Annotated in this window: 51 protein-coding genes and 1 pseudogene (2 of these 52 running past the window's edge); 24 read left to right on the top strand and 28 right to left on the bottom strand. The window is 71.5% G+C overall.

All coding sequences use genetic code 11. The features are described from left to right. On the bottom strand, positions 1–248 hold the 5' end (the start) of the coding sequence (locus AB0G35_RS12965) for an amidohydrolase family protein (RefSeq protein ID WP_360947785.1). The gene continues 559 nt to the left of window position 1, outside the view; only the first 248 of its 807 coding nucleotides appear in the window; the start codon lies at positions 246–248; its stop codon lies beyond the left edge, outside the window. A gap of 99 nt (positions 249–347) precedes the next feature. Between AB0G35_RS12965 and AB0G35_RS12970 the strand changes: the two genes are divergently transcribed. Continuing rightward, entirely contained in the window at positions 348–710 is a 363-nt protein-coding gene (locus AB0G35_RS12970; RefSeq protein WP_360947787.1) for a MerR family transcriptional regulator, read from the top strand. A gap of 75 nt (positions 711–785) precedes the next feature. Here the strand turns inward: AB0G35_RS12970 and AB0G35_RS12975 are convergent, their stop codons facing one another. Both AB0G35_RS12975 and AB0G35_RS12980 read right to left on the bottom strand, forming a co-directional pair. Then, positions 786–998, bottom strand: a complete 213-nt coding sequence (locus AB0G35_RS12975) for a hypothetical protein (RefSeq protein ID WP_360947913.1) — start codon at positions 996–998, stop codon at positions 786–788. A 293-nt stretch (positions 999–1,291) separates the two neighbouring features. Next, positions 1,292–1,849 (bottom strand): TetR family transcriptional regulator C-terminal domain-containing protein, encoded by a 558-nt coding sequence (locus AB0G35_RS12980; RefSeq protein WP_360947789.1) that lies wholly within the window; start codon positions 1,847–1,849, stop codon positions 1,292–1,294. 161 nt (positions 1,850–2,010) lie between these two features. On the opposite strand from AB0G35_RS12980, the gene AB0G35_RS12985 reads away from it, so the two are divergent. The 8 genes and pseudogenes from AB0G35_RS12985 to AB0G35_RS13020 all read left to right on the top strand — a co-directional run bounded on the left by AB0G35_RS12985 (position 2,011) and on the right by AB0G35_RS13020 (position 10,732). After that, on the top strand, positions 2,011–3,168 hold the full coding sequence (locus tag AB0G35_RS12985; protein WP_360947791.1) for an FAD-dependent monooxygenase: 1,158 nt from the start codon (positions 2,011–2,013) through the stop codon (positions 3,166–3,168). Between the two features lie 233 nt (positions 3,169–3,401). Beyond that, positions 3,402–3,620, top strand: a pseudogene (locus AB0G35_RS12990) (hypothetical protein); the annotation flags it as partial. Continuing rightward, the gene (locus AB0G35_RS12995; protein ID WP_360947793.1) at positions 3,617–3,778 is read left to right on the top strand and encodes a hypothetical protein; all 162 of its coding nucleotides are present in this window, start codon (positions 3,617–3,619) and stop codon (positions 3,776–3,778) included. The pseudogene AB0G35_RS12990 and the gene AB0G35_RS12995, both read left to right, overlap by 4 nt. Before the next feature lie 472 nt (positions 3,779–4,250). Continuing rightward, positions 4,251–5,219, top strand: a complete 969-nt coding sequence (sbnA, locus tag AB0G35_RS13000; protein ID WP_360947909.1) for a 2,3-diaminopropionate biosynthesis protein SbnA — start codon at positions 4,251–4,253, stop codon at positions 5,217–5,219. A 17-nt stretch (positions 5,220–5,236) separates the two neighbouring features. Next, on the top strand, positions 5,237–6,238 hold the full coding sequence (gene sbnB / locus AB0G35_RS13005) for a 2,3-diaminopropionate biosynthesis protein SbnB (protein ID WP_360947795.1): 1,002 nt from the start codon (positions 5,237–5,239) through the stop codon (positions 6,236–6,238). After that, positions 6,232–8,175: an FAD/NAD(P)-binding protein gene (locus AB0G35_RS13010; protein ID WP_360947797.1), complete on the top strand. Its 1,944-nt coding sequence runs from the start codon at positions 6,232–6,234 to the stop codon at positions 8,173–8,175. The genes sbnB and AB0G35_RS13010 overlap by 7 nt, the downstream gene beginning before the upstream one ends. Beyond that, positions 8,172–9,374: a PLP-dependent aspartate aminotransferase family protein gene (locus AB0G35_RS13015; protein ID WP_360947799.1), complete on the top strand. Its 1,203-nt coding sequence runs from the start codon at positions 8,172–8,174 to the stop codon at positions 9,372–9,374. Before AB0G35_RS13010 ends, AB0G35_RS13015 begins: the two co-directional genes overlap by 4 nt. Next, the gene (locus AB0G35_RS13020; RefSeq protein ID WP_360947801.1) at positions 9,371–10,732 is read left to right on the top strand and encodes a benzoate/H(+) symporter BenE family transporter; all 1,362 of its coding nucleotides are present in this window, start codon (positions 9,371–9,373) and stop codon (positions 10,730–10,732) included. The genes AB0G35_RS13015 and AB0G35_RS13020 overlap by 4 nt, the downstream gene beginning before the upstream one ends. 187 nt (positions 10,733–10,919) lie before the next feature. Here the strand turns inward: AB0G35_RS13020 and AB0G35_RS13025 are convergent, their stop codons facing one another. After that, positions 10,920–11,912, bottom strand: coding sequence for a hypothetical protein (locus AB0G35_RS13025; RefSeq protein WP_360947803.1), 993 nt, complete (start codon positions 11,910–11,912; stop codon positions 10,920–10,922). 148 nt (positions 11,913–12,060) lie between these two features. On the opposite strand from AB0G35_RS13025, the gene AB0G35_RS13030 reads away from it, so the two are divergent. After that, entirely contained in the window at positions 12,061–13,023 is a 963-nt protein-coding gene (locus tag AB0G35_RS13030) for a zinc-binding dehydrogenase (RefSeq protein ID WP_360947805.1), read from the top strand. 74 nt (positions 13,024–13,097) lie between these two features. On the opposite strand, the gene AB0G35_RS13035 is transcribed toward AB0G35_RS13030, so the two are convergent. After that, positions 13,098–13,688 carry a hypothetical protein gene (locus AB0G35_RS13035; RefSeq protein ID WP_360947807.1) on the bottom strand — a complete coding sequence of 197 codons (591 nt, stop codon included), beginning with the start codon at positions 13,686–13,688 and terminating at the stop codon, positions 13,098–13,100. A 191-nt stretch (positions 13,689–13,879) separates the two neighbouring features. Beyond that, the gene (locus AB0G35_RS13040; protein WP_360947809.1) at positions 13,880–14,557 is read right to left on the bottom strand and encodes a sigma-70 family RNA polymerase sigma factor; all 678 of its coding nucleotides are present in this window, start codon (positions 14,555–14,557) and stop codon (positions 13,880–13,882) included. A gap of 68 nt (positions 14,558–14,625) precedes the next feature. Between AB0G35_RS13040 and AB0G35_RS13045 the strand changes: the two genes are divergently transcribed. Next, the gene (locus tag AB0G35_RS13045) at positions 14,626–15,465 is read left to right on the top strand and encodes an alpha/beta hydrolase (RefSeq protein WP_360947811.1); all 840 of its coding nucleotides are present in this window, start codon (positions 14,626–14,628) and stop codon (positions 15,463–15,465) included. Between the two features lie 190 nt (positions 15,466–15,655). Further along, positions 15,656–16,189 (top strand): chloramphenicol phosphotransferase CPT, encoded by a 534-nt coding sequence (gene cpt, locus AB0G35_RS13050; RefSeq protein ID WP_360947813.1) that lies wholly within the window; start codon positions 15,656–15,658, stop codon positions 16,187–16,189. A gap of 55 nt (positions 16,190–16,244) precedes the next feature. Here cpt and AB0G35_RS13055 read toward each other — a convergent pair whose 3' ends face one another. From AB0G35_RS13055 to AB0G35_RS13070, 4 genes are all read right to left on the bottom strand, one after another. Beyond that, positions 16,245–16,847, bottom strand: coding sequence for a hypothetical protein (locus AB0G35_RS13055; RefSeq protein ID WP_360947815.1), 603 nt, complete (start codon positions 16,845–16,847; stop codon positions 16,245–16,247). Positions 16,848–17,051: 204 nt separating this feature from the next. Then, positions 17,052–17,540 (bottom strand): CGNR zinc finger domain-containing protein, encoded by a 489-nt coding sequence (locus tag AB0G35_RS13060; RefSeq protein WP_360947911.1) that lies wholly within the window; start codon positions 17,538–17,540, stop codon positions 17,052–17,054. Positions 17,541–17,722: 182 nt separating this feature from the next. Then, the gene (locus AB0G35_RS13065; RefSeq protein ID WP_360947817.1) at positions 17,723–18,037 is read right to left on the bottom strand and encodes a hypothetical protein; all 315 of its coding nucleotides are present in this window, start codon (positions 18,035–18,037) and stop codon (positions 17,723–17,725) included. 112 nt (positions 18,038–18,149) lie between these two features. Next, positions 18,150–18,593, bottom strand: a complete 444-nt coding sequence (locus tag AB0G35_RS13070; protein WP_360947819.1) for a MarR family transcriptional regulator — start codon at positions 18,591–18,593, stop codon at positions 18,150–18,152. Positions 18,594–18,841: 248 nt separating this feature from the next. Between AB0G35_RS13070 and AB0G35_RS13075 the strand changes: the two genes are divergently transcribed. Continuing rightward, positions 18,842–19,900, top strand: coding sequence for a superoxide dismutase (locus AB0G35_RS13075; protein WP_360947821.1), 1,059 nt, complete (start codon positions 18,842–18,844; stop codon positions 19,898–19,900). A 98-nt stretch (positions 19,901–19,998) separates the two neighbouring features. Here the strand turns inward: AB0G35_RS13075 and AB0G35_RS13080 are convergent, their stop codons facing one another. The 8 genes from AB0G35_RS13080 to AB0G35_RS13115 all read right to left on the bottom strand — a co-directional run bounded on the left by AB0G35_RS13080 (position 19,999) and on the right by AB0G35_RS13115 (position 35,235). Further along, positions 19,999–20,562 carry a hypothetical protein gene (locus AB0G35_RS13080; RefSeq protein WP_360947823.1) on the bottom strand — a complete coding sequence of 188 codons (564 nt, stop codon included), beginning with the start codon at positions 20,560–20,562 and terminating at the stop codon, positions 19,999–20,001. 297 nt (positions 20,563–20,859) lie between these two features. Then, the gene (locus tag AB0G35_RS13085) at positions 20,860–23,868 is read right to left on the bottom strand and encodes a condensation domain-containing protein (RefSeq protein ID WP_360947825.1); all 3,009 of its coding nucleotides are present in this window, start codon (positions 23,866–23,868) and stop codon (positions 20,860–20,862) included. Beyond that, positions 23,858–25,801, bottom strand: a complete 1,944-nt coding sequence (locus tag AB0G35_RS13090; protein WP_360947827.1) for a non-ribosomal peptide synthetase — start codon at positions 25,799–25,801, stop codon at positions 23,858–23,860. The genes AB0G35_RS13085 and AB0G35_RS13090 overlap by 11 nt, the downstream gene beginning before the upstream one ends. A gap of 52 nt (positions 25,802–25,853) precedes the next feature. After that, entirely contained in the window at positions 25,854–27,878 is a 2,025-nt protein-coding gene (locus AB0G35_RS13095) for a non-ribosomal peptide synthetase (RefSeq protein ID WP_360947829.1), read from the bottom strand. After that, entirely contained in the window at positions 27,878–31,198 is a 3,321-nt protein-coding gene (locus AB0G35_RS13100) for an amino acid adenylation domain-containing protein (RefSeq protein ID WP_360947831.1), read from the bottom strand. The genes AB0G35_RS13095 and AB0G35_RS13100 overlap by 1 nt, the downstream gene beginning before the upstream one ends. 162 nt (positions 31,199–31,360) lie before the next feature. After that, complete coding sequence (locus AB0G35_RS13105) at positions 31,361–32,689, bottom strand: non-ribosomal peptide synthetase (protein WP_360947833.1); 1,329 nt, start codon at positions 32,687–32,689, stop codon at positions 31,361–31,363. A gap of 105 nt (positions 32,690–32,794) precedes the next feature. Next, positions 32,795–34,135, bottom strand: a complete 1,341-nt coding sequence (locus AB0G35_RS13110) for an MFS transporter (RefSeq protein WP_360947835.1) — start codon at positions 34,133–34,135, stop codon at positions 32,795–32,797. A gap of 473 nt (positions 34,136–34,608) precedes the next feature. Then, on the bottom strand, positions 34,609–35,235 hold the full coding sequence (locus AB0G35_RS13115) for a TetR/AcrR family transcriptional regulator C-terminal domain-containing protein (protein ID WP_360947837.1): 627 nt from the start codon (positions 35,233–35,235) through the stop codon (positions 34,609–34,611). An 88-nt stretch (positions 35,236–35,323) separates the two neighbouring features. Here AB0G35_RS13115 and AB0G35_RS13120 point away from each other — a divergent pair, with 88 nt between their 5' ends. Then, positions 35,324–36,001, top strand: a complete 678-nt coding sequence (locus AB0G35_RS13120) for a hypothetical protein (protein ID WP_360947839.1) — start codon at positions 35,324–35,326, stop codon at positions 35,999–36,001. Between the two features lie 374 nt (positions 36,002–36,375). On the opposite strand, the gene AB0G35_RS13125 is transcribed toward AB0G35_RS13120, so the two are convergent. Next, a complete protein-coding gene (locus tag AB0G35_RS13125) occupies positions 36,376–37,410 on the bottom strand; it encodes an alcohol dehydrogenase catalytic domain-containing protein (RefSeq protein WP_360947841.1) in 1,035 nt (344 codons plus the stop codon). Between the two features lie 44 nt (positions 37,411–37,454). Then, on the bottom strand, positions 37,455–38,609 hold the full coding sequence (locus tag AB0G35_RS13130) for a mandelate racemase/muconate lactonizing enzyme family protein (RefSeq protein WP_360947843.1): 1,155 nt from the start codon (positions 38,607–38,609) through the stop codon (positions 37,455–37,457). 205 nt (positions 38,610–38,814) lie between these two features. Between AB0G35_RS13130 and AB0G35_RS13135 the strand changes: the two genes are divergently transcribed. The 4 genes from AB0G35_RS13135 to AB0G35_RS13150 all read left to right on the top strand — a co-directional run bounded on the left by AB0G35_RS13135 (position 38,815) and on the right by AB0G35_RS13150 (position 42,423). Continuing rightward, the gene (locus AB0G35_RS13135) at positions 38,815–39,591 is read left to right on the top strand and encodes an IclR family transcriptional regulator (RefSeq protein WP_360947845.1); all 777 of its coding nucleotides are present in this window, start codon (positions 38,815–38,817) and stop codon (positions 39,589–39,591) included. A 430-nt stretch (positions 39,592–40,021) separates the two neighbouring features. Further along, entirely contained in the window at positions 40,022–40,261 is a 240-nt protein-coding gene (locus tag AB0G35_RS13140; protein ID WP_360947847.1) for a hypothetical protein, read from the top strand. 35 nt (positions 40,262–40,296) lie between these two features. Next, positions 40,297–41,190, top strand: coding sequence for a DUF2268 domain-containing putative Zn-dependent protease (locus AB0G35_RS13145; protein ID WP_360947849.1), 894 nt, complete (start codon positions 40,297–40,299; stop codon positions 41,188–41,190). Positions 41,191–41,250: 60 nt separating this feature from the next. Next, the gene (locus AB0G35_RS13150; RefSeq protein WP_360947851.1) at positions 41,251–42,423 is read left to right on the top strand and encodes a winged helix DNA-binding domain-containing protein; all 1,173 of its coding nucleotides are present in this window, start codon (positions 41,251–41,253) and stop codon (positions 42,421–42,423) included. Between the two features lie 16 nt (positions 42,424–42,439). Here AB0G35_RS13150 and AB0G35_RS13155 read toward each other — a convergent pair whose 3' ends face one another. Continuing rightward, positions 42,440–43,327 carry a LysR substrate-binding domain-containing protein gene (locus AB0G35_RS13155; RefSeq protein ID WP_360947853.1) on the bottom strand — a complete coding sequence of 296 codons (888 nt, stop codon included), beginning with the start codon at positions 43,325–43,327 and terminating at the stop codon, positions 42,440–42,442. 186 nt (positions 43,328–43,513) lie between these two features. Between AB0G35_RS13155 and AB0G35_RS13160 the strand changes: the two genes are divergently transcribed. Continuing rightward, positions 43,514–43,945 carry a tautomerase family protein gene (locus AB0G35_RS13160; RefSeq protein ID WP_360947855.1) on the top strand — a complete coding sequence of 144 codons (432 nt, stop codon included), beginning with the start codon at positions 43,514–43,516 and terminating at the stop codon, positions 43,943–43,945. On the opposite strand, the gene AB0G35_RS13165 is transcribed toward AB0G35_RS13160, so the two are convergent. The 3 genes from AB0G35_RS13165 to AB0G35_RS13175 are packed head-to-tail and all read right to left on the bottom strand — an operon-like array spanning position 43,929 to position 46,234. After that, positions 43,929–44,501: a TetR/AcrR family transcriptional regulator gene (locus AB0G35_RS13165; protein WP_360947857.1), complete on the bottom strand. Its 573-nt coding sequence runs from the start codon at positions 44,499–44,501 to the stop codon at positions 43,929–43,931. The genes AB0G35_RS13160 and AB0G35_RS13165 overlap by 17 nt on opposite strands. A gap of 28 nt (positions 44,502–44,529) precedes the next feature. Beyond that, on the bottom strand, positions 44,530–46,011 hold the full coding sequence (locus tag AB0G35_RS13170) for an amidase (RefSeq protein WP_360947859.1): 1,482 nt from the start codon (positions 46,009–46,011) through the stop codon (positions 44,530–44,532). Continuing rightward, the gene (locus AB0G35_RS13175; protein WP_360947861.1) at positions 45,995–46,234 is read right to left on the bottom strand and encodes a hypothetical protein; all 240 of its coding nucleotides are present in this window, start codon (positions 46,232–46,234) and stop codon (positions 45,995–45,997) included. Before AB0G35_RS13175 ends, AB0G35_RS13170 begins: the two co-directional genes overlap by 17 nt. 203 nt (positions 46,235–46,437) lie before the next feature. On the opposite strand from AB0G35_RS13175, the gene AB0G35_RS13180 reads away from it, so the two are divergent. Further along, positions 46,438–47,364 (top strand): MBL fold metallo-hydrolase, encoded by a 927-nt coding sequence (locus tag AB0G35_RS13180; protein WP_360947863.1) that lies wholly within the window; start codon positions 46,438–46,440, stop codon positions 47,362–47,364. Between the two features lie 367 nt (positions 47,365–47,731). After that, the gene (locus AB0G35_RS13185; protein WP_360947865.1) at positions 47,732–48,934 is read left to right on the top strand and encodes an MFS transporter; all 1,203 of its coding nucleotides are present in this window, start codon (positions 47,732–47,734) and stop codon (positions 48,932–48,934) included. Positions 48,935–49,189: 255 nt separating this feature from the next. On the opposite strand, the gene AB0G35_RS13190 is transcribed toward AB0G35_RS13185, so the two are convergent. The 4 genes from AB0G35_RS13190 to AB0G35_RS13205 all read right to left on the bottom strand — a co-directional run bounded on the left by AB0G35_RS13190 (position 49,190) and on the right by AB0G35_RS13205 (position 54,048). Further along, positions 49,190–50,683: a hypothetical protein gene (locus AB0G35_RS13190; protein WP_360947867.1), complete on the bottom strand. Its 1,494-nt coding sequence runs from the start codon at positions 50,681–50,683 to the stop codon at positions 49,190–49,192. Between the two features lie 229 nt (positions 50,684–50,912). Then, positions 50,913–52,082 carry a permease gene (locus AB0G35_RS13195; RefSeq protein WP_360947869.1) on the bottom strand — a complete coding sequence of 390 codons (1,170 nt, stop codon included), beginning with the start codon at positions 52,080–52,082 and terminating at the stop codon, positions 50,913–50,915. 127 nt (positions 52,083–52,209) lie between these two features. Further along, on the bottom strand, positions 52,210–52,956 hold the full coding sequence (locus AB0G35_RS13200) for an SOS response-associated peptidase (RefSeq protein ID WP_360947871.1): 747 nt from the start codon (positions 52,954–52,956) through the stop codon (positions 52,210–52,212). Between the two features lie 243 nt (positions 52,957–53,199). Continuing rightward, positions 53,200–54,048 (bottom strand): MerR family transcriptional regulator, encoded by an 849-nt coding sequence (locus AB0G35_RS13205; protein WP_360947873.1) that lies wholly within the window; start codon positions 54,046–54,048, stop codon positions 53,200–53,202. 173 nt (positions 54,049–54,221) lie between these two features. On the opposite strand from AB0G35_RS13205, the gene AB0G35_RS13210 reads away from it, so the two are divergent. From AB0G35_RS13210 to AB0G35_RS13220, 3 genes are all read left to right on the top strand, one after another. Further along, complete coding sequence (locus AB0G35_RS13210) at positions 54,222–55,421, top strand: macrolide family glycosyltransferase (protein WP_360947875.1); 1,200 nt, start codon at positions 54,222–54,224, stop codon at positions 55,419–55,421. Positions 55,422–55,708: 287 nt separating this feature from the next. Next, on the top strand, positions 55,709–56,272 hold the full coding sequence (locus AB0G35_RS13215) for a YcxB family protein (protein WP_360947877.1): 564 nt from the start codon (positions 55,709–55,711) through the stop codon (positions 56,270–56,272). Positions 56,273–56,357: 85 nt separating this feature from the next. After that, positions 56,358–56,711, top strand: partial view of a Rid family hydrolase gene (locus AB0G35_RS13220; protein WP_360947879.1) — the 5' portion only. The gene runs 57 nt beyond the window's last position; the window shows 354 of its 411 coding nt (coding positions 1–354); the start codon lies at positions 56,358–56,360; the stop codon falls past the right edge of the window.

The following is a 56,711-nucleotide window of genomic DNA, read 5'->3' on the forward strand; positions in this document are numbered from 1 at the left end:
GCCTCGTCCAGCTCCCGCCACGCCACGGCGTACCCGTCGTCACCGGCGGTGCCCGTACGACCGTCGGACCCGCCGCTCAGCGCGCGCTCCAGTACGCCCATCTCGTGACGGAGGGAGGCCAGGTCCGTCGCCCGTTCCGGGTGCGGGCGGGTCGGGAAGAGGACCGTACGGTCCACGCCCGCGTCGTCCAGCGCGGCCAGGTGGATGTCGAGCGGATCATGGACGTGGCTATGGGCATCGATGATCATGAGTGCCTTCCTGGGGTGCCTGCCACCGGCGGAATGCGGGCGGCGGGACCAGTGTTGATCCCTGACACCGTGGGAAGGTCAAGCCGGAGGGGGAGGGTCGTGCTGATCGGGGAGCTGGCCGAGCGGACCGGCACCAGCGAGCGGCTGCTGCGCTACTACGAGCGGGCCGGGCTGCTGCGGCCCGAGCGGCTGGCCAACGGCTACCGGAGCTACCGGGACTCCGACGCCGCCGCCGTACGGCGCATCCGCGCCCTGCTCGCGGCCGGGCTGCCCACCCGGGTCATCCGCCAGGTGCTGCCCTGCACCACCGGCACGGCAGCGGTACGGCCCTGTCCCGGCGTGCTCGACGCCCTCCGGGCCGAGCTGCGCGCCCTCGACCGGCGGTCCGCCGAGCTCGCGGCGGCGCGCGAGGCGCTACGGGAGACGATCGCGGGTGCGGAGGCCCGGCGCGGGAGCGACTAGCCGACCGGCCGGCGAGGGACCCCGCCCGGCCCCCGCCCGTCAGCCCGCGGACCCCTCACCCGGCGTCACCCGTCCTCACTCGTCATCTTCCGGTCGGCGCTCGCCCTCCGCCTGGGAGGGCTGGGTGCGCATCGTCTCTGGGTGCCGGGGCTGGCCGGGATCCATGTCCTCCTCCAGCCGTTCGCCCTCGGCCTGTGACGGAGTGGTGTATTCGTCGTACTGGCTCATGGCCGCCTCCGCGTACTGGCTCGTGGCCGCCACTGCGGTCGGAACGCCTGCCTGCATCATGAGCGTAACGCTTCCGGTGACCGGCGGCCCGTGCTGGCCGAGGACCCCGCGAGGGGCACCCCACCGCGTAGTCCGGACAAGCGGGGGAGGAGAATCGGGCCATGGCAAATACTGCAGGAGCCAAAGCAGTTGTGATCGCAATCGCTGCGCTCGGCGTGGTCGCCGCGCTTGCCGTGCTGTGGGTGTGCAGCATCTTCGCGGCGGTCGTGTTCGGCTGGGAGCCTCTGGGGCCGTGAGCGGCCGGGGGGCGGCCGCGCAGGAGGCCGCCCCCGCGACCGCTCCCCGACGCGGGGCTATCGCAACGCGGTCGCGATCAGCCCGCTGATCTCCTCTTCCAGCACGCCCCCGCCGCCCAGCAGCCGGTCGAAGACCAGCCCGTCCACGCAGGCCAGCAGGGTGAGCGTGCGGCCTTCGGCATCGGCCACGCCCTGTGCGGCCAGGAAGTCGCGCACGGTGTCCCGTCCGGCGTTCTCCCGCGGTACCAGGATGTCCCGCAACTCAGGATGGCGCGCGCTCTCCAGGGCACACGCATAGCGCGCGAGGGACCGCTGCCGCCCGTCGCCCGTGAGCCGCTGCTCGACGAACGCGGCGATCCGGGCGGCCAGTTCGCCGGCGTCGCGCGGTGCGGGCGTCTCTTCCCCCGCTCGCTGCAGCTCCGCCTGGTCGCGTGCGACGAGCCGCCGGACCAGCGCGGTGAGCAGCGCCTGCCGGGTGCGGAAGTACGCGGACGTGGTGCCCGCCGGCAGGTCCGCCGCGCGGTCCACGGCCCGGTGGGTCAGCCCCCGCATCCCTGCCTCCGCGAGCACGCCGATGGCGGCATCGGCGAGAACCGTACGTCGCTCTGTGGTCACCCCTCCTTTCTACACCTGTAGAGGCGAGCAGTACGCTCTTCTACATCTGTAGAAGAGTGGAAAAGTCCATGGAAGCCGTAGCGGCCCGTGAAGCCAGCAGGGGGCTCCGGGGGCCGCCTCCTGCCGTGCAGGGCCGGGGGACGGCAAGAGAGGGGGCCGTTGTGGGCAGCAGTGCGGTGGTGGTCGGGGGAGGCATCGGCGGACTGGCCGCGGCGATCGCTCTGCGCAGGATCGGCTGGAAGGTGACCGTCGTCGAACGCGCTCCCGTCCTCGACGACGCCGGTGCCGGCATCTCCCTGCACGCCAACGGCATCCGTGCCCTGGACGCCCTCGGCGTGGGCGCGGCGGTACGCGCAGCCGCACGACCGCAGTACGTCGGCGGCACCCGTACGCCGGACGGCGGCCGGCTGGCCCGTATGGACGGTGCGGCGCTGGAGCGTGCACTGGGCAGCCCGATCGTCGGCATCCCGCGCGCCGTGCTCCACCGGTTGCTGCGCGAGGCCCTGCCGCCCGAGTCACTCCGCATCGGCGCCGAGGTGACCTCCGTCGACGGCTCCGACCCGGCCCGGCTGCGGATACCGGTGGGGGAGACCCTTCTCGAAGCGGATCTGGTCGTGGCCGCCGACGGCATCAACAGCCGGCTGCGCAGGCAGCTCTTCCCCGGCCACCCCGGGCCCGCCTACAGCGGTTCGACCGTGCTCCGCGCCGTCACCCACCAACCGGTCGAGCTGCGCACCGACTTCGAACTGACCTGGGGGCCGGGCGCCGAGTTCGGCCACATCGCCTTCACCGACGGCCGCGCCGAATGGCACGCGGTCCTCAACTCGCCCGCCGGTGTGCGCTTTCCCGACCCGCTCGCCGAGATGCGCCGCCGATTCGCCGACTGGCACGACCCGATCCCGGCGCTGCTGGAAGCCACCCGGCCCGAGGCTGTGCTGCACCACGACATCAACGAACTGGCCGTCCCCCTGCCCACCTACGCCGTGGGCCGCATCGCCGTCCTCGGCGACGCGGCCCACGCCATGACCCCGCACCTCGGCCAGGGCGCCTGCCAGGCACTGGAGGACGCGGCCACACTCGCCGCCGCCCTGGCCACCGAGCCGGGCGTCGAGGCGGCGCTGACCCGCTACGACGCGGAACGCCGCCTCCGCAGCCAGTCCGTCGCCCGCGCCGCCCGCCGAGCCGGCCGTATGGGCCAGCAGCTGACCCACCCCGTGGCCATCGCCCTGCGCAACACGGCACTCCGACTCGCCCCGTCCCGCGCCTCCGTCCGCACCGTCCTCCGTCACGCCGACTGGACGCCGCCGCGACTGCAGTGACGGGGAGACGGGGAGACGGGGGAGAGGGGAAGACGGGGGAGACGGGGACGGACGGACCGAGGCGATGCACCGGCGCGGTGCGACGCGGCCCGACGCGTACCTACCGAACGCGTCGAGGCAGGACGCCTGGTGGACTTGAGTCTCCAGTAGGGGGAGACACGAAGGTGAGGGCATGCACGACGACCTCTGCTCCATCGGCGAACTGGCCGTCGATGCGGTTCACGACATTCACCGGCATCGTGCGCACGATGACCCCTGAGCTGCCCGACGACCCCGATGCCGAGCAGGTCCGTGCCTGGGTGGAGCTGGCCGAACTGTCCCTGGACCCCGACTTCCGCGCCGCGGTGCGACGGATGCTCGCGGCGGTCAACGGCTGGCCGGCCCCGGACGGCCTGGCACCGGTGCTCGACTGGTCCGTCCGCGCGCTGCGGCTCCGGTCGTCCCGTCGATGACGGCCCCCGTCTCCCGGCCTCGACGACCGGCTACCGAGCGTCTGACCCTCGGCGTGCAGGACTACGACGCCCTGTACGAGCCCGAGTTCACGGTGGACCCGGAGGAACTCACCCAGGAGCTGATCGACTTCGAGCAGGCGCGACGCGGCCTGGCCTGAGTGCCGCAGTGCTCGGTGTCGAGGCGGCCGTGGTACCGGCCGTTGCCCGCGGCGTCGTGGACGTGGTGCAACGACCACGGAGACTGGAATTCCACTTTCGTTGATTCTGAGGTGCGGTGGAGAACTCCGTACCGGCGGCGCGAGAGGCGCCTCCGAGCTGCACATTGCAACTCCCTTTGCATTGTTGAGTTCTGAAGCATATTTGGAATGTCAAATTCCGGCCGGGTCGGAACCGGGTGAAACGTCCCTACTCGAAAAAATGTCCTGTACGAACCGTGCGGGGGTGTGGCACCATTTGAGAGTCGCGGACTCGGGGGACAAGTAGGCGACAAACGGGGGGAAACCATCTTCTGCATGTCTGCGTATTGACCGGGCGCAGTGAGTACGCCCATGGGTTCTCGCAATTTCGGCCCGGGCCGCACCTCTGCGTGCCCGCACTCAACAGTGTTGGATTTCCGTGATAGCAGAAGAAATTTATGATCTGGTCTTGGACGACCTGTTCATCCGGGCCGATCATCTCGTACCTGGAAGTTCCGTCTTCCTGAAACTTGAGGGCCTCAACCCGGCAGGCTCGGTCAAGCTCAAGACGGCCATCGCCCTGGTGGCCCGGGCCGAGGAATCGGGGCGCGAATTTCCGCGTACCCGCCTCATCGAATCGACGTCGGGGAATCTCGGGGTGGCCCTCGCCATGGTCTGTGCGGCCAAGGGGTACCGCCTGACCTGTGTGACCGACCCCAACGCCAACGCGCAGGCCGTGCGGCTGATGCAGGCGCTCGGCGCCGAGGTCGTCGTCATCGACATCCGCGACGGCAACGGCGGCTATCTGCAGTCCCGCATCAACTACATCCGCGACCGCCTGGCGTGCGAGCCCGACACCTACTGGCTGAACCAGTACGCGAATCCGGCCGGCCCCCAGGTGCACCGCGACCGCACCGGGCGCTCCATCCTGGACGAGATCGGCCATGTCGACTACGCGTTCATCGGGGCCGGGACGACGGGGACCCTGATGGGCTGCGCGGAGTACTTCCGGCAGCACAGCCCGGCCACCCGGATCATCGCCGTCGACGCCGTCGGGTCGGTGTCCTTCGGCGGCCCGCCCGCCCGGCGCCACATCCCGGGCCTCGGCACGAGCCGGCGTCCCGAAATCCTCGATGAGCGCCGTATCGACGAAGTCGTCATGGTGCCCGAAGCGGATGCCGTGGACATGTGCAGAATGCTGGCCGAAGAACGTGGTCTGCTGCTCGGCGGATCCAGTGGAACGGTGCTGTCCGCGGTGCGCGCCAAGGCCAAGGAAATCCCCGAGGGAAGCGTCGTGGTCGCCCTTTCACCGGACTTCGGTGAGCGCTACCTGGAGACGATCTACGACGACTCCTGGGTGGCCGACCGCTGGCCCGAACTCATCTGCTCGGAAATATCGGAAGTTTCTCAGGCCGGCGCCTGAGGAGAGGTGTGTTTTTCATGTTCGACTTCGACGTGGTGGCGGGCGAGACCGTACGCGAGATCCTGAGCGACCGGCGGGCCGAGGTCCTCGGTATCGTCGGCCAGGCATATCGCAGCCATGAGGCCGGGGAAAGCATCAACCCCGACAGCTATTTCCTCCGGTTCCCGGAGAAGCCCGACTCCCGGATCATCGCCCTGCCCGCCTATCTCGGCGCCGACGTCCAGCTCGCGGGCATCAAATGGATTGCCAGCTTCCCCAAGAACACCCAGGCCGGGAAGCCCCGCGCCTCGGCCGTGCTCATCCTCAACGACTACGAGACCGGCTACCCGATCGCCTGTCTGGAAGCGGCGAACATCAGCGCCGCCCGCACCGCCGCGTCCGCCGCCGTGGCCGCAACCGCCCTGCGCCCGGCCGGCTTTGAGGGCACCCGGATCGCGATCGTCGGCGGCGGTGTCATCGCCCGCAACATCTGCGACTACCTCCACGCCGCCGGCTGCAACCCGGACGCCTACCTCGTGCACGACCTCCACGAGGAGTCGGGCCAGGCGCTGGTCGACCATCTGCGCACCACCCAGCAGCGCCCCGCCTCCTTCACCGCCGACCGGGGCACGGCGCTGGAGGCGGAGACCGTGGTCTTCGCCACCACCGCACTGGAGCCGTACGTCACCACCCCGTTCAAGCCCGGCCAGGTCGTGCTGAACGTGTCGCTGCGGGATCTCACCCCCGAGGTGGTGCTCGCGGCGGACAACATCTTCGACGACGTCGACCACTGCCTGAAGGCCAACACCTCGCCGCACCTCGCGGAGCAGCTGACCGGCTCGCGGGACTTCGTGACCGGCACCCTCGCCGGCGTCCTGAACGGCGACGTGACGGTGTCCGAGGAACGACCGGTGATCTTCTCGCCGTTCGGCCTCGGCGTCCTCGACCTGGCCGTCGGCGCGTACGTCCTGCAGCACGCCCGGGAGGCCGGCTCGGCCATCGCGGTCCCCAACTTCTTCGGGGAGACGCGCCGGTGGTGACGACGGAGCACTACACCGCGAACACGGAGCGCGCGGGGGCCCCGTCGGCCGACCCGGCGGCCTCCTGGGACGGCGAGCGGCACCCCACCCTGGCGATCGTGGGCGCCGGCTCCCGCGGGCTGGGCATCGTGGAGCGGCTCGTCAGCCAGTGCCTGGCGGAGCCCTTCCCGGTCACCGTCCACCTCGTGGACCCCCAGCCCCTCGGCCCCGGCTTCCACCTCCGCGACCAGCCCGACCACCTCCTGCTCAACACGGTCTGCGCGCAGATCACCGCCTTCGCGGACGACGCGATGGTGGACGGCCCCACCCGCGTCAGCGGCCCTTCCCTGCACACCTGGTGCCAGGAGAGGGACCTGCGGCTGGCCGCGGACGGATACACCGTGCGCGCGGGGGAGGGCCGGCCGGTCCGGCCGAACGACTTCCTGCCCCGGCGGCTGCTGAGCGAGTACCTCACCTGGGCGGCCGAACGCATCGTCGCCGCCGCGCCGCCCTGCTTCGTCCTGATACGGCACGCCACCACGGCCACCGACATCCGGCCCGGCGAAGACGGCGGCGAGGTCGTGCTCCTCGACGACGGAACGCGGCTGGAGGCCGACGCGGTCTTCGTGACCGTCGGACACCACTCGCTCCACCTCCCCGCCGCCTCCCCGGACGAACCGCCCGCCGGCCCCGGTCTGATCACCCACCCCTACCCGCTGCCCACCGCCCTCGACGGGATCGCGGCCGGCGACGAGGTCGCGGTGCTGGGCATGGGGCTGACCGCCATGGACGTGATCGCCAGCCTGACCCTGGGCCGCGGTGGCCGGCACGAACCGGCGGACGACGGCGGCCGGCTGCGTTACGTCCCCAGCGGCCGCGAGCCGCGGATCGTGCTGGCCAACCGTTCCGGGATGCCCTCGCGCAGCCGTCCGCACCTCAACCCGGGCCGGACCCGCTTCGCTCCGCTCGTCCTGACCACGGACCGGATCGCCGCCCTGCGCCGGCGGCGTGCGGACGGACGGCTCACCTTCCTCGACGACGTACTGCCGCTGGTCGAGGCCGAGATGGAACTGGCCTACTACCGCACCGTCCTGGCCCGTACGACGGGCGATGCCGAGGGCGCGGGCGCCGAGTTCGCCCGTCGCGTGGCCGCATCGGGCGGTGACCGGGCGCTGGCCGCCGCGCGGGAGGAGTTCGGACCCTACCCGCTGCACGGCGTACTGACCGAGGAGCCCGCCGACCGGCAATGGGCCGACGCGGCCGGGTACGCCGAGTGGTTCGCCGCCCGGGTCGCGGACGACCTGGCCGAGGCGCGCGACGGACTGGGCGCCAGCCCCGTCAAGGAAGCCCTGGAAGTGCTGCGCGACCACCGCGACGTCCTCCGGGCCGTGATCGACCCGCCGGGTGTCGACGACCTCTCGTTGGACCACTTCTTCGGGGAGTTCAACTCCGCCGTCAACCGCCTGGTGATCGGCCCGCAGCTGGACCGGTCGGCGGAGCTGCTGTCCTTGCTGGACGCCGGAGTGCTCCGGCTCGGTCCCGGGCCGCGGCCGAAGGTCATCGCCCCGAGCGGCCGAGGCCCGTGGCGCCTGGAGTCCACCTGCCTGGCCCGGCCCGAAAGCGTCGAGGTCCCGCACGTCGTGCACGCCCATGTCGCCGAGCCGAGCGCGGACCGGCTGCCCACCTCGCTGCTGGGCCGGCTCGTCGCGGCCGGCCGCATCACCACCCTGGCCCGGCGCGGCACCCGGGTCGCCGGACTCCACGTCACCCGCGAGGGACAGGGCATCGGCCCCACCGGAGAGGTGCGGCACACGCTGTTCTTCCTCGGCCCGCACACCGAGGGATCCAGCTACTACAACCACTACGTCCCCTCGCCCGGCGCGCCGTCCCGTGCGCTGAAGGACGCCGAACTCGCCCTCCGCACCGCCCTGCCGGCCCTGACCAAGAGGACATCATGAGCAACCGCGAGACCTACACTCCCTGGACCCGGGAGTACCGCATCGAGACCCGAGCCGCCCAGGGCGACGGCTGGCGCTGCCCGACCACCGGTGCGGTGCCGCCGCCGGTGAGCATGGGGGCGACCTTCGCCCGCGACGACCAGTACCGCACCCCGGCCGGCTTCGCCTACCTGCGGGACCAGGGCACGCCGGGCTACGAGCAGGTCGAGAGCGTCGTCGCCGGGCTGGAGGGCGGCTCCGACGCGCTGGTCTTCTCCTCCGGGATGGCCGCCGCCACCGCCGTCTTCCAGGTCCTGCCCGCCGGCGCCCGGGTCGTGGTGCCGCAGACCATGTACTTCGGCCTCACCAAGTGGCTGCTGGAGTTCGGCCCGCAGCGCGGACTGGAGGTCGTACGCGTCCCGATGGACGACCTGGACGCGGTCGCCCACGCGGTCGACGCGGCACCCACCGCCCTGCTGTGGGCGGAATCCCCGGCCAACCCCACCTGGCTGGTCACCGACCTCGAAGCCTGCGCCGAGATCGCCCACCGGGCCGGCGCGCTCTTCGGCGTGGACAACACCGTTCCCACGCCGGTGCACACCCGGCCCTTCGACCTCGGCGCCGACCTGATCATGCACTCCGGCACGAAGTACCTGAACGGCCACAACGACGTGGTGGCCGGCCTCCTCGTGGCCGCCCCGGACCCGACCGAGGAGCGCCAGGCCCTCTGGGAGCGGCTGCGCCTGCACCGCCGCCTGACCGGCCCGATCCTCGGCCCCTGGGAGACGTACCTGCTGCTGCGCGGCATACGGACGCTCTTCCCGCGCATGCGCCAGATCTCGGCCTCCGCCATGACCCTGGCCGAGCACTTCTCCGCCCACCCGCTGGTCAGCCGGGTCGCCTACCCGGGACTGCCCACCGACCCGGGCCACAAGGTCGCCTCCCGGCAGATGACCGGCGGCTACAGCGGCATGCTCTCGCTGCACATCGCCGGGGACTGGACGCGTTCCCTGCGCGCGGCCGAACACTGCGAACTGTTCATTCGCGCCACATCCCTGGGTGGGGTGGAAAGCCTCATCGAACACCGCTACACATTCGAGGGACCGGACAGCACATCACCCAAGGACATGCTCCGGCTGTCCATCGGCGTCGAGGACCCGGCCGACCTCATCGCCGATCTGGAGCAGGCACTGGAACGCGCCGCGAAGGACGCCCCGTGAGCTCAGACACCAGCAACACCAGCACCACCGACAGCACCAGCACAAGTACCAGCACCACTGGTCATACCGGCACCACCGCCGCGGGGAGCACGAGCACGGCGGGCGGTGCCGGCACCCCCACACCGGCGGAATCCGGCCAACCTGCCGCCCGCGGGGGCTTTTGGGGCGACCTCTCGCTGTCCGCGGTCCTCGCCGGATTCGTGGCCGTCGTGGTCTCGTACTCCGGCCCGCTGGTCATCGTGCTCGCCGCCGCCACGGCCGGCCGTCTGAACCAGGCGCAGACCGGCTCCTGGGTCTGGGCCATCTCCATAGGCAGCGGTCTGACCTGCATCGGGCTCAGCCTGCGGACGAAGATGCCGGTCATCACCGCGTGGTCGACGCCCGGCGCGGCCCTGCTGGTCACCAGCCTGGGCGCCTACTCGTACCCGGAGGCCATCGGCGCGTTCCTCGTCACCGGTGTCGTGATCACCCTGGTCGGACTGACCGGGGTGTTCGGGTGGCTCATCCGGCAGGTGCCCACGGCAGTGGTGTCGGCCATGCTCGCGGGCATCCTGTTCTCCTTCGGCACCGGTGTCTTCACCTCCCTGAAGACCGCGCCGTGGATCGCCGGACCCGTCCTGCTGGCCTATCTGCTCGGCAAGCGGTGGCTGCCGCGGTACGCCGTGCTGATCGCGCTGGCCACGGGCGTGGTCTGCAGCGCCGCCACCTCGCGCCTGCACATCAATCTGCACAGCATCGAGCTGGCCCGCCCCTTGCTGACCACTCCCGAGTTCTCGGTTGCCTCGCTCATCGGCATCGCGGTGCCCATGATCCTGGCCACCCTCGCCTCGCAGAACGCCCCCGGTATGGCGGTCCTCACCGCCTCCGGATACCGGCCCAAGGACCGTCTGCTGATCGGCTCGACCGGCCTGGTCTCCACCCTGCTCGCCCCCTTCGGATCGCACGCCGTCAACCTCGCGGCCATCACCGCGGCGATCTGCACCGGGCCCGAGTCCCACCGCGACCCCAAGCGCCGCTATGTCGCCGGTGTCGCATGCGGGGCGTTCTACCTCCTGATCGGCGCCTTCGGCACCACCCTGGTGGTCTTCTTCGCTGGCCTGCCCAAGGAACTGGTCGCCGCCATCGCTGGCGTCGCCCTGCTCGGAGCGCTGGCCGGCGGCCTGACCGGAGCGGTCACCGAGGAGAAGGACCGCGAGGCCGCCCTGATCACCTTCCTCACCACCGCGTCCGGAGTCACCCTCCTCGGCGTCGGCTCGGCCTTCTGGGGACTGGTCTTCGGCGTCGCCGCCCACCTCCTCCTCACCCGCTGGCGCAGCACCCGCGAAGGCGCGAACGGCCCACAGCCCGCCGCCAAGTAAGCGCGTACGACAGGAAATCACCCACCGCCGCACGGGAAGCGGCCGCCCCGACCACCTGATCGGGGCGGCCGCTTCCCGTGTCCGCCGGTACGGGCCGCAGGAACCAGGCAGGCACCGCGGGCACCACGGGCGACGCGCCGAGACCGCCGGCATCATGCGCCCCTTGCTGAACCCTCGGGTCCCGGTCCTAGCTCTCGTTCTGGTGCTGACCCTGGTCTTCTTCCTCGCTTCTGCCCTCACTCCCGTAACTCTCGAACCAGTGGCTGTCGAAATAGCGGGCCGTGGAGAAGGGGTGCTGCCGGTCGGTGAGCATGCGGTAGATGAATTCGGTGGTGGTGCCGTCGAACCGGACCCATGAGTCGGGGATGTCTTCCGTGATGAGGATGGGCCAGCGGTCGGGGTCGGCGCCGTCGGTGAGCCAGAAGAACTGGTCGGCCTGTTCGGTGCTCGCCCACTGCAGCAGCCCGCCGGGCACGGGGTAGAGCTCGTACGGTTCCCATAGGCGGCTTCTCCTGGCCCTCGTCCACCCGCTCAGCCACTCGGTGTGCCGGATGATGTCGGAGCTCTTGAAATAGGCGTCGGGAACGTGCAGTTGGAGGAATTCATCGAAGGCGCCGTCCCCGAAAATGTCGACGAGGCGCTTGTAGTCGCTGGGCAGCGGGGTCCCGATCCGGGCCTCGACATCCGCCCAGTCGACCGTCCGCACGCCGGAGGCGTCCCATCCCGTCACGGCGACGATTCCGTCCACCCAGGAAGAGCCCTCCGGTACGTCCGTGGCGGGATCGTGCCCTTCCGCGATCAGCACCACGGGTCGTGTGCCGTCGTCGAAACGGGCGCTGCCGCAGCCGATCCACCGGCTCCCGTGCGACCATGCGCGCATGTCGACGAGCCGTTCACCGAACGGGGGCAGCAGCGGCAGTCCCGTCCGCGGGGTGACGGTCGGATCGGCGTACCCGTCCATCGCGAGATTGCGCGGTTGTCCGTAGCGTCCGCTGAGTGCCTCCTGGAGCGCGGAGAGGCCGGTCCGGTCCGAGAGGTTCGCAGGCACTGACAGGCAGATGTGTCCCCTCGGGTGTCCTGGCTCTTCACACGCCAGATCTCCGGTGCCGGGCCAGGCCAGGCGGTGGACGGCCGTGAGGAGTACGTCCTGGGCGGTCCGTGCGTCGTCCGGTTCGTTCATGGCAGGCATTGAAGCGGACACCACTGACATCGGGGCCGGCGGTGGCTCCGGCGGGGGCGCCGACCATGCCCCTCCCGTTGCCGGTAGTAGCCGGCGATGAGTGACACTGGGACACGGCGTGATGATCAGTACGGGGAGGGGTGTGTCCATGCGTGCGATGCGTTACGAGCGGTTCGGTGGACCAGACGTCTTGCGGGAGACCGAGGTGCCGGCCCCGGTGGCGGGGCCGGGCGAGACCCTCGTGGAGGTGGAGGCGGCCGGCGTCAACTTCGGTGACATCAAGCAGATCGCCGGTGAGCACACCGAAGGCCCGTACGCGCCCAAGGGGCCGTTGCCGCGCATCCCCGGTATGGAGGTCGTCGGCCGGACCGCGGACGGCCGACGGGTACTCGGCTATGTGGCGCAGGGCGGGTACGCCGCCAAGACGGCCGTCGCCGACCGTGACCTGGTCGCGCTGCCGGACGAAGTGAGTGCCGGCGAGGCGCTGGCGTTGCTCGTACAGGGACTGACCGCATGGCATCTGCTGCGCTCGGTCGCGCGGATACGGCCCGGTGAGAGCGTGGTGGTCCATGCGGCCGCAGGCGGGACCGGCAGTCTCGCCGTCCAACTGGCCCGGGAGTTCGGCGCCGGGCGCATCATCGCCACGGCCTCCTCCGACGAGAAGCGCGCCTTCGCCCTGGAACTCGGTGCGGACGCGGCGATCGACGGTGCCGCGGAGGGCTACCGGGAGCGCGTACTCGACGCCCATCACGGCCGACCGGTCGACATCATCCTGGACGCCGTCGGTGGCCCCGTCCTCGACTCCGCACTGGACGCACTCGGATATCTGGGACGCCTGGTGACGTACGGTGCCTCCTCACGGCAGGCCGCCGCCGCCATCGACCCCGGCCGGCTCGCGGTGGACAGCATCACCGTGGCCGGCTTCTGGCTCATCCCGCTGATCGCCCGAAGAGGCGCTGGGGGAGCGGCACTTGAGGAACTGCTGGACCTCGCCGCACGGCGACGCCTGCGGCCCCTGGTCGGCGCCGCGTACGACCTCGGGCACGCACGCGATGCCCACGAGGACCTGCTGGCCCGCCGCACCAAGGGAAAGCTGATCCTCATGCCGTGAGGCCGAGGACTGCCCGCTGACCCCCAGAGGCAGCGACTGATCAGGCGTACTCAGGAGGGGCGCCGCCTGCACGTTCAGGCCGGTCGCACCCTCGAACGCCGGCGCGGGTCCGCACCGGGGCGGTACAGCGGGGCGAAGGCGAGCAGCAGGAGCGCGGCTCCGAGCGGTATGAGGTCCTTGCTGGCGAAGGGCAGCGTGATGCTGACGAGTACGAGAACGGGCGCCCACGGCTTGAGGACGCGGCGGACGGCGAGCTGGACGACGAGGATCAGCTGGCCGACGAAGAACAGCAGCGGCCCGTAGTCGTAGACCAGCGGAAGCACTCCGGGTATGGCCTGGACATGGGCGAACAGCTCCTGCATGGCGCCGTGGTCGGCGGAGAGGAACCCGACCGTGAGGTCGATGAGGAACTGCACAGCCAGGGCCACGGCTCCCGCTGTCCCGGTCCACCATCCCACCGCGGCCGGCCGGTTGTGACCCGCACACGCGCGCATCGTGCCGAAGCCCTGCACGAAGAAGACGAGCGCCCCGAGGAAGCACAGGTGACCGACGGTCCATGCGGCGCCCGGCCCGCGGCTGCCGTCGAGGCCGTCGATGATGCGGAGCACGCCGTAAGCACCCATCAGGACGGGGGCGGTGAGGAATGCGGTGCGTGGTGAAGTCATGATCAAAAAGTACGGGCCCGGCACCCTGAGTCACATCAGGTGCCGACCCTGACGCATCCCCGAGATCCGCGCCGAGGTCGGCCCCGAGATCCGCCCCGAGGCCGGTGCTCCGAAATCCGCGCCGCTGCCGGCCCCGAGATCCGCTCGCCAGGCCGCCTCGTCGAGGCGCTACGGGTGCGCACGATTCGCGGTCAGGAGTCGTCCCGGAGCTGGTCACGTTGGATCTGACAGGCGAGGGTTCGCCGCGCGGAGGGGGACGAAGTGGAGGAGGCGGAGGAGGTGGCGCCCCTGCTGGACCTGCGTGGTGACGGGACGTCGAGAGCCCGGCTGATCCGGTCGTAGGCGTCCCGATAGCTGCCGGGCAGGAGCGACTGATGCTGCCTCAGGTCCTCCTCGACGAGGCGTCGCAGTTCATCGACGTTCTGAGGGGTGAAGCGCTTCCGTCCCCGGGCCAGGGCGTTGACGTAGCGGGTGCAGCGTGCGCTGTCGTCGCAGGTCTCCGAGATCTCCTCAGCGAGCCCCCACAGGCGTCCTTCGAGCCATGGGACGTCGCGCTGGTCGAGGGAGAGGTCCATCGGGGGCGCTGGGTCGCTCAGCTTGGACTTCTTCACCTGCTTGGACACGGCGGGCTGGCTCATCTCGGTGAGCTGGGCGATCTTGTCCTGAGTCCAGCCGAAGCCGGCGAAGGTCTTGATCATCTCCGTGCGGAGCTTGCGCATCTCCTCGCCCGCCCGAATGACCTCGTTCATCCCGGCGAGTATCCGGGCGGCCTGTTCCTCGGTGAGCGTCCGCGGGGGGTGCTGCGTCCCGTTGTCGTTCTGGTGCCGGGAGCCGTCGTCGTTCCGGTGCCGGTTGTCTTCGCCTGCCACATTCCGGTTATACACCTGACCCGGCGTGCGTCATAACCCAGTTGTACAACCGGGTTATGACTGCAACGATGCGTGTCATGCTTTCTGTCTTCTCCGCACCCGACGGCACCCGGCTCGCCTACCGCATCCAGGGCGAGGGCCGCCCGGTGGTGTGTCTACCGGGCGGGCCCACGGATTCCCGCTACCTAGGGAACCTCGGCGGACTGCCGGAGGACCGCCAGGTGATCTTCCTGGACCTTCGCGGCACCGGTAAGTCCGCGGTTCCCGACGACACTTCCACCTACCGCTGCGACCGCCTCGTCGACGATGTCGAGGCCCTGCGCGTCCACCTCGGGCTCGCCCGGATCGATCTGCTGGGCCACTCCGCCGGTGCCAACCTCGCGACCCAATACCTGGCCCGGTACCCCGAGCGCGTCAGCAAGCTGGCCCTGATTGCCCCCAGTGCCCGCGCGGTTGGCATCGCGATCACCGGGGAGACGCGACGCAAGCTCGCACAACTCCGCAAAAATGAGCCGTGGTTCCCGTCGGCCTTCACCGCCCTGGAGGCGATCACCGAGGGCGCGGGCAGCGACTGGGAAGCCATCGCCCCGTTCTTCTACGGCCGGTGGGACGCTGCCGCGCAGCACCACCACGCGGCCGGCCGGCCGGACAATGAGGAAGCCGTCGCCCTCTTCGCGGCCGAGGGTGCCTTCGCCCCGGAGGCCACGCGCGCCGCACTCGCCACCTACGAGGGCCCCGTTCTGCTGCTCGCCGGAGAGTTCGACCTGAACAGCCCGCCTCGGTCGGTTGCGGAGTTCGCGGAGCTGTTCCGTGACGCCGCACTCGTCGTGCAGCCGGGAGCGGGCCACTACCCCTGGCTCGACGACGCCGATCGGTTCGTGGCGACCACTGCGGCGTTCCTGGGGTAGCCCGTCTGGTCCCGTTGCTCAGTGGTAACAGCGGCAACAGCGGCAACAGCGGCAACAGCGGCGAAGCGGCTCAGCGCCCCTGCGGCTCAGTGGCTCAACGGCCCAACGGCCCAACGGCCCGGCGGCTCAGCGGTGGAGCCCTGGAGGGTATGCGTTTCGTGCCGTGTGGGAAGTGCCTTACCGTGGCGCGGTGGCGACTCAGATGATCCTTCTCAACGGTGGTTCCAGCTCGGGGAAGTCCGGGATCGTACGGTGCCTGCAGGACGTACTGCCGGATCCGTGGCTGGCGTTCGGGTGCGACTCGTTCGTCGACGCCATGCCCGCGAAGATGCAGACGTCCAACGAGGGGATCGCGATCGCGGCGGATGGTGAGGTGAGCGTCGGTGCGGAGCTCCGGGCGCTGGAGGTGGCCTGGACGGAGGGCATCGTGGCGATGGCCCGTGCCGGCGCCAGGATCATCATCGATGAGGTCTTCCTCGGCGGAGCGGCGTCCCAGCAGCGGTGGCAGAAGGCACTCGGCGGGCTGAGCGTGTTGTGGGTGGGCGTCAGGTGTGAGAGTGAGGTCGCCGCGGCCCGTGAGGTCGCCCGAGGGGATCGCGTCCAGGGGATGGCCGTGTCGCAGGCGGAGGTGGTGCACCGGGGCGTGTCGTACGACCTGGAGGTGGACACGACGCATACCGAGTCCCTGGTGTGTGCGCGCACCATCGCCGCCCACGTCAGCTGATCGCCGGGCCGACGGGCCAGGACACGGCCGTCGGCCACGGCGACCTCGGAAGGAACTACTTCTTCACGGGCTCGCGGGGCGGCATCCAGTGATGGACGGTGAAGTCGCCCTTCTCCAGGGTCTCGAACGGGGCCGAGCCCAGACACTTGCCTACGCTCTTCTTCGGCAGGCCGTCCATCGCCCAGCTATAGCCCAGCCGGTCCCCCTTCTTGCCCCCGTCCAGTACGGTGAAGCCGAAGCGCTTCCCCTTCAAGTCCCCGATGCGCGGCAGGCCGGGGGCGCCCTTGAAGTGCGAATCGGTCACGATGCCGGTGGCCACGGCGACCGGTCCTCCGGTGAGCAGGCAATCGATACGGCCCTTGAACGCGGCGCTCCACTTCTTTCCGAAGCGGTGGCTGACATGGAACGTGCCGTGGGCCTTGTCGGCGAATCCGTGGGCGTCGATCGTGAAATGGACGTCGTCACCGGGGCGGCGCTGGAGCTTCGCGGAACCGCTGAGTGCGGGTTCGTCGATGGTGTGCCGCTGGTCGGTGGCGTGAGCTGCCGCGTTGTCAGCTGCCGCGGCGGTCGGCTCCACCGAAGCAACGGTCAACACCGCCGCGGCGCATGCGGACAGGGCCATGGTGGCCGCGACGGCAGAGCGACGAATGCGAGACATGGAATCTCCTGCTGGTAGGGGCTCGAACGGATTCCACGATCGCGCCCTCCGCCCGGTCGCTGCATCGTTCTGCCGACGGGGAGGCTCCGTCGCGCGGCGGAGACAGAGTCAGTACCGAGGTGATGGTCGTGGCCGATTCCGTCTTTCCCGGACCTGCAATGTGAGGGCGGGCCACCGTGAGTCGTTGCACTGAACTCCGGCTACTCACCGCTTGGCTCGTGTGCGGTGGCGGCGTACCGCGTCGCGGTTGGTGCACCGTGGGGAGCAGTAGCGCTGTCGGCCGGTGGGGGAGGTGTCGGCGAAGATCAGGGCGCACTCGGTCACCGCACAGCGACGGAGGCGGTGCATGCCCCGCCCCGCCAGATGCAGCGCGGTGCCCACGGAGATGAGGGCGAACAGCAGGGAGCCGAGCGATTGGTCGGCGTCGCGGTAGTGCAGGTGCCAGCCGCTGCCCGCGTGGTTGGTCAGCCGCGGGTAGGCGGCGGTGGCCCTCAGCATCCCGTTGAGCAGCTCGGCGCGCTCACGCTCGTCGTCGCCGGCATCGACGACCTTCTCCCACGCCTCCAGGGCAACTCCGACACGGTCCACGTCCCATGACGTCACCGGGCGTTCGAGCACCAGCCCGGCGGCGCGGCACCGGTCCGCGAGCTCCTCGGCGCTCGCCGGCCGGCGGTTGGCCAGGTCCGCGGCCAGCGGGAGTCTCCCGGCCGGAGCCGGGAGAGGCGGTGCTTGACCGTTTGGGTGCCCGCTTCGGCTTCTTGCCGTGTACCGACGGCTGATCCGCGTTCACTTCCTCAGTGCGGCTCTTGCTCGCCATGGTTGTGCCGCGCTTCACCGGGCGGCCGGCCACGTTCCGGTCCGTACGCGTGTCGGTCTCACCAAGGCAGCCGCTCGTCGTTGACTGTCCAGTCCTCGCCCAACTCCCGCCGCAGAGCTTCCAGCGCGGCGTCCGACTGCTGGTCGAAGAGATCCCTTTCTTCGCCGGACCACGGAGAAGGACCGGCCGGGTTCTTCCAGTCGAGGGAGGACTGGAACCACTCGCACAGTCTCGTCAGTTCGGTGCGGGTGGCCGAGCTGATCGGCAACCGTTGCAGATCGGTGGGGTAGCCGTACGGGCTCTTCAGTTCGTGGGGCCACAGTGGGGTGTGCGGCACCCCGGCTTCGAAGAAGAATCGCAGGTGCTTGGACATGCTGCAGCTTCTCACGAGGGGGCACAGGCCTCACCCCTGATGTCCCGCCCGGCCGCCGCTCGCCGGTTGAGACGCTCGCCGGTCGGGCCGTCCGGTCAGTCAGGACGTCCGGTCAGTCAGGACGTACGGAATCCAGCAGCGTGGCGCAGCGGCCGAGGAGGGCCACCAGCGTTGCTCGCTCCTCGTCCGTGAACTCTGCGGCCAGTGCCCGCTCGACGCGGATGGCACGTGCGTCGGCATCGTTCATGACGGCCCGGCCTTGGTCGGTGAGGCGGGTTTCCAGGACGTTCTTGTGCCACTCGTGCGGGGTGCGCTCGATGAGGCCGCGCTCCTGGAGGTTCTTGAGCACCGTGTTCATGGTCGGGGGCGTCACCCCGCAGGCCCGCGCCAGTGCGGCCGCGGAGATCCCGGGACTCTCGGAGAGGTAGAGCAGGGCCGCGTACTGCGGAACCGTCAGTCCGGCCGGCTTGAGCGCCGCGTGCTTGGCGCTCTGGAGCGCCCGCTCGGCGAGCTTGATGGAGGATCCGAGGCGCTCGGACGCGGGCATGGACGTCATCTCCGCATCGTAACGGGTGTGCGCAGGGGGAGACTCCGCCCTTGAGTGAGGGTACACCTGATACTTCGAACCTTGATGAGTATTCGAACCTTGACGAATATTAGAGTTCTAATCTAGCTTCGTGTTCATCGCCGGTAGGGGTCTGCGGTCCCCGGTCCGTGCGTGCTTGCTCCGGTTCCTGGCTTCGGGAGCCGGATCTCCCTTGCTACCGAGAGGCGTTCACCTTGTCCCGCGAGGTATCCACCTTCTTGTCCCGCAGCAACCGGCGTCGGCGCCATGTGCTGGGCGCGGCCGCACTGGCCCTGACGGCCGCCTCCGCTTCCGTCGCCATCGTCGCCACGGCCCGGGCGGACGTACCCGCCTCCCATCCGGCCGCCGCCCATCCGGCCGCCGCCCAACAGGACGCCCGTGCGCGGGTTTTGGCCGCGTACGACCTGCCGGGGGACCGTGTCTACCCCGAGGGGATCGCCGCCGACCCGGTGAGCGGCGACATCTACGTCGGCTCCTATACGACCGGCGCCGTCTACAAGGCGACACCCGGCCACCGCACCGCCGAGGTGTTCCTGCCGGCCGGTACCGACGGGCGGACCACGGCGAACGGCCTCAAGGTCGACCGGGCCGGTCGCCTCTGGGTCACCGATTCGACCGCCGGTGTCGCCGTGTACGACCTGCGGAGCCGCGCGCTCATCGCGCGGTTCGACGTCACGGGGCCGGCCAAGTCGTTCGTGAACGACCTCGCGCTCACTCCCGACGGGACCGCGTACCTGACGGACAGCTACCGGTCCGTCCTCTACCGGGTCACCCCGCGGCAATTGGCAAGGGCTGCGACGCACGGCCGACGGGCCGACCTGACCGCCGCCTACGACCTGACCGGCGCGCTCGGCCCGCGCCCGGCGGGCGCCGTCACGCTGAACGGCATCGCGGCCGACCGCTCAGGCCGCTCTCTGCTGACCGTCGACATGACCGCCGGGACGCTGTACCGCGTCGACCTGCGCTCCGGTGCGGTGCGACGGGTCGCGCTGCACGGCGGGAACGTCCTGCACGGCGACGGCCTGGAGCTGCGCGGCAATACGCTGTGGGTCGTCCACAACGTCACCAACACGATCAGCCGCTGGCACGTCTTCGACGACGGCGCCTCGGCGCGCCTGGAGCGCAAGGTCACCGACGCGGCGCTGCAGATCCCGACCACCCTGGTCCGCAGCCACGGGCGCACCCTCGTGGTGCGGTCCCAGTTCGACAAGGGCGGTCCCATGGGGTCGGGAACGCCGCAGATCCCGTTCACGGTGGCAGTGGTGTCCGGTATCTGATGCCGGCCGACCGGTGACCCCGGCGAGGCGGACCCCGGCGAGGACGCACGAAGGGTTTCGGCGCCCCGCCGGGGTCCGTCCGGTCCGACTGGTCTGGCTCAGGGGTGCCAGATCTCCTTGATGCTGTTGATCTCGCCCTCGGAGTCCAGGGTGATGTCGTAGATGTTCCCGGAGCAGCTGTAGGGCGCCTTCACGGCGCTCGGGTTGGTCATGCAGTCGCCGGCGTGCATCCACAGCTGGCCGACGGGAACCGACTTCGTGCTGCCGGATCCGGTGGCCAGTTCCGCCTTGACGTCTCCGGCGAAGAGGTAGTACTTGGCCTTGCCCTGACCGTGGTAGATCCAGTCGTTGGGCGTGCAGACCGGCTTGGCGTCCTTGGCGGACAGCGAGCCCTTCGACGGCGGCACCGCAGGCTCGACCATCTTGTGCCCGGCCGGCAGCTTCGGCGGCGTTCCGCAGTCCCCGGGGCCGTCGGCCTGATCGGAGGCCTTGTCGCTCGGGGCGCTCGGGGCCGGCTTCTTCGACGGCTGGGCGGAGGCGCTGGAGTCACCGGAGCCGGCGCTGTCGCCGTAGGGGTCGTCCTCGGGGCCGCAGGCGGTGAGGCCGGCGCCGAGCGCGGTGACGAGCGCAAGCGTGCTGAGGAGTCGGTGAGTTGGCTTCATGCTGAAATGTCCCCCGTGAAGCGATGAAGAATGACGTGATCATGATTGATCGGGAGAGTTCTACACCAGGGGGCGATGCGAGACCTAATTCGCCACGACAACGGCTGTCGTGACCCGCGTCATTTCTCCAGGGGGGAGGCCAGTGCGGCGGCGGTCCGGAAGAGGTTGACGACACTCATGGCATGCCTCCCGGCGGACCCCTCCGGTAGTAGGGGGAAGGGTCCGCGCATCGCGCTCAATGGATGCTGGGAAGCTGGCTGACCTGCGGTGATAGAGGGACGGCCGAGGGGCGAAGCTTCATGTTCGGCCGCTCGGGCGGTCCAGGGACGGGGTGATCATCGCGGCGAGAACCGCGTGCAGGTCTTCACCCGGTAGCGGGCGCAGGGGGCGTGACAAGCGGTCGGAGCGGTAGTGCCAGTGGTGATCGAGGTCGGGGTGGATATCGTCCGACTCCTCGAACGCGGCGGCACTGCCCAGGAGTTGGGACAGCACGACGGCGAGGTCCCGCCAGGCGACGTGACCGCTGAGGGCATTGGCCACGCCGTGCACGGGGGCGTCCAGGCAGGAGACCACCGCCCGGGCCAGCGCCGCGGCGTGTACCCAGGGGGCGCCGTACCAGGCGTGGCCGCCGGCGCCCGGGCGGGGGAGGGCCAGCGGCCTGCCCTCGCGGGCGGCCTGATAGAGCACTCCCGTGGCACCCCACCGCAGTTGGTCGCGCAGTCGGTCGTGCGGGCCCCAGACCAGCGGGGAACGGACCGCGCTCGCGCCGCCCCGGCCCGCGGTGCCGGCCGCCCGGAGCAGCCGCGCCTCACAGTCGAGCTTCGCCCGGCCGTAGGGGCTGAGCGGTTCGTGCGCAGGGGACTCCTCGGCCACCTGGCCGCCCACGGGATGCCCGTACGCGTCCACGCTGCTGACGAAGACGAACGGGCCCCGCGACCAGGCGTCCACCATGGCGTCCATCGCCGCCACATCCACCTCGGGCCGGGTGAAGGTGCAGGCCGCGTGGATGACGGCGTCCGCGCTCCGGACGGCCTTGCGCAGCCCGTCGAGATCGGTGAGGTCGCCCTCGATGACGTCGACGCCGTCCGCGGCGACCAGGTGCGCGGATTCCGGACGGGCCAGGGCCAGTACGGGGCGTCCCTGGGCGGCGAGTTCCCGGAGGAGGAAGCTGCCGACGCCGCCGGTGGCACCGGTGACCAGGACGGTGCCTTGCCGGGGCCGGCCGGTCTGCCCTGCCCGTCCCGCGTGCCCTGTCCGTTCTCCCTCAGCCGTCCGGTCCGTTCGGCAGGTTCGCGCCGGTCGGGCGGATGCGGCGGCGCGTTCCGCCGCCCGCTCGTCGAGGAGGGCGGAGATCGCGCGGGGGGTGCGGGCCTGCATGATGTCCAGGCCGGTCAGGGGCAGGGTCAGGGCGCGGCGCAGGCGTTCGGCGAGCTGGACGGCGGCGAGGGAGTGGCCGCCTAGGGCGAAGAAGTCGTCGTCCGGGGCGGGGTGTCGGCCCAGGAGTGCCGCGAAGCCCTCGCGTACCGCGTCCGTGTGCGGTCCCTCGGGTGCGGGGAGCGGAGGGAGGCCGGGCAGCCGGGCCGGGTCCACCGTGCCGTCGGCGGTGCGGTGGAGAACGTCGAGCAGGGTGACGGCGGCCGGGACCAGGTCGGGCGCCAGGCGCTCCCGCAGATGGGCGCGGAGCTCGGCGGGCGACGGGCCGCCGAGCTCGCGCAGGACCGCATAGGCGAGCAGCGGGCCACCGGGAGGGGAGACCACCGCGGCGTCGGAGAGATGCGGGTGGGAGTGCAGCAGCCTCTCGGCGGGGTGGACGTCGCCTCCCTCCAACTCCGGTGCTTCGTACGCCTGTTGACCATCGGCCTTGGATAGTTGAGAGAGTGGCAGGTCGTCCGGGGCGGTGGCGAGTGCGGTGAGGAGCGCGGCGTAGGTGGCGCCGAGGTCGGTGGCTGCCCTTTCGTCCAGTGCGGCGCGGCGGTACTGGACCAAGGCGGCCGGCCGATCGGTGTCGACGAGGCCGAAGGAGAGGTCGAACTTGGCTTCCCCCACGCCGACTTCGACGTACTCCGCGTCCGTCCCGGGCAGTCGCAGCGCCGTCGGCACGCCGAGGACGTCCGCGGTCACCCGCACCAGGGACGTTCCGTCCGCACCGCGCGCGGCGGCGCCGAGCCGGTCCACGATGAGGTCGAACGGCACGTCGGCGTGCTGCTGGGCGTCGAGCAGTGCGGCACGCACCCGGGTCAGCAGCGTGCTGACGGACGGGTCGCCGGAGGCGTCGACGCGTAGCGGGAGGGTGTTGACGCACAGCCCGACCAGCCCCCGCATCGCCGTTCCCCTGCGGTGTGTACCGGCGATGCCGATCACCAGGTCGTCCTGGCCGGTGCAGCGGTGCAGGGCGGCGAAGGCCGCGGCGAGCGCCACCGTGAACGGCGTGGCGCGGTGCCGCCGGCCCAGCTCGCGCAGGGCGGCCGGTACCTCGGGGGCGAGCGGTGTGGTGTGCGTCCCGGTGGGCCGGGCGGTGGTGTCGGTGGGCGGGGACGTGGGGCCGGGGAGCCGTGGGGGAGCGGCGCCTTCGAGGAGGTCGAGCCAGTGGCGCAGCCCCTCGTCGAGGAGGTCTGTCGCGGCGCGGTGTTCCTGCCGGGCGAAGTCGGCGTACTGGGGCGGTTGGGGCTGCGGCTGTGCGGGGTCGGGCCCGGGAGCGGAGGTTTCCCGCGGTCGGGCGGCGGTCTCGTACAGTGCGGCGAGTTCCTCCGCCACGGTGTTCAACGACGGTCCGTCCAGGGATATGTGATGGAACGTCAGGAGGGCGGTGTGGTCCTGCGGGCCGTGTCGCAGGACGAGTGCGCGGGGCACGGTCCCGGTGGCGAGGTCGAACGGGCGGCGGGCCTCCGCCGCCAGCAGCGGTGCGGCGTCCGCCGGGTCGGCCGGGACCACCGGCACCGCGATCGACCCGGGTGCCGGGAGCACCTCCTGGTACGGCTCGCCGTCCCGCTGTACGTAACGGGTGCGCAGGATCTCGTGCCGGCGGACGAGCGCGGTCAGCGCAGCGGCCAGCGCCTCGACGTCGAGCGGGCCGCGCAGCCGGGTGGCGAACGGCACGCTGTACGAGGCGCCGTCATGACCGAGCCGGTCCATCAGCCACATGCGGTGCTGGGCGCGGGAGAGCGGTGCCGGGCCGCGGTCGGCGGAATCGGCGAAGGGCGCCCTCGGTGCCCTGCCCGGGGCGCCGGAGCGGGCCGCGGCACGTTCCCGGGCCCGGCGCAGCAGCTCCTCCTGGAGGGCAGGGGCGGCGGGGTGGTCAGCGGCCATCGGTGTCCTCCGGGGCGTGCGGGTGAAGATCACCGTGCGCAGCGAGCAACGCCCGCTCGACCAGGGCGGCCTGGCCGGCCACGGTGGGGGAGCCGAAGAAGTCGGCGAGCGACAGCTCGACGCCGAGTTCCTCGCGGAGGTCGTCGGTGACGACGAGCGCGAGCAGGGAGTGGCCGCCGAGGGCGAGGAAGTCGGCCTCCGGGCGGGTCACTTCGCAGCCGAGAAAACGGCCCCAGACGTCGGCGACGGCCTGCTCCAGCGGCGTCAGCGGGCCGTCCGGGAGAGGCGTCGGCGATCCGACCGCACCGTCCGTGCCGCCCGCGCTCTCCGCACCGTCCTGGCCGCCCGGGGCAGACGCCGGCGATCGGTCCGCATCCTCGGAACCGTCCTGATCGTGCGGCGTGCGCAAGTCGGTGAGCAGGCGACGGTCGACCTTGCCGGAAGGGTTGAGCGGCAGGTCGGTGACGACGGTCAGTTCGTCGGGCACCAGGTGGGCGGGCAGGGTCGCGGCCAGCCGGTCGCGCAGGGCCTCCGGCCGGGGCACGGGACGACCGGGTGCGGCCACGACGAAGCCGACCAGCCGGGCGTCGTCGGGGGAGGGGCGGTGCACGGTGACGGCGGCATCGGCCACCTCGGGCTGCTCCCGGAGCGCGTACTCGACCTCCCCCGGCTCGATCCGGAAGCCGCGCACCTTCACCTGGTCGTCCGTACGGCCGTGGAAGTCGAGCACGCCGTCCGGGCGACGGGAGACGACATCGCCGGTGCGGTACAGCCGGCCCCACCGGGGGTGGGTGGTGAAGCGTTCGGCGGTCAGCTCCGGACGGCCGGTGTAGCCCAGGGACAGGCGGCTGCCGCCGACCCACAGTTCGCCCCGCTCACCGTCCGGGACCGGCCGGCCGGCCTCGTCCACGACGTGCGCGGTGGCCCCCGCGATGGGACGGCCGATCGGTATCCGGCCGGCGCAGTCGGCGGCGGTGACCCGGTGGGCCGTGGCGAACGTCGTCGTCTCCGTGGGGCCGTAGCCGTTGATCAGCTCCAACCAGGGGAACGCCCGTAACACGTCGCGCGCATGGTGCGCGGCGAGTGCCTCGCCGCCGACCACGACCGTGCGCAGCGGCGCGAAGATCCGCGAACGGCGCACCGCCAACTGGTGGAAGAGCGCGGTGGTGAAGAAGGCCACCGTCACCCCGTGCCGCTCCGCCTGCCGGGCCAGGTCCTCGAACGAGGGCCGCTCGACGGTGCACACCACGACCGCGGCGCCGTTGGCGAGGGCGCTCCACACCTCGAAGGTCGACGCGTCGAAGGTCAGCGGCGAATGGAACAGCACCCGGTCGCGGGGCGTCAGGGTGAGGTACTCCGGGGCCCTGACCAGCTCGGCGATCGCGCGGTGGGCGATCGCCACCCCCTTGGGACGACCGGTGGAACCGGAGGTGAACATGATGAACGCGGCGGCGTCGGGGAGGGGTCCGTCGGCCTGCGGTTCCTCGGCGGGGGCCTCCTCAACCGGTGAGGCGTCCTGCGGTGCGTCAGGCAGGGCGAGGGCGGGACCGGCCGGAGCGGCTGATTCCAGCAGCTTGGCGTCCCCGACGACCAGCGATACGCCGGCCTGTGCGGCCAGAGCCTCGCTGCGCGGGCGCGGGTGCGCCGGATCGAGCGGTACGCACACGGCGCCCGCCCACCACAGCGCGAGCTGAGCGATGACGGTACGGGCCGAGCGGGGCGTCAGCAGCGCCACCGCGTCACCCTGGCGGACTCCCCGCCGGCGCAGCTGCCCGGCGAGCGCGCGGGCGGCACGGACCAGCTGCGCGTACGTGAGCGTGGTGTCGCCGTCCGCCACGGCCAGGGCGTTCGGGGTCCGTTCGGCGTGCCACGCCACGAGTGCCGGGAGGCTGGTCGGGGCGGGTTCGCTCGACGGGGTGCTTTCGGTGGGCACGGGCCCTTCCTTCCGGGTGTCGTCGGGGTGCGCGGACAGAGGAGTGGTCATCTCAGTCCCGTCCCGGCTTCGGGTCCGCATCCGCCTCGGCATCCGCGCGACGGGCGTCCACCAGGGCGGCCACGGCGCGCAGGTCGGGCTGGCGGAGCAGCTCCGGCGCGCGCAGCCGTACCCCGGTCTCGCGCCGGATGACGGTCAGCAGACGGGCGGCGATCAGCGAGGTGCCGCCCGCCGCGGTGAAGTTCTCGGCCAACGTGGTCTCCGGGCGGGCGAGCAGATCGCGCACCGTGTCGAGCACCAGCCGTTCCCCCGGGGTGGACCCGTCGGGTCGCACATCCGACCTGGACGGCTCGGCGCCTTCCTCGGTCGCCCGGCGCATCAACTCCGCCCTGTCCACCTTGCCGTTGGCGTCCAGGGGGAAGGTGTCGACGATGCGTACGGCCGAGGGGACGGCCTGCTCGGGCAACCAGGCCCGCACCGCGGTGAGCACACCGTCGGCGAAGTCCTCCGCGGTGGGCGCCGTACCGCTCGGGCCGGCGCCGCCGGCCGGCCGTACGTACGCCACCAGGCGGGCGCGGCCGTCGGACGTACGGGGTGCGACGACCACGGCGCTGCGTACCGCCGGGTCCTGCTCCAACGCGGCCGCCACCTCCGCCGGTTCGATCCGCACGCCGCTGATCTTCACCTGGTCGTCCAGGCGTCCGAGGAACTCCAGCAGCCCGTCGTCCCGCATCCGCACCCGGTCCCCGGTGCGGTACAACCGGTCCACGCCGGGCGGCAGGGCGAGATCCGCGGGCGGGGCGGTGAAGCGGCGGGCGGTCAGTTCGGGGTCCAGATAGCCGAGCGCCAGACACCGTCCGCCGAGGCGCAACTCGCCCTCGGTGCCGCGGGGAACGGGACGGCCGTCGGCGTCGGTGACCACCACGGTCACCCCCGGCACCGGCCCGCCGATCGGCGGCGCGCCCGCCCCGTCCGCCTCGGCGGCGTCCGTGCCGCGCATGGCGTACGAGGTGGCGAGGACGGTGGCCTCGGCCGGGCCGTAGGCGTTGTGGACGGTAGCGGTCACGTCCGCGGCCGGACGGCGGCGCAAACGGTCGCCGCCGACGATGAGGTGACGGAGTGTCAGGTCGGCGGGCCAGGGACGGTCGAGCAGCGGCTCGATCATCGGGGTGGCCCCGATCGCTACCGATACCGCCGCCTCGCGCCACCAGTCGGTGAGCACCTGCGAGTCCCAGCGCACCTCGTCCGGCGCGGGCACCAGCGCGGCGCCGGACGTCAATCCGGCCCACAGCTCCAGTACGTGCGGGTCGAAGGCGACGCCGATGAGCAGGGAGTGGCGGTCGCCCGGGGCCAGGCCGGTCTCCGTGCGGTACCAGTGGAGCAGGGTGCCGAGGGCCGCCTCGCCGACCGCGACCGCCTTGGGGCGGCCGGTGGAACCGGAGGTGAGGACGGCGTAGAACGCACCGGAGGGCGCGCGACGGGTCCCCGTGCCGGGGCCGTCCGCGAACGCTGCGACGGCCTTCGCGGGGGCGTTGGCGCCCGCCACCGGCAGGGGCAGCACCACTTGCGCCACTCGGTCGACGTGCCCGCCGCGTTCCCCCTGTCCGGATGTCCGGAATCCGGCCGGCAGCAGCGCCGGATCGCCGATCAGGCAGGCCACGTCGAGGTCCTCGGTGACCGTCTCGATCCGGCGTTCACCGGGCTGCGGGCCGAGCGGCAGGTAGACCGCGCCGAGCCGGGCGAGCGCGACGGCGGTCACCACCAGCGCGGCCGAACGGTCCAGGCAGACGCCGACCAGGTCGCCGGGCCGGACCCGGTCCCGGAGCGCTGTGGCCATCTCGTCGGCTGCGGCGTCGATCTGCCGGTACGTCCAGGTGTGCGCGCCGTCGATCACCGCGGGCGCCTCGGGTGAGCGGGCCGCCCACTCCGTGAAGCGGGAGAGCACCTCGGCCGGGATTCCGGTCGCGGGCGTGGCGCCGTGGGCGATGCTCAGTGCCCCTTCCTGGGCACGAAGGGTCTGACGGGTCTGAGGGGCCTGCGCGGTCCGGGGCGCCTGGGTGGTCGGGTTCGGGTGCATCACGCCTCCGTCGCAGTGGTCGCAGCGGTCACAGCGGCAGCGGTGGCCGAAACGGCCGTGGCGGTCGCAGCAGTCGTCGTGGTCGGGGGAGCCGCGGCCGTGGGGGGCTCGGCGGCGAAGGACGCGAGGGCGCCGGCCTGGTCGGCGAGTACCGGGTTGCGGAAGAGCAGCCGCAACGGCGGGCGGGCACCCAGGTGGGGCTCCAGCCAGGCGGCCAGCTGCGCGGCGAGCAGCGAATGACCGCCGACGTGGAAGAAGTGCGAGGACGACGCGAAGCGGCGGTGGCCCAGGACCTCCTGCCAGCCGTCGGCGAGCAGCGCCGTCAGCGGATCGTCGGACAGCGGGCCGGTGGCGACGGCCTCCTCGGACGGGGCCGCCGGCTCCACCGGGACCGTCGGCTCCAGCGCCGCGGCCGTACGGGACAGCGCCACCCGGTCCGGCTTGCCGCCGGCCAGCCTCGGCAGCACGTCCAGCCGGGCCCACCGCCCCGGCACCAGAGCGGCCGGCAGCCGACGGCTCAACTCGGTGTGCAGGGCCTGCTCATCCCACTCCTGGCCGTTGGCGCCCTGGCCGGTGTTCTCCAGGAAGCCGACGAGCCGGGGCCCGCCGGGCGCCTCGCGGTCCAGGACGACGGCGCAGGACCGGCCGCCGAGCACGGCCGAGGCGGCGGACTCCACCTCCTCCAGCTCGATGCGGTAGCCGCGCAGCTTGATCTGGTTGTCCCGGCGGCCCAGGAAGTAGAGCAGCCCGTCGCGGCCCCGGTAGCCGAGGTCACCGGTGAGATAGACCCGCTCCCCGCCCAGCGCGTCGACCGTGACGAACCGGGCGGCGGTGGCCTCCGGGTTGCCGACGTACCCCTCGGCGAGCCCGGCCCCGGCGATGGCCAGCTCGCCGACCGCGCCGTCCGGCAGCGGACGCTGCCCGGGGTCCAGGACGTGGATGCGCTCACCGGGCAGTTCGGTGCCGAGCGGGATCTCCGCGCCCTCGACCAGGCCGTCGCGGGTGATCTCGTGGACGGTGGAGCTGACGGCGGCCTCCGTCACGCCGTAGACATTGAGCACGGTGGCGTCGGTGTCGACGAGGAAGTCGCGCATCACCTCGGCCGGGAGGCGCTCCCCGCCGAGGACCAGCAGCCGCGGCGCCCATCGGCCGTCGCGCAGGGCGGGGGCCAGGTCCGCGCGGGTGGCGAGGAAGTAACTGGTGGGCAGGTTGGCCACGGTGACCCGGGCGGCGGTCAGCAGCTCGGTCAGCTCGGCCCCGGTCGGCACCTCGTACTCCGGCACGACCAGGCACGCCCCGGCGTACAGCGACGGCAGCACCTCTTCCAGCGCCACGTCGAACGACGGCTGCGCGAACAGCAGCACCCGGTCACCCGGCGCCACGCCGAACCGCTCGGCCGCGCCGGTCAGATGGTTCGCCAGCGCCGCCCGTCCGACGGCCACGGCCTTGGGCACACCCGTCGAGCCCGAGGTGTGGATGATGTACGAAGTGTCCGGCACCACCTCCGCGGTCCGGGCCTGCGGAAGGACCGGGGCGTCGACCGGGGCCACCGGGATTCCCGCGGGGACGGAGGGGAGCAAGGGGCCGGTGCCGGTGGCCGTGGCGGGGGTCAGGACCAGGGCCGGGGAGAGCCGCTCCAGCAGCAGCTCCAGCCGCGCCGGCGGGTCGGACGGCGACAGCGGGCAGTACACCGCTCCGCTCCGCAGACACGCCAGCAGCGTCACGACCGAGTCGACGCCGCGCGGCAGCACCGCGGCCACCGGCTGACCGGCCGTCACACCCGCGGCGCGCAGTCGCCGTACGAGCGAGTCCACCTGCGCGTCGAGATCGCCGTAGGTGATCCGGCGGGCGCCGACGAGCAACGCTGGCAGTGACGGGTCGTGGGCGGCGGCGGGTTCCAGCGGGTCACGGGTGGCACCGTCGTGGACCGCCGTGGCGAGGGGCGTGTCGGCCGGTGCCGGGGCGGGTTCCGGGGCCGACGGCAGCGCCAGGTCGGCGAGGACGGTGCCGGGAGCGTCGAGGTAGGCCCGCAGCAGGTCGAGGAACCGCCCGGCGAGCAGCTTCGCCACGTCCTCCCCGAACATGTCGGCGTCGTAGTCCCAGACCAGCGTCATGCCCGGCGCACCGTGCCGCGGCGTGACCCCGCGCCGGTCGTCCGGCAGCAGCACCACGTCCAGGTCGAAGCGGGTGGTGCCGGTGTTGAAGCCCTCGAACAAGGTGATGTCCAAGCCCGGCACGTCGATCTCGGGAAGCTCCGCGTCGTGGGCGCTGAACATGACGCTGAACAGCGGGTTGTCCGCACCCGAGGTGTGCAGGCCGAGCGCCCGGGTGAGCTCTTGGACCGGCACCTCCTGGTGCGGCAGCGCACGGATCAGGGTGTCGGTCACCTCGTCCATGGACTCCTCCGCCGGCGCGTCCGGATCAAGCCGGAGCGGGAGCGGGATCGTGTTGACGAACATCCCCACCGCGTCCTCGAACCCGCGCGGGCGGTTGCCGACCGCGGTGCCGATGACCATCTGTGTGCGGCCGCTGTGCCGGCGCAGCAGCTCGGCGAAGAGCCCCAGCAGTGTGGCGAACGGCGTCAGACCGCGCGAACGGGCGTGCTCCCGCAGCCGTTCGGCCAGGTCGGCGCCGATCGACTGGCGTAACTGCCCGCCGTGGTGCCGGCGCCGCGACCCCGGCCGGGTCAGCCCGGGCAGCGGCATGTCGTAGGAGAAGTCGCGCAGTTCACCGGTCCAGAACTCAAGGCCGGCCCGCCGCTCCTCGTCGCCCGCGGCACCGCTCTCCCGCTGCACCCGGACGTGCTCGGCGTACGACGATGCGGCGGGCAACTCGACCGGCTCGCCCAGGACATGGCCCCGGTAGACGGAGAAGACGTCCCGCAGCAGGATCGCGAAGGAGTGGCCGTCGTGGATCAGATGGTGCTCGATGTGGATGAGCCGGTGCCGGTTCTCCGCCAGCCGGACCAGCGTCCAGCGCAGCAGCGGCGCCTGATAGGTGTCGAGCGGGGTCTCCGCCTCGGTGCGCAGCAGATCCTCGAAGGCCCGGTCGGGGTCGTCCGCCCCGCTCAGGTCCACCGTCCGCAGCCGCGGCGCACAGCCCTCGGCGACGCGCTGGCCGGGCACCGCCCCGGGGACGGCGACGAGTTCCAGCCGCAAGCCGGGGTGCCGGTCGAGGACGGCGGCGAGCCCGCGGCGCAGGGCTTCGACGTCGAGGGTGCCCCACAGGTCGAGTGCGGCGGTGAAGTTGTACGCACGGCTGCCCGGCTGCACCTGTTCGTGCAGCCAGACGATCTCCTGCGAGGAGGAGAGCGGAAGCATGGGCGGTCCTTGATGAGTGGTCGGATCGGGGTGGCGCGGCCGGCCTGGTCGGGCCGGGCGCGCAGTGCGCAGGCCGGGCCGCGGATCGCGCGGCCGGCCGCGGGGTGGCTTCAGGACATGGGTCGGACGAGGAACCGGACGGGGAAGCGGGAGGCGGCCGGGTCAGCCGGCCGTGGCGGGCGGGGCACCCAACGCGCCGGTCAGCGCGGCGAAGGCGCCCTCGGCCGTCTCGTCGGAGTGCACCGCGCGGTCCCACACCATGCGCAGTTGCAGTTCCGGGCCCTGGGCGACGGACACCGCGAAGGGCCCGCGCACCGCTCTGCCGTCGATGTGGACCTCCCGGCCCGTGACACCGCCGAGCCGGAGCGGGGGCCGCCGCCGGGCGTCGTCCACGGTCAGCAGCCCGTCGAGGCCGCCCCGCCATCCGGAACCGGCGGCCCGTGCCGCGTGCACCACCGCGTCGAACGGCGTGCCGGCGTGGTCGAGATCGTCCCACCACGCACCGGCCGTCTCCTCCGGCGTCACCGGGCCGGTGCCCGTCGCGGTGGGGAAGACCACGGTGTTGAGAAAGCAGCCGAGCACCGGCGCGGCGCCGTGCGGACGGCCGCCCCACGGATAGCCGAGCGGCACCACGTGGCCCTTCCCGTACAGCACCTCGGCGGCGGCGCGGCAGGCGTCGAGCAGACGGGGGAAGGACGCCCCGGTCTCCGGGGCGGGTATCCGCCGCTCGGCCGAACCGCTCGGCAGCCCGTCGTGCGCCGGGCCCGCCGGCGCGTTCGCGGGCCGCGCCCGTTCACGCACCGCGCGGAGCCGGTCGCCCCAGTAGGCCATCGCGGCCGGCGAACCCGCCTGCTCCTCCGCGGCCAACTGCAGGAGTACGGCCTCCCGGTAGGCGTCCAGCTCGGCGGCGGCATCGGCGGGCGACGGGCCGTCCGCCGCGCGGCCCGCGGCGTAGGCGGCACCCAGCTCCTCGACGATCCGGTTCAGCGACTGGCCGTCGCACGCGGTGTGCTCCAGCACGACGGCGAGCACCTCCCGCGGCCCGTCGGCGCCCGGTCCCTCCTGGCCGTCCGCGCCGTCCGGGGCATCCGTCACGAGGAACAGCCGCAGCGGCGCCCCCTGCGGGGCCCAGTCGTCCAGGACCCGCCGCAGCGCGGCCGCCGTGTCCTCCCCCGGCGCGAGGACCACCCGCGTCACCGGAACCTCCGGCGCCCCCAGCCGGAGCACCGGCGTACCCCGCAGTACCTCAGGACGGGCGCGCAGCACCGGATGCAGTACGGCGAGGCGCAGGGCGGCCGCGGTGAGGCGCGCGAGGTCCACCGTGCCGCGCGGGAAGGAGAAGAACATCGGCACCAGGTCGGGCCGCCCGGCCGGGTCCATGGCCCGTACGAGGACGAAGCGCCGCTGGGCACCGGTGACCGGCAACAGGGCCGGTGCCCCGTCGTCGAGCCGGTGGAAGCGGGCCAGGTACTGGCTCGTGATGCTGTGCACGGAAGCCTCTCTGGGGAGGAGAAGTGAAGTGGGGGGAGGTGGGAGAGGGAGGGGAGAGGAGGGGCGGGCGGGCTCGGGCGGAGCGCCCTCTCATCGCCGCGCGCGTCAGCCGCGTCCGGCGGCCTCGACCGGCTGGTCGGCGTCGGCACCGGCGTCGGTGCCCTCGTTCAACTCCTCATCCGCGGTGCCCAACCCGCCCTCGGCGCCCGGAAGTTCACGCATTCGCCGCAGCGGCGACAGCAGCAGCGGCAGCGGTACGGCGAGGAACCCCGCCGCGCACCACACCAGCGCCACGCGGGCGCCGAACGCATCGGCCAGGGCGCCGCCGACCAGCGCACCGAGGGGCAGGGTGCCCCACATCACGAACCGCAGCGTGGCGTTCATCCGGCCGAGCAGCCTCGGTGGGCAGACGGTCTGCCGGAAGCTGACCTGGGCGACGTTGTAGACGACCGCCCCGAAGAAGACCACGCCGGAGCCGAGGGCGAACAACGACGCTCCCGCGCCGCGCCCGGACAGGGGCCACAGCAGCGCGAACGGCCCGGTGGCCAGGGCGGAGAGCCAGATGATCCGGGCCCGGCCGAGGCGGGCGGCGAGCGGGCCGGCGCACAGGGCACCCGCCAGCCCACCGAGCGCGGCGGCGGACAGCACCAGACCGACCGCTGCGGGTGCCAGCCCCAGCTCCCGTACCAGGAAGACGGACTGGGTGGCCATCAGCATGGCGGAGAAGAGATTGGCCAGCCCGGTGGCCACGGCGATCACCCGTAGCAGACGGTGGCCGAACACGAAGCGCAGCCCCTCACCGACGTCCTTGCGCAGTGAGGCCCCCGGCACGCGCTCCGGGAGGGTCTCCGGCCGCTTGATGCGCCACAGGAACAGTGCGGAGAGCGCGTAACCGCAGGCGTCCGCCACGATGGCCAGCGGCGCGCCGAGCAGCTGCACCAGGCCACCGCCGAGCCCGGGGCCCGCGACCTGTGCCGAGGAGCGGACGGTCTCCAGCGCCCCGTTGCCGGCGACCAGTTGGTCCTTGGTCAGCAGTTGGGGCACGAAGCTCTGGTGGGCGACGTCGAAGAAGACCGTGGCCACGCCGGTGACCAGGGCGACGACATACAGCTGGGTCATCGTCAGCACCCCGGCGACCGCGGCCAGGGGAATGCTCGCCATGGCCACGGCCCGCACCACATCGGCACGGATCAGCAGCGGCAGCTTCCGCATCCGGTCGACCCAGGCCCCCGCGGGCAGGCCGACCAGCAGGAACGCCGCGGTCTCGGCAGCGGTGAGCAGACCCACCTGGAAAGCGGGGGCGTTGAGCTGGAGTACTGCGACGAGGGGCAGCGCGACCAGGGTGACCTGGGAACCGAAGAGTCCGGCCGCGGCTCCGGTGAGGAGCAGGCGGAACTCGGGCATGCGCAGCGGGCCGCTTGTGGCGGCTCGGGGGCTGACGGGCATGTCGATGACATTCGGGGACCCGGCGATCGCCAGTCAAAACGAAGAGCGCAGTTTCAGACGGTTTTCTTTACCAATTGCGCACACAAACCGAAAATTTTCCGTCAGATCGCGGAAAACGCGGGATGTCTGGCACTGGCGGTGTCCTGGTGCGGGGCAGGTCCGGTAAGGCCGACGCGTGCTCAAGATCCCTCCGGTTCGCACGGAGTGCCACATGCCGCACTCTGACCGAAAACTGCCATCGATGTCCCGTTATGAACGGAACCCGCGATTCACCCGCTATGCGGCCACGGCGACCTCGGAGGGCCGGAGAAGTGGACCCGGGCTGTCGGCACCGTACCGGTCGCGGCCCTCACCGCCGCCCAACGTGCCGGCCGGCCGAACACGAGCCGCGGCACGCGGACCGCGCCGACCGGGTGCCGCTGCCCCGAACGTCCGTCATGTGCGGCCTTTGCACCTCGGCTGCGGCGGGGGAGTCACCCCTCGATGAGGGTGGCGACGGCCCGGCACAGGAGGTGCACGCTGCGCCGGAACTTCTCGTCCTGGCTGAGCCGGGGCATCTGCGTGAGCAGGAGCGGGAAGCGCGCGTGCAGGTCCGCGTAGACCTCTTCGGTGACGGGGGCCACCTCGGTCCCGCTCTGTTCCTGGAGGACGAAGCCGGTGATGTGGCTGAGCAGGGTGTCGGCGGCGGTGCCGCTGTGTTCGGAGGGGACACCGGCGTCGAGGAGGGTGTGCAGCAGGCGTTCCATCAGGGAGAGGCCGCCGGTACTGAGCATTCTGGGGCTGTCGACCAGTAAGAGCGCGCCGCCGGGATGCTTGAGCAGGGCCTGGCGCAGCGTGGTGGCCTGGACCTCGATCCGGTCCTGCCAGGGGGCCTCGGGCGGCAGCGCGGCCAGCGCGGCGCCGCCGGCGTCGTACGCCTGCCGACAGACCCGGTCGGCCATCATCGCGAGCAACTCGTCCTTGCCGCGTACGTGGTAGTAGAGGCTGCCCGCGTGCGCGCCGAGCCGTTCGGCCACCTGACGCATGGACAGGGCGTGGTATCCGACCTCGGCGAACGTGGCCATACCGGCATCGATGATCCGTTCCTTGGTGAGCTTCATCCCCTGACCCTAAAGGTTTTCCAACGGTGTTCGAAAGCTGTGTTAGCCTCCGCCCGACCATTTCGAACGGTGCTGCAGGGGGCGGGACATGGGCGGGCTGCTTTTCCACGTGAGCACGGCCGCGTTGATGGTGATGATCATCAACTGCGGGCTCGGCGCGATCGGACGGGACTCGCTGCGCGGCCGCCCCGTCCCGTGGGCCGCGGTCGGCCTGACCGTCCTGGCGGTGGCCGGTGTCGCGCTGCAGCTGTGCTGGTCGGGCGCCATGGCCGCGCTCGACAGCGACCCGGCCAAGACCGGCTGGTGGCGGGTGCTCACCTCGGTCTTCATGCAGAACGGCGGCCCGGCCGGCGCCCTGTGGAACATCGCCACCCTCGCCCTCGCGGCCGCGCTCGCGCAGTGGCTCTGGGGCGGCACGCTGACCCTGGTCTTCTTCGCCGCCGGCATCCTTCTGCCGGAACACCTCGACGCCCTGCTCGGTCTCGGCAGCGGCCCCAGCACGGACCCGCGCAACTTCGCCGGCAGTTCCGGCGCGACGTACTTCCTCGGGGCCACCCTGGCCGTGGCACTCCTGACCCGCACCCGCGTCAAGAAGCAGCAGGCCCTCGCGATCGCCGTCCCGGTGCTCGGCCTGCTGATGTGGCTCCTGCAGGAGAACGGCCACGGCCTGGTCGCCGTGTACGGCTTCGCGCTCGGCGCCCTGGCCTGGGCGGTGCGCCGCTCCTTGGGGCGCACGGACACCGAGCCGTCGCCGCACTCCGCGTAACGGCGAGTCGGACGAAGGCGAGAGCAGTCGGCGACGCGCAGCGCGCCGCGCTCGACCGGAGCTCCGACCTCCCGGAGCGGGCCGGAGCCGGTGCCGCCCGCAGCCGGTGCAGCGTCCCCAGCGCACCCTCGTCCGCCACGAGCAGACCGCGCACCCCCAACTCCGCTGCGCGCAGGGCGACGTCGACACCTCCGGCGAATGCGTCATGGCCGCGGGCGCGCAGCCCCGCGCCGCCGGAGCAGATGCGGGTGGAGCCGCCGATGTGCGAGAGGGCGGGCGTACGGAGGCTTGGGGTGCGGTGGTACGGGGCGGGCGCTGCTCCCGTACCACCGCACGTCTCAGGAGTGCCGCGGCCGTTCCGGCACGGTGGCCACTCAGGGACGCAGGAGCACTTGCCCCGTCCCCGGGTCGCCGTCGCCGACCAGCGCGATGGCCTCGGCGAACCGCTCCAGCGGGAACTCATGGGTGATGAGCGGCGCCGGATCGAGCAGCCCGCGGCCGAAGGCGCGCACCGCGTACGACCAGGCCGCCGACGGTGCCCCGAAGATGCTCCGGATCTCCAGCTGGCTCAGGGCCAGATGCACCGGATCGATCCCGGTCGCGCCCGGTGGGAACATCCCGGTGAGCACCACCCGGCCGCCCCGGCGGGCCAGCAGACAGGACGAGGCCGCGGTCGAGCGCGCTCCCGCGGTCTCCACGACCAGGTCGAAGCAGCCGTTTTGCTGCGTCGCCTGCTCGGGCGTGCACACCGCGCTCGCATCACACCGCAGCGCCCGTGCCCGGCGCCCCGACCGCGGGTCGACCACCACCAGCTCGGCCGGCTCCGACGCGGCCAGCAGCTGCACCGCCAGCAGCCCGAGGGTTCCCGCACCGACCACCGCGATCCGCTCCCCGGGCCGCGGCCGCCCGGCCCGCACCGCAGCGGCGACCACGGCGGTCGGCTCCAACAACGCGGCGGCCCGCAGATCGGCGTCGTCGGGCAACGGGTGCAACAGCGCTGCCGGCACCGTGAGATGGTCGGCGAACCCGCCCGGCTCGGTGAACCCGGTCTCGGCGTACCCGCTGGTGCACAGACTGGTCTCGTCGGCCCGGCAGCGCTCGCACTTCCGGCACGCCCGGAATCCCTCGGCCACCGTCTTGCGCCCCACCAGCGCCGGATCGACCCCCGCGCCGACCGCCGCCACCGTGCCCGACCACTCGTGACCGGGCACGACGGGATAGTCGATGTACCCGGCGTCGCGCCGGCCGTCGTAGACCTCGCGGTCGCTCAGACAGATCCCGGCGGCGGCGACCCGCACCAGGACCTCGCCCGGGCCGGGCTCGGGCACCGCGCCGTACACCAGCCGGTGCTGCCCGGGCCGCTCGACGACGATCGAGCGACTGACCGCCGCCCCGCGCTCCCACTCCACTGCACGTCCGCCCGTTCGGTCGTCCGCCTCCCCGCCCGCCGGGCTCACCGCGGCCGCCTCTGCTCCCAGCCCTCGGCCCAGAGGTCGAACCGGGCCTGTTGCCGCGGGAATGCGGCCGCGGCGTCCGCGTCGAACTCGACGCCGAGCCCGGGGGCGTGCGACACCGAGAAGCAGCCGGTCTCCGGATCGACGTACGGGGCACCCCGCACCACCTTCGTGATCTCCGCGTCCGCGAAGTCGTTGAAGTGCTCCAGTACCTTGAAGTTCGCTGTGCAGGCGGCCAGTTGGAGCGAGGCAGCGGTCAGCACCGAGCCGCCGACGTTGTGCGGGGCCACCAGCACATAATGCGTCTCGGCCGTCGCGGCGAGCTTGCGCGCTTCGAGGATGCCGCCGAGGTGGCCGAGGTCCGGCTGGATGATGTCGGCGGCCTGCGCCTCGAACAGCTCCCGGAACTCGATCCGGTCGTGGATGCGTTCACCGGTCGCCACCGGCAGCTCCACCTTGTCCGCGACCTTCTTGAGCGCCTTGAGGTTCTCCGGCGGCACCGGTTCCTCCAGCCAGGCGGGCCGGAAGGGCGCCAGCTCACGGGCGAGCCGGACCGCCGTGGCCGGGCTGAACCGGCCATGCATCTCCAGCATCAGCTCGGTGTCCGGTCCGATGGCGTCCCGCACCGCCTCGATCAATGACACGGCGTACCGGGTCCGTTCGTGATCCAGCTCGAAGCGCCCGGTCCCGAACGGATCGATCTTCAGGGCCCGGTAGCCGCGCGCCATCACGTCCTGCGCCGCCTTGTGGTACGCCTCCGGGGTGCGCTCGCTGGTGTACCAGCCGTTGGCGTACGCCCGCACACGATCGGTGACCCGGCCGCCGAGCAGCTGCCACACCGGAACGCCGAGCGCCTTGCCCTTGATGTCCCAACAGGCCATCTCCACACAGGCGATCCCGGACATCACGATCTCACCGGCCCGCCCGTAATCCCCGTACTTCATCCGACGGACCAGATCCTCGACCGCGAACGGGTCCGACCCGCGGAGGTGGTTGGCCTCGGCCTCGCGCAGATAGCCGAGCAGGGCATCGGTGCGGCCGAGCATCCTGGTCTCGCCGACCCCGGTCAGCCCCTCGTCGGTGTGGACGAGCACATAGGTGAGATTGCGCCAGGGGGTTCCGACGACGTGTGTGCTGATTCCCGTGATGCGCACGGCAATTCCCCCTCCATGTCGTTCGAAATTTCGTCACTCGTTCGAAATGGTGGCGTGACCGTAGTCAGCTCCCGACAGGGGTGTCAATGGGGTGCGCAGCGGCCGGCACGTCCCCACCATTGCCCCGCGAACCACCCTGTGCGTAGCCTGCGTTCGGTATACCGGTCAGTGACCGGCTCCTCGAACGAAACGGGTGGTGAGGCACATGGGACGTCTGGTCCCCGCGGTGACCAGGGCGCTCGACATCCTTGAGCTGTTCCTGGAAGGCGACGGAACCCTCTCCGCGCCCGACATCACCCGGAAACTGCAGCTGCCGCGCACCACCGTGCACGAACTGGTCACCACCCTCGCCGCCCGCTCGTATCTGGTTCCCGCCCCCGGCCGGCCCGGCCACTACCGCCTCGGCGTCCGCCCCTACCAGCTCGGCAGCCGCTACGCCGAACAGCTCGACCTCGCCGCCGAGGGCCAGCAGGTGGCCCGCGAGGTCGCCGAGACCTGCGACGAGACCGTGCACGTCGCGATCCTGGAGGACCTCGACGTCATCTACATCGCCAAGGTCGACTCCATCCACGCGGTCCGCATGGTCTCGGCCGCCGGCCGCCGGCTCCCCGCGCACTGCACCGCCGTCGGCAAGATGCTGCTCGCCGCCCTGCCCACCGACGAACTGGACCTCCGCATCCAGGAAGCGGGCGCACTGGACGCGATGACGCACCACAGCATCACCGACCCCGAGGCGCTCCGCGCCGCACTCGCCGTCGCCCGCGAGCGCGGCATCGCCGTCGAGCACCGCGAGTCCAACCCGGACGTGAACTGCGTGGCCGCGCCCGTACGGGACGGCACGGGCCGGGTCGTCGCCGCCCTGTCGATCTCCGTACCCGTGATCCGCTGGAGCGAGGAACGCGAGGCCGAGCTCGCGGAGCTGGCCGCCAAGGGCGCGGGCGACCTCTCCGTACGCCTGGGGCACCGCGGCGGCCACCGATGAAGGCCGAGCTCGCGGTCCGCGCCTCGGCCACGCTCGGCGAGCGCCCCACCTGGGACCCGGCGACGGACCGCCCCATAAATGGAGGAACGATGACAGCAGACGGCCTCAGCCGCTTAACCTCCCGCGTGGCGCATTTCGTGCTCCACGGGCGCCGCCCCCGGTTCGACCACCCCGACTCCCACCGAGCGGCCCGGCCCAACCAGCACGCGGGCTTGATCTACCACTACCGTCCCTCCTCCCCGACGGGAGGCGGCGGCCTGCAGGGACCGCTCTGACGCTGGCAGGCTTCCGTTGGTCGGCCGGGGCCTGGATCATATTGCTGCCGCCCCGACTCTCCGGTTCGATGACCGGATGACGCACAACCCGACACCAGGGAACCCCCGAGGGCCCGAAGGCAGCCTCCGGCAGATTCGCCGGAGGCTGCCTGACCGTGGGGCTGATATTGCTCAGCGCCCTGCTGATCCTGGTGAGCTTCGCGGCCACCACCGAGCTCGACTCACCCGATGCCTTCCCGGGGCTCAAGGGCAACCGCAGCGGCCTTGTCCTGATGGCCCTCGTCCTCGGGCTGGCAGCACTACGGAACGGGCGTTGTCCGGGACGGGATCCGTTCCTGCCCGAGGAAGCGAGGCCACCGCACCGATGCCCGCGGCCCGCACTCAACGCCGCTTGACCCTCCTGTAACAGGAGGCCCTACGGTCCCGTGGCATGAAGATCGTTGTGCACGACACCGCCTCCGCCATGATCGACCTCCTGCAGCGACCGCTGGAGGAGCGTCCCGAGGCGCTGCGGGAGATGCTCGATCCGCTGCAGCGGGTGATGGCTCCGCTGATGGGGGACGTGGATTTGGTGCAGATGCACCGGGAGATGGGGAGTGGCTTTCGGATCGATCGGGAGGATGCGCGGTATCTGGCCGCCGTGCAGCAGATGCGGGACGCGCGGGTGTGGGAGCGGATCGAGGAGTCGCTTGCGGCGGCGTGGGAGAGGATCAGCCAGGCGGTGCCGGGGATCAAGCATGCGGAGACCGTGCATGTCGTCCTGGTACTGGGTGATCCGGATGATGACCACCTGACGGTGCGGAGCAGTGGCTACTTCGGGACGGGAGGGATTCCGGGGGCGATTCATCTGGTGATGTGGCCCACCGCGACGAGCCTGGAGAAGATCGGCCACGCTGCTGCGCACGAGCTCCACCACAACGTGCGGTACGCGAATGTGGTGTGGGACCCGATGGCCGTGACGGTGGGCGAACACGTCGTCGCCGAGGGGCTGGCCGAGGCGTTCGTACGGGAGTTGGCCGGGGAGGAGGCCATGGGTCCGTGGGCGACGGCGCTGAGCGGCGCCGGGCTGGACAGCGCGTACGAGAAGATCACTGCCGATATCGATGTCGCCGGGATGCAGAACCTGACCGGGTATGTGCTGGGCGATGCCACCGCGCGGCGGTTGGGGCAGCCCACCGTGGGACTGCCGGACTTCGCCGGATACGGGGTGGGGCTGCGGATCGTGGACGCGCATCTGGCGGCCTCCGGGCTCACCGCCGCTCAGAGCGTCGCACTGCCGGCGCGGGAGGTGCTCCGCAACGCGGGGGTGGCGACCGGCGCGTGACAGCGGGACGGGGGCGACTGTGGTGGCGGACGCCGGCGCGGGCACGGCAGAATCGCGGCCGTGAAGGTCAACATCACCGCGCGCGGACTCAATCGGGCCACCCTGGGGCGTCAACTGCTGCTTGAGCGAGCGAAGTTGGGGATCGTTGAGGCGGTTCGTCGGCTGGTGGCGCTGCAGGCTCAGCATGCGGCCTCGCCGTATCTCGCGCTGTGGAACCGGATCGCCGGGTTCAAGGCGGCGGACATGGATGACGCGTTCGCCCGGGGCGCGGCCGTCAAGGCGACCCTGCTGCGGATGACCTTGCATGCGGTGCACGCCGATGACTACCAGGTCTTCCGCGAGGCGATGCAGCCGACGCTGTACGCCTCACGGCTCGGCTACCACTTCGCCGCCACAGGACTCACGCCCGCGGACGGCGACGCACTGGTGCCGGAAGCGGTGAAGTTCGCCGAACAGGCCCGCACTTCCGCCGAGATGGAGAAGTGGGTGGAGCAGCAGGTCGGACCGGAGCGGAAGGCGGGGGCGTGGTGGGGGCTGCGGGCCTACGCACCGCTGTTGCACGTTCCGACGGGCGGCCCGTGGTCGTTCGGCACCCGGCCGTCGTACACCGCGGCGCGCACCGGCCCCGTGCCCACGGGCCGGGAGACGAGGAGGGAGGCGCTGACCACCCTCGTCCTGCGCTATCTGGCGGGGTTCGGGCCGGCGTCGGTGGCGGACGTGGCGCAGTTCGCCACGGTCCGGCGCGCACCGGTCCGCCAGGTGCTCACCGCACTCACCGCTCTCGACACCCCCGGCGGTGCCGTCGAACGGCTTGAAGGCCCGGACGGCAGCACGCTGTTCGACCTCCCCGGCGCCCCGCGGCCGCCCGCGGACACGCCGGCCCCGCCCCGGCTGATGGCGATGTGGGACAGCGTCCTGCTCGCCTACGCCGACCGCAGCCGCGTGATACCCCCGGCCTACCGCCGGCTGGTGATCCGCTCCAACGGCGACGTGCTGCCGACGCTGCTGGTCGACGGGTACGTCGCCGGAGTGTGGCGCCCGGTCGACGGAGGCATCGAAGCGACGGCGTTCCATGCGCTCCCGGCCGCCGCGTGGGACGGGCTCGCGGCGGAGGCGCGTTCCTTGACAGCCGTGCTGGCCGACCGCGAGGCCGAGGTCTATCGCCGCTGCCACCATTGGTGGGGCAAGCTCTCGCTGCCCGGTGAGGCACAGGTACGACTGTTGCCGGGCTAGGGGAGACGGACCTCCGCTAGGTGGTCGGCCGGGACGTGGAGTGGGCCAGGTGGTCGGCGGCGGACTCCGCCAGGGTGCGGATCGCCGGGTGCCAGGCGCGGGCCTGCGGGCCGGTCAGTACGAGGCGGCGCGAGGTCTCGGGCGCCAGCGGCAGCAGGACCAGGTCAGGGGGGACGAGGGTGCGGGAGACCTCGGAGAGGATCGTCACCCCGATGCCGGCCTGCACCATGCTGATGAGGGTCGCCAGGTCCCGTACCCGGTGAGTGGGGTCGAAGCGCAGCCCGGCCAGCTTGTGGATCGTACGGATACGGGCCTCGCAGCCGTTGGGCGAGATCAGGAACTGGTCGTCCTCCAGGTCGCGGATGTCGACGGCCGGCTCGCCCGCCAGGGGGTGGTCCCGGGGCAGCAGTGCCCGGTAGCCGTCCACGGCGAGCTGGACGCCGGGGCCGGGCTCCGGGTCGATCAGGACGGCGGCATCGGCCGTTCCGTCGTCGAGCCAGGTGGCGACCTCGGCGCTGTCCCCCTCGAAGACCCGGACCGTCAGGCGGGGTTGATCTTCGCGCCAGTGCCGGAGCAGGCGGGGGACCAGCCCCTGGCAGACCGTGGGCGTGGCGGCCAGCCGGACGATCCCGGTCATCGTCTCGGTGGCACTGGCCGCGATCTGTTCCACGGAGCGGGCCGAGGACACCGCGAGGCGGGCGTGCGGAAGGACCCGTTCGCCGAGCGCGGTGGTACGGGCCGGGGTTGCCCGGACCAGCAGGGGCGCGGACAGCGCGCGTTCCAGGGAAGCGACGGCGTGCGACACCGCGGACTGGCTCATGCCCAGCTCGGCGGCTGCCGCACTGAAACCGCCCGCGTCCACGACGGCCAGGAAGGCCCGGAGTTGGGGAAGGTTCACGGTCATGCGTCAGCCTCATATCCGTATGACGGCTATGCGTTGGATCTATGGTGCCAGGTCGGGGACGCTTGCCGAGTGCCACGCCGGCTCCGGCAAGGGGCCGTGTACGGGGCGCAGAGCAAGCAGATGCAGAGCATTCCGGTACCGCACCGGATGCGGAGCATCCAGACACAGACGAGAGGTAGGCAGGCCATGCCGTACTTCCGGGTCACCGTTCCCGACCCCGACCTTCCGGCCGACATCCGGCGCGCCCTCGCCGAGGGGCTGACCGAGCTGGCGGTCTCGGTCCTGAACAAGTCCAGCGCGCGCACCATCGTCCAGCTCAACCTGGTGCCGGCCGACAGCTACTTCGTCGACGGCAAGCCACTGAGCGGCCACCGTGACGCGCATGTGGAGGGCAGTCTCACCCTGGGGACCAACAGTGCCGCGGAGAAGGCGGACTTCATCGCCCGGGCCGGTGAGCTGCTGTCGGAGATCCTCGGCCCGCTTCCCCGGGCCGGTGTCGCACTGCACGAACTGCACCCCGAGAGCTACGGCTACAACGGGGTCACGCAATTCGACTTCTACCGCCGGCCGGCAGGTACGCAGCCGGCACCGCGGCGCCCGGTCACGGCAACGGCATGAGCCGGTAGAGGACGGTGGCGACCAGGTCGCGGGCGTACTGCGGGTCGAGGAGGCCCGGGCGGAAGAGGATGCGGTACATCAAGGGCGCCACGACGTGATCCATCACGGTGTCGGTGTCCGGTACGTGTTCACCGCGCTGCGCGGCCCTGGTGAGGAGGGTGTCGACCTGGTCGACGGCGTAGGCGGAGCACTGCCCGGAGTTGCCGCCGTCCGGGTCGCCGGCCAGGGCGTCGCGGAGGTACGCGCGCCCCGGCGGGGACGACATTTCCTCCAGGAAGGCGGCGGCCCAGTGCTCCAGGTCGGCGCGGAGGTTTCCGTGGTCGGCCGGAGGCGCCTCGGGCCGCAGCCGTTCCACCGCGACGTCCGAGAGAAGCTCCTGGAGGTCTCCCCAGCGGCGGTAGACGGTCGACGGGGTCACGCCGGCCCGCGCGGCGATCTGGGGGATCGTGAGGTCGCCGCGCCCCTGCTCGGCCTGGAGTTCGCGCACCGCCGCGTGCACGGACTGCTGTACGCGGGCGCTGCGGCCTCCAGGCCGGGCAGCTGGTTTGGGACTCATGCCCCCAGGTTAACGCAAAATCATTGCATCAGTGGTGGCGGAGGGGCTGGAGGACAGGAGTGGGGGCGGGGAGGGGCGCACGCTGACGGGCTGCCGGGCCGAAGCGGGTGACGGGCGGGTGGGCCGTCTCGTAGGCACGTCCGACGCGCAGGAGCGTGGCCTCGTCGAGTGCCCGGCCGATGAGCTGCATGCCGATGGGGAGCCCCGCGCCGTCGAGGCCGACGGGCAGGGAGAGCGACGGCAGGCCCGTGAGGTTCGCCGGTGCCGACAGTCTGACGTAGGCGTCGGCCACGCTCTCGGTGACCTGCGGGGCGGACGCACTCTCGCCGAGGCCCGCCGCGGACCTGCGCTCGGTGTCTCCGGCGGCCGGCCAGCTGATCTCCTCCTGGTCACGGTGGACGGCCGTGCAGGGCACGGTCGGCGCGGCGATGAGGTCGATCTCGTCGAACAGCCGCGCCCAGGCGCGCTGCATCAGGGTGCGGGCCCGCTGGGCGCGCAGGTAGTCGGTCGCCGGTACGAGCCCGCCCGCCTCCAGCAGGACGCGGAGGTCGGTTCCGTACAGCTCCGGGCAGGTGCGCAGGGTCTGTTCGTGGGAGGCGGTGGCCTCGGGCACCATGACGCCCCACTGGGCGGCCTGGACATACTCGGCCATGGGGATGTCCACCTCCCGCAACTCCGCGCCGAGTGCGGCGAGTTGCTCGATGGCCGTGCGGACGGCGGCTGCGACCTCGGGGGCCACGCGGTCGAAGTAGTAGGTGCGGGGGACGGCGATGCGCAGGCCGGCCAGGCCCTCGTCCGTGCCGGCGGCCCCTGCCGTGGTGTGGTGTCCGGTGAGGGCGGCGAGCACGAGTTCCGCGTCGTGCACCGTGCGGGTGATCGGGCCGACGTGGTCCAGGGACCAGGACAGCGGCGTCACGCCGTCCACGGGCACGAGTCCGTAGGTCGGCTTGAGTCCTACGACGCCGTTCAGGGCGGAAGGGACGCGGATCGAGCCGCCGGTGTCCGTCCCCATGGCGAAGATCGCCTCACCTGCTGCGACCGCCACCGCGGAGCCGCCGCTGGAGCCGCCGGCCACTCGGTCGGCGGCCCAGGCGTTCCGTGTCTGAGGTGTCGTCAGGCCGTAGGCGAATTCATGGGTGTGGGTCTTGCCGAGCAGTACCGCCCCGGCGCTTCGGAGGCGTGCCGCGACGGCGCTGTCCTTGCGGGCCGTGTGGTCCGCGCGCACCCGTGAACTGGCCGTCGTCGGCAACCCGGCGGCGTCGATGAGGTCCTTCAGCGTCATCGGGATGCCGTGCAGCGGTCCGCGCTGCCGGCCCGCCGCGATCTCCCGTTCTGCCTGTGCGGCGGCCTTCCGGGCCTCGTCCGCGCATACCGTGACGTAGGCGCCGAGGTCGCCGTCCGCCTCCTCGATCCGCGCCAGGACCGAGTCGGTCAGTTCGACCGGTGAGAGCTCGCGGGCGGCGATCGCCCGCGCCGCGTCGGCGAGCGACAGCTCATACGGCAAGCGCATCCGCCTGCTCCTCTCCTGTGAGGTGTGCCGCCATGGGGGCGGGGGTCGGCTGGGCGACGGCGGGGGCGGCGTCCGTCAGATCCAGTTCGCGCAGCGGGCGCAGCACGTGCTGGATGAGGTTCGCCGTGGCGGCTGTCGCGTCGAGCTGTCCGGGTTCCACGGGCAGGCCGGCCCACAGCGCCCAACGGGCCGCCTCCTGCGGGGTGAGATCTTCGGTGGACACTGCGGAACGTCCTTTCCTGGGGCGTGAGTTGGGCGGTGCCGGCGTGTGGGGTGCGTGTGTGGCGGGGGCGCGGGCGGGTGAGCGTGCCGGCGCCGCACGGTATCGACGCCGGGCGCCCTTAAAGCTGAATGTTTGCGTTAGTGGACCGTACGGCATACCGTGCCACTAACGCAAAAGAATTGCTTTAGCTGGAGAGGTACGTCATGCATCACTTCGCGCCCGCCCCGCACGCCCTCACCCACGGATCGGGGCCGTCCTGGGCCGTCGGCGATCTGCTGGTGCACCGCGTCGACGAGACGGAACTCCCGCCGCCGACCGGCCACTGGCTGCTGCCCGATGCCACTCCCGACGTGGTGGGCGAAGCCCCCTGGCTGCGACCGGACTTCGCCGCCTCCGACGGTGCGCTGCGGCTGGCCAGCCACAGCTTCGCCGTCGAGGCGAACGGCCTGCGAGTGCTGATCGACACCGGCATCGGCAACGGCAAGACCCGCGCCAACCCGGCTTGGGACCACCTCGACACCCCCTATCTCCGGCGACTCACTGCGGCGGGCTTCCCGCCCGAAAGCGTCGACCTGGTCATCCTGACGCATCTGCACACCGATCACGTCGGCTGGAACACCTTTGACAAAAAGGGGAGTTGGGCCCCGACCTTCCCCCGCGCCCGTTACCTTGTCGCGCGAACCGAGTGGGACTACTGGGCCGGCGTCGAGATGGATGAGCCGCGTCGGCAGATGTTCCGTGACTCGGTCCATCCGGTGCGGGACGCCGGGCTGTTCGACCTGATCGACGTCCCGGACACGGGCAGCGAAGTGGCCCCCGGTATCCGGCTGCGGCCCACCCCTGGTCATACGCTGGGGCAGGTTGCGGTGGAACTCCGCAGCGGCGCGCACGCGGCCGTCATCACCGGTGACTGCGTCCATCACCCCGTGCAACTGCACCGCCCCGGCATCACCAGCTGCGTCGACATCGACCCCGCCCGAGCCGTCCGCAGCCGCCGCGAACTGATCGCCTCGCTCGCCGACACCCACACCCTGCTCCTCGGCAGCCACTTCCCGCCGCCGACCGCCGGCCTCGTCACCGCTGAGGCGGGCGCTTACCGGCTGTTGCCCGTCCCGGGGGTCTCGTCCTGACCTTCGTGGGCCCGGTGGTGTGCCCGGCCGGACCGCGCACCGGCCCCGCGCGGCACCGTGGAGCCCGGCGGGCAGGACATCGCCGTCATCGCCCGCATCGCCGCAGGTCGTAATTGCGTTGCACCCTCCGGCCACGTCCATACGATGGGCACGACGACAGCCTTGACGCAGAAGGGGACACGTTGCAGCCGGCATTACGTGCCGCAGGTGGTGAACGGGCGAGCCGACGGCCTCTCAATGCCCACGCCACCTGGTGGCCCTTGGTCCGAAGACCATAGCCGCACCGCAGAGCCTGCCGATCCCGGCACGGCTCTGCTCAGCGTGCCCGCATTCCCTTCTTCCCATCAGGTCCGTCCTTCATGAGGCCATGAAACAACACAGATATCTGCCTGCCCTTTTGGTCGTGACGCTCATCGGCACGATCATGGAACTCGACATGTCCGTGCCCAGTTTCCCGGACATCGCCAAGAGCCTCACGGCGTCCGAGTCCGCGGTACAGCTGACGATCACCTACAACTTCTTCGGCTACTGCCTCGGCGCCCTGGCCTACGGTCCGCTCTCGGACCGGTTCGGCCGGCGCAAGGTCATGCTGATCGGCAACACGATCATGCTGGCCGGCGCACTGGGCTGCGCGGTCGCGACGAACATCGAGTTCCTGCTCGGCTCCCGGCTCATCCAGGGCGTCGGCGCCAGCACCTCCGTGGTCCTGGTCTTCGTCATCATCGGCGACGTCTACCGGGGCACCGAGCTGTTCAAGATGTTCGGGCTCACCAACGCCGCGATGTCCACCTTCATGACGGTGGCGCCCGCACTCGGCGGACTCATCAACCGCACGATCGGCTGGCGCGGCAACTACGCCACCGTCTGCGGCATCACGCTGGTCTCCCTGCTGCTGATGGCGGTCTTCCTGCCCGAGACCAAGGGCGAACCGGCCAAGGTGACGGTTCGTCAGGTCGCCTCGGACTACCGCAAGCTGCTGTCCAGCAAGGAGTTCCTCGCGGCCTCGGTCGTCCCCAGCCTGCTGTTCGCCGCCTACATGGTGTTCATCGCGTCCAGCTCGTTCCTGTACACCGACACCTATGGGCTGTCCACGATCGGCTTCGCCGGCCATCTGCTGATCATCGTGGCCTCGTTCGCGGTGACCAGCCTGTACGCCTCGAAGCTCATCGGGGCGCTCGGCGGCCCGGAGCGCACGGTGGTCTACAGCATCGCCGCCACCGTCCTCGGCATCGCCCTGTTCCTGGTGTTCGGCGAGGGCGCATGGACGACCACCGGTCCCCTCGCCGTCTTCTGCGTCGGCTTCGCCGCGGTCTACCCGGTCATCTTCGGGCGCTCCCTGGCGGTCTTCCCGGAGTTGCAGGGCGCCGCGTCCTCGCTGAACATGAGCGGACGGGCGCTGCTGGTGACGCTGCTCACCGGCGTCGCCAGCAGCCTTTTCACCGGTGACTCGATCGTGACCGCCGGAGTGATGGCCGTCGCCGTGGTCGTCGCCGCACCCCTGGCGTTCGTCAAGCCGAAGCAGAGCGCAGCGGACCAGGCGGAAGCCGGGCCGGTGCCCGAGGCCGGCTGACAACCACCGCCACCCGAGGGGAACGTCGGCTTCCCACCGTCTTTCCCCTCCCTTCGTCCGCACGGCGGCGCGCCCCTCGGCAGCCGCCGTGCGGATGCACCCGCACCGAGGTCCCCGTGGGGTCGGGCCTGCCCGTCAGCGGCACCGTCACCCGCACCGGTCACATCGGCTACCTGCCGCACGATCAGCGCACCGGCACTCCCGGCCTACTGGACGGACGGTCGAAAAGCCGCAGGGTGCCGGCGCCCGGCTCACTCAGTGCATTTCCAGGCCGAGTTGCTTCTCCAGCACGGTCGCCTGTTCGGGCGTGGCGAAAAGGAAATAGCTGTCGTAGGTGCTCTCCCTCAGACGCGCGAAATGGACCACGTGGAACCGGCGGGGGTCGTCGTCGGGGTCGGGATCGAGGTGATCGATGAACTCCAGGATCGCCAGGTGGTCCAGGTACCTGTCCGACTCGTGCTCGGTCTGTTGGGTCACCAAGACGCCGTTGCGCTTGAACTCCAGGACCTCGCCGAGCTTCTCGTCCTCGCGTAGCTGGACGTCGGTGATGGTCACTGCGCCGTCGGTGAGCGCCTCGGCCCGCGCCAGGAAGTCCGCGTAGCTGTCCTCAAGGTCGTCGACATCGTCCCCGTGGGCCGATATCGCCACCCCGAACTCCTCCAGCGTGCTGGCCACTTCGTGGGGCGGCAGTTCGTCGTGCGCATAGTCGGCGTATTCGTCGAGGACGCTGTCGACCTTCTCCTGCGAGACCATGCCCATCCGGGCCAGCAGCGCTCCCACCTGCGTGTACGACGAAGCCCTGAACCAGATCAGCACGTCCCGGAGGCTCTCCTCCTCAAGGAACAGGTCGCGCAGGCACCCCAGCGGAATCGCCGCGCCTCCGACCCGCTTGTCCGGCTGGTCCACGAACGGCACCTCGGTCCAGGGACTCTCCCGCGTTCCCGGGGCCCCGGGGTCGGCGTCCGGATCGAACGGTATGTACTGCCACACCGCCCCCTTGACGCCGCGGATCACCTCGCCCAGGTACCAGCAGGCACCCTGCACGAACGGCTCCTCGCGGGCCGCGTCGAACTCCTCCACGGTGGCGAACCGTTGCCGGACGACGGTTTCCAGCCAGTCCAACGTGTCCGGGTGGAACTGATATCGCCAGGCCCCGTTGAACGCGTCCTCGGCCCAGGCGGAAAGCGCCTTCTTCCGCTCCTCCAGCCAGGCGGTCAGCACCGGATCCTCCGGCATCGGCACCGTCGGGTCCACCCGCGGCGTGTGCTCCTTGACCGGCTTCCACCCCGGAACCGCGTCCTGCTGCGCGGACACCGCTTCCCTCAGCCGCTCCACCTCGTCGGCGAACGCGGACCCGGTACGGACCCGGAGGGCGTGCGCGATCAGCAACCGCGGTGCGATGGGGGAGAGTTCGAGATCCGGATCCGGCCAGACGACCGGCTGTCCCGGACGATCGTCGACCGGGCGGGTGTTCCAGCCCCAGCCCCCACCCGCTATGCCGAGCAGGACCTCGCCGAGATAGGCCATCGCACTGTCCACGAACTCCGCGCGCTTCTCGGCATCTTGAACGGAGTCGTGGTGTTCCAGCAGGCGGGTCTCCAGAGTCTCCAGCGACTCGGGGGAGTAGTCGAAGGGGACGCTCCTGCCGAGGAGCACCTTCTCCAACCGCAGGAGCTGATACGGCAGATCACCGATCCACTGGTGGAGCAGCTGCTGCGGGGAGTCCTCGGGCTGTGTCTCAGGCACCATGCGGCCACTGTAGGGGCGACCACTGACAGCGACCGTTTGCCGCGGGGCACGCCCGGCCCCCGACTGCGGCATACGCATACAGAGGGGAGTTTTTTGCTCCAAAGGCGCCGGCGCCGCGGCCGCGGGCCCTGCTGTGGGGCTCGCCACCGCGGCGGTATCGCAAATGTGCTGGTGGGGAGCGGTCGCCATCGGATTCCTCAACAGCCGCCCCTGAGCCTCCCCTGGGCCGTCAACCATGTTCAGCGGGTCCGTCGTGTAGGCCGGCGTCAGGAGATCCGCCCATCATGCGGAGCATGTCGCGCCCGCCGGTGCGGAGGAAGCGGATGAGGAGAGCGGCCGCCAGGAGGAGGAAGGCGATGTTCAGCCAGGTGGTGTAGTTCCACCTCACGCCTTCCATGGGGACCTTGGCGTCGGCCTGGTCGGGGACGAGGCCGAGCCCGCCGAAGACGAACTCGACCGCGTAGCCGGCGATGACGGTGGCGACGTAGAAGGTGCCGAGGAGGAAGAGGGCCATCCTGGCGCCGTAGTACTTCCGGTAGATGTTGAGGATCGGCAGGATCAGCAGGTCCGCGAAGATGAACGCGACGACGCCGCCGAAGCTGATGCCGCCCTTCCACAGCACGACCGCCAGCGGGACGTTGCCGATCGAGCAGACGAACGAGGCGAGCGCGACCAGCGGACCGATGACGGGCCCCCACAGCTTGGCGGCCAGCGGGTGGCCCTCGAAGAAGAAGCTGCGCCAGAACGCGTCCGGCACCCAGGCGGCGATGGCACCGGCGATGAGCAGACCGAGCACCAGGTCCCGCGCGATCGCCGCCCACTCCATCACGAAGACGTGGCTCGTTGCGGTGAAGCCCTCACGGGACAGCAGCCGCCGGGTGAAGGAACCTTCCCGCCGTACGGACATGTCCATCGCGGCGTGGCCCTCCATGGAGCCGGCCAGGCCGCGTCGGGCCTGCTCGCGCGCCTGCCGCAGCAGCCCGCCGGGCAGCAGCAGGCGGAACAGCACCGCCAGCACGACGATCATGATGGGCCCGCCGGCGAATTCCGCGGCCGTGAACTGCCAGCCCATGAGGAGGGCGAGGATGACCCCGAGTTCGATGACCAGGTTGGTGGAGGCGATCTCGAAGGCCATGGCGGCGGTGAAGTGCGCGCCCTTGCGGAACAGGGAGCGGGCCAGCGCGACCGCGGCGTAGGAGCAGGAGGAGGACGCCGCGCCCAGGCCGGCGGCGAGCGAGAGGGTGCGGGGCCGGTCATCGCCCAGCAGTGAGACCACGGTGGCCTTGCGGACGACCGCCTGGACCACGGCGGACAGGGCGAAGCCCAGGATCAGGGCCCAGGTGATCTCCCAGGTCATGGAACCGGCGATCGACAGCGCATGCAGTACGGAGTGGACCATCCCCGAAGCCTTCCCGCGGCGGGGCCGCAGGGAGGTGATCGACACGGCCGACGTGGCCGGCAGACCGTGGCGGGTACGGCGGCCCCTCCGGGACTGCGGGGGCGGGCAGGTCCCGGCCCGCGGACCGTCACGTACCCGGGCCGCCGGCCGGTGCGTCGTCCAGGAGGTGCGGGCCGTTGTTGCGGACGTCGTTGACCGCGGGGGAGACCGCACGGGCGTTGAGGTGCCCGTCGGCGGGGGTGGTCAGGAGGGTGCGCAGCTCTTCGGGGTCCTCGTGGGCGGGGTCGAGCCAGGCGTCGTAGTGGGCCGGGGCGAGGGCCAGCGGCATGCGCGGGTGGACCCGGCCGGCCGCATCGGTGGCCTCGGTGGTGATGACGGTGCAGGTCGTCCACCACGCCGCCGGATCGTCGTCGGCCACGTCCGGGTCGCGCCAGAACTCGTACAGCCCCGCCATCGCCATCAGCTGACCGTCCTCGGGACTGATGAAGTACGGCTGCTTACGGGGCTTGGCCCGCCCTTCGACGGGGACCGCCTGCCACTCGTAGAAGCCGTCCGCGGGCAGCAGACAGCGGCGTTTGGCGAAGGCGCGGCGGTAGGCCGGCTTCTCGTGCACCGTCTCCATCCGCGCATTGATCATCTTCGCGCCGACGTCGGCGCTCTTCGCCCAGGACGGCACCAGCCCCCACCGCAGCGCCCGCAGCTGCCGCTCCACCTCGCCCGTCCCGCGATCAGGGCGCTCCAGCACCGCCCACACCTCATCCGTGGGCGCGACGTTCCAGCTCGGCGCCAGCAGTTGCTCCGGGTTCCACCGGCTGACGTGGAACAGCCCGGCCAGATCCTGCGGACTGCGGGTGGCAACGTATCGACCGCACATACCCTCACTGTGGCATATATGACCTTTGTGGCGCCTGCTCCCAGGTGTGGCGTTCGGTTCTTACCGCAGCCAGGGTCGGTGCGGCAGCAGTGAGGGACGATGCCTGGCATGACGCGTTGAAGAGCACGGAACGAGCGGCGCCGCCGGCTCAAGGCGGGGGACTGGGAGACGGTTCCCGACGGGGACCGATGAGGCGGTCACGCGGCGGCCCCGGCAGCCTCGTGCCCCCAGGCAGCGGCCTGGTCACTCCCAGACGGCGGATTCCGGGTCGACGCCGTGAGCCACGGCATTGGCGAAGAGGATGTCGCGCAGCCAGAGGGTCAGGCCCGGGGCGAGCGCGTCGTAGTACTCGGCATAGCCGGGCTCGCTGACGTACATCCGGCCCATGCACACCTGCATCGCGTGGGTGCAGTCGAAGTACGTGGAGATCAGTGTGCGGTGTCGCTCCGCAAGGGCGTTCGCCTCTTCCGAACCGGGGGCGACGCCGGCACGGTTCGCGGCAGCGAGGTCGGCGTTCAGAGCGTCGGTCGCGGCCGCGACCCCTTTCCAGTCCTCTGGCGTCATCTCGGCGGCCCGCTCGGCGTATTGCGCCCACTGCGCACTCTCGCCCCAGCGTTCCTCGGCCTCCTCCACCCAGGCGGGGTGCCAGTCGGCACCGAAGATGTCGACCTGTTGCTCCGGAGTCAGCCGCATCCCGGTCCTGGACGCGTCCAGCATGCGATCGACCGCGTCAACCATCTTCTGCAGACGGGAAATGCGCTCCACGAGTTGTGACCGCTGCCGGCGCAGATGGTCGCGCGCACGGGTGTCCGGGTCGTCGAGGATCCGCCCGATTTCGGCGAGCGGAAGCCCGAGCTCCCGGTAGACGAGGACCCGGTGGATACGGGCGACGTCGTCGCTGGAGTAGACCCGGTAGCCGGCCCAGGTGCGGTCGCTCGGACGCACCAGACCGATCGTGTCCCAGTGGTGCAGCGTCTTCACGCTGACCCCGACCAGCGCGGCCGCCCGGCCCACGGTGAGGCCTTCGGGGCCGACCGGTTCGGCACCTTCCGCGGTGAGGGGCGATTCCGGCTCGGGGGCGTCACTGTGCATCGGCTCAGCGTCTCATGTCGCCGAGAGCGCGCCCAAGCCGTGCACGGCCCGGCGGCCACCATGACTGGCCAGCCATCCGCCCCGCACGCACGCCTGGCCCTTGACCCCTACCTGTCCGTTTGGCCAATCGCCCGCGCGCAGACGGAAGTTGCCGCCTCGTTAGAGTGTGCGATATGCCGAAACACCTGCTATTCGTCACACTTGCCGGGCACGGGCATGTCAACCCGACCCTCCCGCTGGTCGAGGAACTCGTGCGGCGGGGACACCGAGTGGACTATGCCACCAGCGCGGAACATTCCGAAGCGGTCATCCGGGCGGGCGCGCGCTGGGTGGAGCTGCCGTCGTGGGAAATGCTGACGCCGCCGCGCGAGTTCGGTCCCGCCGAGATCATGAACTTCATGCGTCATCTGTTCACGGCGATGAGCTCGGCCTACCCCGCGCTCCACGAGTACTGCCGCACCGAGCGGCCGGACGCGATCTGTTACGACGCAATGAACTGGTCGGCCCGCGTCCTCGCCGAGAAGCTGGGCATTCCCGCCGTACGCCTCATCCCCAACTTCGCCTCCAACGAGTCGTTTTCGCTCTTCGCCAACTTCATGGAAGAACACGGCGGCGGCGTCGGCAACGACACCCACACGAACGCCAATCCCTTCGTCATGGGCTTCGGCCCCCAGTGCGCGGAATTCTCCGCCGAACACGGTGTTGAGCTCGACCCGGCACACCTCATGGAGGTGACCGAGAAACTCAACCTGGTGTTCATACCCAGGGAGTTCCAGCCGGCGGGGGACACCTTCGACGAACGCTTCCACTTCATAGGCCCCTCGCTGGGCAGCCGTGAGCAGGACGAACCCTGGTCGCCCGCCGACCCCGACGCCCCCGTGCTGTACATCTCGCTGGGCACGGTTTTCAACGACCGGCCCGAGTTCTACCGCGCGTGCATCGAGGCATTCGGTCAGGGTCCGTATCAAGTGGCCATGACCGTGGGCAATGTGGAGCTCGCCGAACTCGGCGACATTCCGCCCACCATCGACGTACGACCGCACTTTCCCCAGCCGTCCGTGCTCCGCCATGCGGACGCCTTCGTCTCCCACACCGGCATGAACTCCACGATGGAGGCGCTGTATTACGGGGTCGGTCTGATCGCCGTCCCCCAGATGCCCGAGCAGGCCGCCAACGCCGGTCGGGTGCAGGAACTGGGGCTCGGTGAGCGACTGGACGCCGCCACGGTGACGGCTGAGTCCTTGCGCGCCGCGGTCGCCCGCGTCGCCTCCGACCCCACGGTACGCGCCAACCTCGACCGGATGCGCAAGGTCGTCCGGGAAAGCGGCGGCGCCGCCCGCGGCGCGGACGTGATCGAGGACTACCTGCGCTGACCTCCGAGGAGCAGGACTGATTCCCACGGCCACCGCTGCGAGGGCGGGGTGTGCAGGAAGCGACACCACCGGTGCCGCGGTGCACACCCCGCCCTTCATGCCGACAGATGATGAAGACGACCAGCCACACCCGTATGCGCCGTAGCAGCGCCCTTCGCCCGTTCATGCCCGGCGCCTGCGCCGGGGTTTACCGCGCCTTTACACCTCCCCGCTCGGCTGTCGGTGGGTCCCGTTACGATCTCGGCGCGACGTAGTGACAGTCCGGGACGGCCTGGGGAGTGGGCAGAGTGCAGGAAACACGTGCAGTGGAGTTGGCCTACCTGCCGACGGTCGCCGACGCCGTGGCAGCCATCCGCGCGCGGACGCGCGCCACGCCCGCGGGGCGACTGCAGAACGGGGTGGTCATCGCGAGCGGTGTGGTGGTGCTGCAGGCTCTCGCGGTGGCCTGCCTGGGTCCGAAGGGCCCCAGCCTCCGTCTGACGGTGCTGTGTCTCACGGCGCTGGCCCTGGTCGTCGGTGTGTACCTGCTGGTGCCCACGCTCCAGGGCCGCCAGATCCACCGGATGCTCGCCCCGCAGGGAGAATTCCAGGCCGTCGTGGACAGCAGCGGAGTGCGGATGAGCTCGCGGGACAGCGATACGACGTACCGGTGGCCGATGCTCACCCGGTACGCGGAGACCGACGCGCTGTTCGTCCTGATGACGCCCGACAAATACGGCGTCGGCATGGTCGTGCTTCCCAAGCGCGGCGCCGCGGATCCGGAGGACATCGACCGTCTGAGGAGCCTCCTCGCCGGTCACGCCACCCTGCTGCGGCCCAAGAAGGGAGCCAGGGCCAAGGAGCGGGGCTGAGGCCGCCGTCAGGAAAATGCCTCGAACGCGGAGTGGATCTCTGAGAGGGTACGGGCGCCTCGCCCACGCCGCGAAAGGGATATCCGTGCCTCGTGCCGTCACGCTGATCCGTTCCGCCTCCCTGTCCGATGTCGCCGAGTACGCCTACGCGGCCACCGCCCCCGCCGAGGCCCGGCTGATCTTCCTCGCCGGGGCGTGCCCGTTGAACGAGGACGGTTCCACCGCGGCGATCGGGGACGTCGCCGGCCAGGCGGCCAAGGCCGTCGAGAACCTGCGGACCGCGCTGGCGGACGCCGGGGCGGAGCTGCACGACGTCATCAGCACCCGCGTCCTGGTCGCCTCCGGCCGGCAGGAAGACCTGGTGGCGGCCTGGGAGGTGGTCCGGGACGCGTTCGGTGACCATGACGTTCCCAGCACGTTGATGGGCGTCACCGTGCTC

Origin of the sequence: Streptomyces sp. NPDC021749 (assembly GCF_040640655.1) — a bacterium.
Classification (GTDB): Bacteria; Actinomycetota; Actinomycetes; order Streptomycetales; family Streptomycetaceae; genus Streptomyces.

Excerpts from the sequence above, each read along its gene's own strand:
- AB0G35_RS12975 (WP_360947913.1), bottom strand. The coding sequence starts at position 998 with ATGATGCAGGCAGGCGTTCCGACCGCAGTGGCGGCCACGAGCCAGTAC.
- AB0G35_RS12995 (WP_360947793.1), top strand. The coding sequence starts at position 3,617 with ATGACGGCCCCCGTCTCCCGGCCTCGACGACCGGCTACCGAGCGTCTG.
- sbnB (WP_360947795.1), top strand. The coding sequence starts at position 5,237 with ATGTTCGACTTCGACGTGGTGGCGGGCGAGACCGTACGCGAGATCCTG.
- AB0G35_RS13015 (WP_360947799.1), top strand. The coding sequence starts at position 8,172 with ATGAGCAACCGCGAGACCTACACTCCCTGGACCCGGGAGTACCGCATC.
- AB0G35_RS13025 (WP_360947803.1), bottom strand. The coding sequence starts at position 11,912 with ATGAACGAACCGGACGACGCACGGACCGCCCAGGACGTACTCCTCACG.
- AB0G35_RS13030 (WP_360947805.1), top strand. The coding sequence starts at position 12,061 with ATGCGTGCGATGCGTTACGAGCGGTTCGGTGGACCAGACGTCTTGCGG.
- AB0G35_RS13035 (WP_360947807.1), bottom strand. The coding sequence starts at position 13,688 with ATGACTTCACCACGCACCGCATTCCTCACCGCCCCCGTCCTGATGGGT.
- AB0G35_RS13045 (WP_360947811.1), top strand. The coding sequence starts at position 14,626 with ATGCGTGTCATGCTTTCTGTCTTCTCCGCACCCGACGGCACCCGGCTC.
- AB0G35_RS13055 (WP_360947815.1), bottom strand. The coding sequence starts at position 16,847 with ATGTCTCGCATTCGTCGCTCTGCCGTCGCGGCCACCATGGCCCTGTCC.
- AB0G35_RS13065 (WP_360947817.1), bottom strand. The coding sequence starts at position 18,037 with ATGTCCAAGCACCTGCGATTCTTCTTCGAAGCCGGGGTGCCGCACACC.
- AB0G35_RS13070 (WP_360947819.1), bottom strand. The coding sequence starts at position 18,593 with ATGACGTCCATGCCCGCGTCCGAGCGCCTCGGATCCTCCATCAAGCTC.
- AB0G35_RS13080 (WP_360947823.1), bottom strand. The coding sequence starts at position 20,562 with ATGAAGCCAACTCACCGACTCCTCAGCACGCTTGCGCTCGTCACCGCG.
- AB0G35_RS13085 (WP_360947825.1), bottom strand. The coding sequence starts at position 23,868 with ATGGCCGCTGACCACCCCGCCGCCCCTGCCCTCCAGGAGGAGCTGCTG.
- AB0G35_RS13095 (WP_360947829.1), bottom strand. The coding sequence starts at position 27,878 with ATGCACCCGAACCCGACCACCCAGGCGCCCCGGACCGCGCAGGCCCCT.
- AB0G35_RS13100 (WP_360947831.1), bottom strand. The coding sequence starts at position 31,198 with ATGCTTCCGCTCTCCTCCTCGCAGGAGATCGTCTGGCTGCACGAACAG.
- AB0G35_RS13110 (WP_360947835.1), bottom strand. The coding sequence starts at position 34,135 with ATGCCCGTCAGCCCCCGAGCCGCCACAAGCGGCCCGCTGCGCATGCCC.
- AB0G35_RS13115 (WP_360947837.1), bottom strand. The coding sequence starts at position 35,235 with ATGAAGCTCACCAAGGAACGGATCATCGATGCCGGTATGGCCACGTTC.
- AB0G35_RS13120 (WP_360947839.1), top strand. The coding sequence starts at position 35,324 with ATGGGCGGGCTGCTTTTCCACGTGAGCACGGCCGCGTTGATGGTGATG.
- AB0G35_RS13135 (WP_360947845.1), top strand. The coding sequence starts at position 38,815 with ATGGGACGTCTGGTCCCCGCGGTGACCAGGGCGCTCGACATCCTTGAG.
- AB0G35_RS13145 (WP_360947849.1), top strand. The coding sequence starts at position 40,297 with ATGAAGATCGTTGTGCACGACACCGCCTCCGCCATGATCGACCTCCTG.
- AB0G35_RS13155 (WP_360947853.1), bottom strand. The coding sequence starts at position 43,327 with ATGACCGTGAACCTTCCCCAACTCCGGGCCTTCCTGGCCGTCGTGGAC.
- AB0G35_RS13160 (WP_360947855.1), top strand. The coding sequence starts at position 43,514 with ATGCCGTACTTCCGGGTCACCGTTCCCGACCCCGACCTTCCGGCCGAC.
- AB0G35_RS13165 (WP_360947857.1), bottom strand. The coding sequence starts at position 44,501 with ATGAGTCCCAAACCAGCTGCCCGGCCTGGAGGCCGCAGCGCCCGCGTA.
- AB0G35_RS13170 (WP_360947859.1), bottom strand. The coding sequence starts at position 46,011 with ATGCGCTTGCCGTATGAGCTGTCGCTCGCCGACGCGGCGCGGGCGATC.
- AB0G35_RS13180 (WP_360947863.1), top strand. The coding sequence starts at position 46,438 with ATGCATCACTTCGCGCCCGCCCCGCACGCCCTCACCCACGGATCGGGG.
- AB0G35_RS13185 (WP_360947865.1), top strand. The coding sequence starts at position 47,732 with ATGAAACAACACAGATATCTGCCTGCCCTTTTGGTCGTGACGCTCATC.
- AB0G35_RS13190 (WP_360947867.1), bottom strand. The coding sequence starts at position 50,683 with ATGGTGCCTGAGACACAGCCCGAGGACTCCCCGCAGCAGCTGCTCCAC.
- AB0G35_RS13195 (WP_360947869.1), bottom strand. The coding sequence starts at position 52,082 with ATGGTCCACTCCGTACTGCATGCGCTGTCGATCGCCGGTTCCATGACC.
- AB0G35_RS13200 (WP_360947871.1), bottom strand. The coding sequence starts at position 52,956 with ATGTGCGGTCGATACGTTGCCACCCGCAGTCCGCAGGATCTGGCCGGG.
- AB0G35_RS13205 (WP_360947873.1), bottom strand. The coding sequence starts at position 54,048 with ATGCACAGTGACGCCCCCGAGCCGGAATCGCCCCTCACCGCGGAAGGT.
- AB0G35_RS13210 (WP_360947875.1), top strand. The coding sequence starts at position 54,222 with ATGCCGAAACACCTGCTATTCGTCACACTTGCCGGGCACGGGCATGTC.